Below are 55365 nucleotides of genomic sequence, written 5' to 3'. Positions count from 1 at the left end.
CAAACGTATGCGGATGACCAAGCAGGAAACCAAGGACGACTACAAACAGTCCGAAGGTGACCCCCACGTCAAAGGCCGCTTGCGTCAGTTGCGTATGCAGCGAAGCCGCCAGCGGATGATGCAGGCTGTGCCGACCGCGACCGTCATCATTACCAACCCGACCCACTATTCGGTCGCGCTTCGCTATAATCCTGACGACGGCGATCCGGCACCCGTGTGCGTGGCCAAGGGTGTGGATGCTATGGCACTGCGCATCCGCGAGGTCGCTAAGGAACACGACGTGCCGATCATCGAGAACGTGCCTCTGGCGCGGGCGCTTTATGCAACGGTGGATGTCGACGACATTATCCCGCGCGAGCATTTCGAGGCTGCGGCCAAGGTCATCGGCTTCGTGATGCAAAAGCGCAAAGCGCACTGACCTCCATGGTGGTCTAAGGCGGGATTGTCCCGCATAGGCACAGGATCGGGTTAAGCTTCGTTGCATAAACTCGGTGCGAAATGATTCGCTAAGGGCGAGACGTGATGACGGTTTCCACTCCGCAACATCGGCTAAAGGTTCCCAGCGGGCGTTCGATGCGGCTTGATCCTTTGCTGCTGCTGATGGCCGTCGGCTTTGCGCTGACCGTCGCGGCGATTGCCTATCCGGCATTTCGCGTCAGTGCCCTGAGTGCGCCCAGTCTCATTCTGGTGATGACCGCCGGTGCCATCGCCACCATCGGTCTTTTGGTGTTTGGTCGCGGTGAAGCCAGCCGTCCTCTGGGCGATACCGCCGTGGATATGCTGGATGCACTGTCCGAACCGGCGGCTCTTGTTTGGGAATCCGGTCAGGTTCTGGCCTACAACGCTGCCTGGGCTGACGAGAACGGCGACCTCATCCACCTGCCGCGCGGAAAGTCGGGGCGCGCTCTCTACATGGCGTTTGCGCAGGCGCGCGAAGGCGAGCAGGGCCGCGCCATCGTCCAGATCGGTAGCCGCGAAATCGAGGTGCTGATCGGCCTTGCCGGACAGGGACGTTATCTGGTGCGGGCCGCGCCCGAGGCGGTGTTGCCAGTCTCTCTTGCCCCGCAGAATGCGCCTGTCGCCAGCGCGGTGGGCGAACTTCGCGCTATGGCAGCGGGGGCTCCCTTTGGCTCGGGTGTGATCCGTGGCGATGACCTGTTCGCGGGTCGCGTGCACGACGCCAACGCCGCGCTTTCTGTCCTGACCGGGCCGGCAGCGTCGGGGGATGCCGCCTTCGGACACCTGTTTGACGCCGCAGGGCTCGCAGAAGCACGGGCCAAGCTGGAAGCCGGATCGTCCGGTCCCATCGAGCTTATCGCCCGCGCCCATCCGGATCGCAGCCTGCACCTGTATGTCGCGCCCGAGGGCGATGGCCGCCGTATTTGGCTGTTCGACGTTACCGGCCAGAAGTCGATGGAGCTACAGCTCTCGCAAGCCCAGAAGATGCAGGCCGTCGGCCAGTTGGCCGGTGGCGTGGCTCACGACTTCAACAACCTTCTGACAGCGATCCAGCTTCAGTTGTCGGGCCTGCTGGAGCGCCATCCAGTGGGTGATCCCTCCTATGAGGGCCTCAACGAAATCCGTCAGACCGCCATTCGCGCTGCCGATCTGGTGCGCAAGCTATTGGCCTTCTCGCGCAAATCGACTGTGCGCCGCGAACGTCTGGATCTGGGCGAGTTGGTTGGTGAATTCGCTGTCCTGCTGCGCCGTCTGCTGCGTGAGGATGTGCGTCTGGAGACAGACCACGGTCGCGACCTACCGCTGGTGCTGGCCGACAAGAGCCAGCTGGAGACGGCGGTCATGAACCTTGCCGTTAACGCTCGCGATGCGATGCGCGGTGTGGTCGAGCCGGGGGCCGGTGTGGTGACGATCCGTACGCGACGCCTGACACAGAGCCATGCGCGTGATCTGGGCTGGCGGGATGCGACCGAAGAGGTGGCTTTGATCGAGGTGTCCGACACCGGTCCGGGCGTTCCGCCCGAGCTTTTGGACAAGATTTTCGAACCGTTCTTCACCACCAAGGCCGTGAACGAAGGCACGGGCATGGGTCTGGCAACTGTTTACGGCATCGTCCAGCAGGCCGGTGGCCATATCTCTGTGACCAATATCGAGGGCGCGGGGGCCGCGTTCCGCATCTTCCTGCCTGCCGCTTCGGCAGAGGAACTGGTCGAGGTGCCGGTGGTCGAGAAGGTGGCAAAGGCCCCTCGCGACTTGTCCGGCGCAGGCCGCATCCTGTTCGTCGAGGACGAGGCGGCGGTGCGCGGTATTGCGGCACGCCTGCTGCGCCAGCGCGGCTATGAGGTGATCGAGGCCGCCGACGGTGAAGAGGCGCTTGAGCTGGCCGAGGAATGGTCAGGTCAGATCGATATGCTGATCTCGGATGTCATCATGCCGGGGCTGGATGGTCCGTCGCTGCTGCGCAAAGCGCGCAAATATATTGGCGACGTGCCGGTCCTGTTTATCTCGGGCTATGCCGAAAGCGATTTCTCGGACCTGCTACAGGACGAGGTGGGCGTAAGCTTCCTGCCCAAGCCGCTCGATATCAAGTCTCTCGCAGAGCGCGTGAAACAGGAACTCCACGCGGAAGCCTGATCGCGTCTCAGGCGCTGATTTCGAAACGCCAGTCCTCGACACTGCTCTCGGAGCGGCGCTCGCGGGCCTGTGCGTAAAAGAAGTCGGCCATCTCGAAGATTTGCAGCCGCGTCATGCGGCTCATGACGGGTGCAAGCTGCTCTTTCATAAGAGCCAGCTGTTCTTCGGTCACCCGAGAGGAGGGGTCGTATTCGTGCATAAAGGTACCCGGGGAGAAGGCCGTGTTTGAAATTCAACGTAGGGTTCCCGTTTGCGTTCCCCGCCTTCGGTCCTCGCGAAGAAAAATCACGTAAAACGCACCTCGGGGGTTGGGTTCGTGGCACGGCAGCTTAGATAGTAGCCTAGGAATCAAACCATCGACTTTTGATAAGGAGTCTCCTCATGGCCTTCACTCTCCCGCCTCTCCCGTACGCCTACGACGCGCTGGAACCGGCCATCGACAAGGAGACGATGACCTTCCACCACGACAAGCACCACCAAACCTACGTCGACAACCTGAACAAGGCTGTTGATGCCGACGCTTCGCTGCAGGGCCTGCCGCTGGAAGACATGTTCGCCAAGATGTCGTCGCTGCCGAAGGCCGTGCGCAACAACGGCGGCGGCCACTGGAACCACGCCCTGTTCTGGGAACTGCTGGCTCCGGCCGATAAGGCTGGCCAACCGTCGGCTGAACTGGCTGCGGCTATCGATGCCGACCTCGGCGGTATGGACGCCTTCAAGGAAGCCTTTAATGCTGCCGGCGCTGGCCAGTTCGGTTCTGGCTGGGCTTGGCTGATCGTTCAGGACGGCAAGCTGAAGGTCACCTCGACCCCGAACCAGGACAACCCGCTGATGGACGTCGCGGACGAGAAGGGCGCAGTCGTTCTCGGTGCCGACGTTTGGGAGCACGCCTATTACCTCAAGTACCAGAACCGCCGCGCCGACTATCTGAAGTCGTTCTGGACGGTCGTAAACTGGAACAAGGTCAACGAGCTGTACGCCGCCGCTACGGCCTAAGTTCGTACCGCCACCCGATTTTTCGGTGGATAGAAGCAGGGAGCCGGTCATTCCGGCTCCCTGTTTTACGTTTAAGGGTCTGTTATCCTTAAGCGTTCGCAGGGTAGTTACGTCTCGAGGGGCAGAACGAACCCTCAACGTTGGGGCGTAGTATGCGCGTACTGAATTGCGTGGTCGACGACCACAACCTGTTGCTGGTGGCCTTGGCGGCTTTGGTCTGTGTGACCGGCTCGGGCATTACCATGCAGCTGTATCGCAAGATGCGGGGCTGCCGCGGCCTGATGCGTGCCACCTGGCTGGTGACGGGCGCAGGCGCGGGCGGCGCAACCATCTGGTGCACCCACTTCATTGCCATGCTGGCGTGGACCCCTTCGATGGCTACGTCCTACGAGCCGTTTATGACGGCTGGCTCGCTGGTCGTGGCCCTGGCGGGCTGTGCGCTTGCGCTGGGCGTCGGATCCAGCCGCGGACTGGCGGCCAAGCTCATAGGCGGTGCCCTGTTCGGACTGACCGTCACCGGTATGCACTATCTCGGCATGGCGGGATTGGAGAACAAGGCGTTTGTCCTGTTCGATCCCGTCGATGTCGTTGCCTCGGTCGTGCTGGCGGTAGGCTTCGGCGTTCTGGCCTTTTGGCTGGCGGCGGCAGGCCAATTGCCTGCGCATAAGGTGACGTCCAGTGCCGCACTGGTGCTGGCGATCGTGTCCCTGCACTTCACGGGCATGGCGGCCATTACAGTCCTGCCTATGGACGGTTTTGGCCAGTCCCATGGCGTGAACAGCAATCTGCTTGCCTTTGGCGTCGCTGGCGTGGGCTTGCTGCTGCTGGGATCGGCACTGGCGACCTATGCCCTTCAGGAACAGTTCCAGAGGCGCGAACGACGTCGTTTGAAGGCTCTGATCGACGGGACCGCTGACGGCATGGTCGTCGAGATCGCTGGCCGCATCGTCATGGTCAACGAGGCCTTCCTTGACCTGTGCAAGCTGGAGAGCGCCGACCTGACCGGAGCCCCGATTGCCCGCTGGATCGAGGACGCCAATGTGATGACCGGCCAGACGGTGGTGCAGACCCAGCTTCTGACGGACGATCAGGAACTGATCCCTGTCGAGGTGGCTGTGCGTAACGAACAAAGTGAAAGCGGTGCCGCCGTCCGCCTGTTTGCTGTGCGCGATCTTCGTCGCCGTCAGGAGCAGGAACGCCGCATCGCCTTCCTGGCTCGCAACGACAGCCTGACCGGCATGCCCAACCGCGCTTCCTTCCTCGAGAAGATGACGCGAATGACCCATTTGATGGGCGGTGGCGGTGGCTTCGCCCTGCTGGCCATCGATCTGGACCGCTTCAAGGATATCAACGACCTGTACGGCCATGCCGTGGGCGACCAGTTGTTGGTCCATATCGCCGAGAACCTTCGAGCCGCCGGGCGCGAAGGCGAGTTTATCGCGCGTCTGGGCGGGGACGAGTTCGTGGCACTGGTGGCGCTGAATCCGCTCGCCGGCCGTCGCGAGCAAGCTGCCGTGGCCGCTGCACGCCTTCGCGAGGCGATCATCCAGCCCATGGACGGCGAACACACTAATATCGGTTGCGGTGCATCAATCGGCGTTGCGCTGTGGCCGGAAGACGGTGCCGATACTTCGATCTTGATCAACAATGCCGATCTGGCCATGTACCGCGCCAAGGCCTCGGTGTCGGACAAGGTCTGCTTCTACGAGAAGGCGATGGATGAGGCGGTGCGCCACCGTCGCCGCGTTACCGAGGGCCTGCGCAAGGCACTGGAGCAGGATCGCTTCCAGATATTCTACCAGCCGCAGGTGTGCGTCATTGACGGTGAGATCAAGGGCTATGAGGCCCTCCTGCGCTGGCCGCAGGATGATGGCAGCTTCATCTCCCCGGACGAGTTCATACCCGTAGCCGAGGATACCGGCTTGATCCTTCCGATCGGGGAGTGGGTGCTGCGCCGCGCGTGCGAGGAAGCCATGCAATGGGACAAGCCGTATCGTCTCGCGGTAAACCTCTCGCCGGTACAGCTGGGACATACAGACCTGCCCAAGCTGGTGCACCAGATCCTGCTGGATACCGGATTGCCACCCGCGCGACTGGAGCTCGAGATTACCGAGACGGCCATGATCTCGGATATGGCGCGATCTACCCACATTCTGCGCCAGCTCAAGGCGCTGGGGATCAGCATCGCAATGGACGACTTCGGCACCGGCTATTCGTCGCTGTCGACCTTGCGGGCCTTCCCGTTCGACAAGATCAAGCTGGATCGGGCCTTCATGAGCGAACTGGAAGGCAGTCCCCAGTCCCGCGCCATCATCCGGGCGGTTCTGACCATTGGCGAAAGCCTGAACATCCCCGTTCTGGCAGAGGGCGTCGAGACACTCGACCAGTTGGCCTTCCTGCGCGAGCAAGGGTGCGACGAGGTTCAGGGCTTCCTGCTGGGCCGTCCGACACGTCAGGCCTTGCCGCTGGCGACGCAAGAGGCCGCGCTGGCCGTTGCGTAACGACCGTACACGGATAGGCCAAACGCCCGTAAAGATTGACTCTGACGGGCATCAAGGCCATAAGCGCGCCCTTCACACCACGGGTTTGCGCCCGAGGTGCGTTTAAACACGGACGATGCGTGAACCGCCGTTGAGATAGTGCCTCCAATCGGGGAGGGACCGGGCCGCGTCATATAAGAGAGTAGACTATGTCCAAGCGTCATAGCGCCAAGTACAAAATCGACCGCGCCATGGGTGAAAACCTGTGGGGCCGCGCCAAGTCGCCGGTCAACAAGCGTTCGTACGGCCCGGGCCAACACGGTCAGCGTCGTAAGTCGAAGGTTTCGGACTTCGGTCTGCAACTGAAGGCCAAGCAAAAGCTCAAGGGCTACTACGGCAACATCACCGAGAAGCAATTCTCGTCGATCTACGCCGAAGCTGACCGTCGCAAGGGCAACACCTCGGAAAACCTGATCGGCCTGCTGGAATCGCGTCTGGACGCTATCGTCTACCGCGCCAAGTTCGTGCCGACCGTTTGGGCTGCCCGTCAGTTCGTCTCGCACGGCCACGTGACCGTTGACGGCAAGAAGGTTGACATCGGTTCGTACCGCGTCAAGCCGGGCCAAGTCATCGAAGTCAAAGAAAAGTCGCGCAACATGGCTCTGGTGCTTGAAGCCCAGCAGTCGGGCGAACGCGACATTCCGGATTACCTGGAACTGGGCGATCGCGGTTTCTCGGTACGCTACGTGCGTATCCCGGAACTGGCTGACGTTCCGTACCCGGTTAAGATGGAACCGAACCTGATCGTCGAATACTACTCCTCGTAATATTCGGCCCTTGTCCGCCTCGGCGGGCAAAGATCGGTACAGGAAAAGGCCTCGCTTTGGCGGGGCCTTTTTTTATTGCGAAGGTTTAATGGAGAACGGCGTTCACTTTTGGGCCAAATTGGAGCAATAAGGCCGAAGATTCGATGGGGTGTCGGGAGGGGAAATGATCCGGTCACTTATCCGCTCTGGTCTGACAGCAGTCTCTCTGGCTGTGCTGTCGGCTGCCTGCGCCCCTGTCGTGACCTCTGCAGTGGCTCTGAACGAGCCGGGGCGGGTCGAGCCAATCTATGCTGCTGCTGTGGCAGGGAATGTGGCTGTGATCCGCGTGGGCTCCAACGGCTGTACCAGCAAGTCGGATCTAATCCCGCACCTGAGCCGGGGCGTCGGTCAAGCTGTCCTGACCGTTCGCCGGACCCAGATGGACACCTGCTCCGCACCCGAGCGTGAAGGGCTGGAGCTGCAATGGACGTTCGAGGAACTGGGCCTGCCGTCCGGTACCCTGCTGATGGTGAATAACCCGCTGCGCTCGGACACCATAGTAGCGGGTCAGCCCTAGTCAGCGCGCGCCCAAATCTAACCGATTATTCACGGGTAACCGTCTGGTTTTGCTGACACATTGTTCGTCAGACAAAGCTTTGTATGGGGACATACTATGAAATCGCGTTTCGCTACGCTCGCCGGACTGGCGGTGGTCGCTACCTTGCTGTCGGGCTGCATCATTATCGCCGGCGGCGACCGTGTCGTTCACGATCAGCGCCCGATGGAGGCCAGCCAATGACGCGTGCTTTGCTTGCCGCCTTGGCCTGTGTCGGCCTGTCGGGTTGCGTGATTATCGCCGATGGCGAAGGCTCGTCGGTGAAGGTATCTCGCGGCGCGCCGATGGGGCCGTATGTCCGCAGCGTCTCGGCGGATGGCCAGAAGCTGCATGCTACGATCATTACCAACTGCACCCAGCGCGCGGACTTTGAAGTGGTCGTGCGCGATGTATCCGACGTGGCCCAGGTGACCATCTCCCAGCACAAAGACGCGCGCTGCGAAGGGCCGCTGGGCGATGTGCCGATCTATTGGAGCTATCAGGTCTTGGAACTGCCGGCCGGCAAACAGGTTCGCGTGATGAACCCGTTAAGCCTCTAGGGCAGGGGTTAGGCCGAGAACGGGCCTAACATGTCGGCAGGGATGCGTTGGGGGCGAAGGGTGCTGGCTTCGACAAGGCACCATTCCGATACGCCCTGAGCGCAGACCTTGCCGTCTGCGTCCTCGATCCGGACATAGCGGTTAAAACGCGGGCCTTGCGGGTCGCCAACCCATGTACGGGCCTTGATGCCCGTCGCATCGGGCATGATGCCGCGGAAGTAATCAATCTCGTGACGAAGGGCGACCCACGAATATTTCGTGCGGGTCGCCTCGTCGAAGCGGGCGTTCCAGTGGGCGGTGCCGACATCCTGCAACCAACCCACATAGACCACATTGTTGACGTGGCCGTTCTCGTCGATGTGCTCCGGCTTAATATCCAGAGGCACGATGAAGATCTCGCGGTCTTCGCGCGGTTCGAGAACAACCCTCGCCATCAATCAGCCCCCGCTGGTTAGTCTTCGGCCGGGCCGATGCCCTTTTCGGCCATCAGAGCCTGAAGCTCACCGGCGTTGAACATTTCACGCATGATGTCCGAACCACCGACGAATTCGCCCTTAACGTAGAGCTGCGGGATGGTCGGCCAGTCCGAATAGGCTTTGATGCCGTCGCGCAGTTGCTCGGACTGAAGCACGTCGACGCCAACGAAGGCGACACCGACGTGGTCCAGAAGCTGGACAGCGAGGCCCGAGAAGCCGCAGCGCGGCGAATCCGGCGTGCCCTTCATGAACAGGACGACGTCGTGATCTTTAACGGCGTTTTCGATGAAGGCGTGGACGGGATCAGCAGATTGGTCGGTCACTTGAGGCACCTATAAGACGTGCTTGGTCAGCTAGGTGTCCAATGTGGCCGGGTCAAGGTGACCGGCGCGTTTATCCCGAAATCAGGCCGTTTTGGCCAAGAGCATCAGGTCTTTTGCCCTGACGGCCATCGAAGGTACGCCCGACATCGTGGCCGCGTCCGCAGCTTCATAAAGCGCCATACCCAGATCCTGCAGCGGGTAAGACAAGCGTTTGGACAAGCTCATCGCCACCCGCGCCATAGAGATCTGGTCGCTGGCCCAATCAATGGCCGTGGTCTCGTCCATCGGACGGGCGAGGCGGTGACGAAGTACGACTTCAACCTTGGTGATCGCGGTGAAATCACCCGTTTCGTCCGCTTCACTGATGGTGTGCGCATAGAGGCGTTCGCGGATCATGGCCCCGATGATAAGGCCGGGCTTGTCAGTCAGCTTGTGGGCCTGTTCCAGCGCCTCGGGGCTCCCCTCTGCACGTTCGGCCTTCAGCAGTTGGATCGCGGCCCAGTCCATCGGGCTGTGATCGGGCGAGAACTGGTCGGCTGCCGCATCGAACAGCGCACGCGCTTGTTGACGGGCACCGGCGTCATTGGCGATGGCGGCCAGAGCAGCCATACCCGTTCCGCACAGAGCCAAAGCGCGGGCGCGGCTGACGGGTCGCTCGTCGGGCAGGGCACCCTCCACAAGTTCGCGTAGTTCGCGGCCTGCACGATCCAGCAGCTTGGCGTTGCGGGTCAGAAGGCCCGCCTCCAGCGACAAGGCGGCGCGATCCAGTTGCAGGTCCTCGCCTATAGCTGAATCGTCCGGTTTCAGGCCCAGCATGGCTTCGGCCAGTTGGTTGGCGGCATCGGCCATCTTGTCTGCATCATAGGCGACGCGGGCCTTGCGGGCATTCAATCGGGCGCGCAGGGCTTCCACCTCGGCCTGGGTCTCGGAGCGGCGCGCGGCAGGCAGGCCATCGAGGCTGGTCAGCAAGCCATCAAGACGACGCGGGATACCGAACAGGTCAAAGGCCAACATGGCCGTGTGGCCGACGTCGACGGCGGCGCGAATGGTTTGGTCCTCGTTCAGCGCGGCACGGCTGGCATCGCGTCCGGCTTGTTCGGCACGCTGAAGGCTTTCCGAGGAGCCGGAGCGGCGGGCATGTTCGCGCCAGAGAGCGGCTGCGCGCATCCATCCCTCATAGGGACGGGGGCAGGACACGCGACCCGCGTCGATGGATTGGTTGCGGGCTTCGATCTCGACTAGGTTCAATCCGACCAGCTCCAACCAGCCCAGATCCTGGCTATCGCGGGCCTTCTCGAAAAGGCGTCTCAGATCTCTTCCAAACTCGAACATGGGTCCGCTTGTCCCGGTTTGGGATCACGGATTGATCCCTCCTGTTGCCAAGCAAACGCAGCGCCACGACGTTGGTTCGAAGTGAAATATCGTTGATTTTTTATTACCCTAGGGAAGGCGCGGATTTCACGCACCTTTCCAGTTTCTCGACGGTAGTGGGAACGCCCCGGCTAAGTTCGCGCACCGCGCGAATTCGTGCGCTGGACAGATCGCGCTCGGTCAAGGTTGTGGGACGGCCGGAGGCTTGGCCCATCTGGATTGTGGCCAGGGACCAATAAAGCGCGGCGTCAAACAGTAGCCTGCCGCGCGCACTCTCATTGCCTTCCAATTCGGAGCCGGCCTGTGTCACCCCTGCGCATGCGACCGCGTCCGCGTAGGAAACCACCAGCGGGCGCGCAGCCGGCGCAGCAGGCGCGGACTGGCTGAATGCCAGAAGCACCGACATCGCCAAGGCAACACTCAACATGAACTCTCCAAATGGAAGCTGTGCTTCCGCGAGGGTAGGTAATCACTTCTACAGGACGTAGAAAACCCCGCAACACTACGCATTATGCACGGCTTTGCGGCACTTCCATGCTTTGTGGCTGCCTAACCAGTCAGTTGGTGAAGCTCTTTTGCGCTCCGCTCTCGTCCGCGCGGGAGTATAGAAGCCCCACGCCACCTTCATCGTGCGCGTAGCCGTAGGGTGCGCAAAGCGTTCCATCGGCAATGGCGTCTGCGCTGTTCAGCGGCGTTTATCCCTCGCGTCGGAGAGTTGGATCGGGCATGACGGGGTTATGTGGGTGCGTCGATTTATCCAGTTATTGGCAGGCTTGTCGCTGTTCGGCCTTGGGGCCGCGCTTATGGTGCGGGCGCATCTGGGGTTGGATCCCTGGAATGTGTTCCATCAGGGTTTGGCAGGTCTGACCGGCTTAAGCCTTGGCGTGCTCAGCATCCTGTCCGGCGTGGTAGTGATGCTGCTTTGGATACCGCTGCGCCAAAAGCCCGGTGTCGGTACCATTATGAACATTCTGGTGATCGGTCTGACACTGGACCTGTTCCTGTGGCTCATCCCGGAGTTTGACGGATGGCCGCTGCGGGTTTCAGCCTTGCTGATCGGCGTCGTGCTGACGGGTGTCGGCTCGGCCGCCTATATCGGCGCGGGCATGGGCACAGGACCGCGTGACGGGTTGATGGTGGGGCTGAACCGCAAGTTTGGTTGGTCCATCCGCGTCTCGCGCATGCTGGTAGAGTTGGTCGTTCTGGCGATTGGCTGGCTGCTGGGCGGCGTTGTGGGCGTCGGCACCGTGGTGTTTGCCCTCAGCATCGGTCCGCTGGTGCAGTTCTTCTTGCCTTATTTCCAGAAGGGGTGGATGCCGAAGGCCTAGGCCGCCTGTTGGCGGAGCGCCCGCTCGATCTCGATCAGCCGCTGCTTGCGCCATAGCCCGCCCGCATAACCCGTCAACGAGCCGTCCGCGCCGATCACGCGGTGGCAGGGGATCATCAGCGCGATCTGGTTTGAGCCATTGGCGCGGGCGACGGCGCGCACGGCGGTTGGCTGTCCGATCTGGCGAGCGATCTCGCCATAGGAGCGTGTCTCTCCAGCGGGGATGCTCTGCAGAGCCTGCCAGACGCGCTTGTAGAAGTCGGTGCCGTGCATGGCCAAGGGCGTCTCGAAACGGGCAGAGCGGGCGGCGAAATAGTCGGCCAGTTCTGCCTCGGCTTGTTCTGCAGGGGCAAAGCGACCGATACCAAGGCCACCCGGTGTGGCGGCTTGCAGCTTCTTCAGCTCTGCGGGCAGACCCTTGCGGTCCACGAACTCCAGCAGGTGCAAATGGGTGGCGCTGCTGACGGCGATCATATCGCCAAGGGCCGTGGGTATCCACGTCGCGCGCATGTGGCCGTCTGTTTTCAGGTCTGCGGGCGCGCATCCCATCAGCTTGGCAAAGGCCGCACGGAAGGCGGAAGGAGACTCAAAGCTGGCATCCAGTTGTGCAGTCAAAACCGATCCTCCCAAGGCCAGTGTCTCGAAGCCTTCGCGCAGGCGACGCTGGCGGGCCATTTCCAGAAACGTCATGCCGAAGTGGCGTTTAAAGGCGCGGCGCACCGTGGACAGATCGTATCCCATGCGGGCGATGTCCGGCTCGGACCAGCGGCGTTGCGGCTCGGCGTCCAGCTTTTCGAGCAGGGCGGTGACGACCAGATCATTCTGGGCCGCGGCCTGTACGGGATGGCAGCGTTTGCAGGCGCGAAACCCCGCCTCGATGCATTCGCCCACGGTTTCCCTGAAGGTGCAGTTCTCGCGCACTGGCTTGCGTGCCGGACAGGTCAGGCGGCAGAAGATGCCGGTCGAATGCACACACACAAACACCCGCCCGTCATAGCGGTCATCACGCGCGACGAGGGCGTCGTAGAGGGCGTCATCACTGGGCAGGTCGAACAACATTTCCCTGTTCTACTCCATCCAGATGACAGTGCCGCCGATTTTCGGGCGTCTATTGTTTGGGACATGAAAAAGGGGAGGCCGGAGCCTCCCCTGATGCGATCAACCGCGTTCCAGCGTCTTGGAGAAGGTCACCTTGGGGAAGCGCTCCCCCACGTAACCGGTTTCCCACGACGACTTGGCGAGGAAGACCGGGTTCTGGTCAATGTCGGTCGCCATCTGCGGGCGATATTTCGAGGCGAAGTCCTCAAGGTCGGCCTTTTCACCGACAACCCAGCGGGCTTCGGCATAAGGCGACGGCTCGAACAGAACGTCGAGGTTGTATTCGGCACCCAAACGGTCGGCCATGACTTCGAACTGCAGTTGCCCCACGGCACCCACGATGAAGTCTGCGCCGATTTCCGGACGGAACAGCTGGGTCACGCCTTCTTCGGCCAGACCTTCCAGCGCCTTCTTCAGGTGTTTGGCCTTCAGCGGGTCTTTCACACGTACGCGTTGCAGGATTTCCGGCGCGAAGTTCGGCAGGCCTGCAAAGCGCACGAGGCCGCTTTCGGACAGGCTGTCACCTACGCGCAGCACGCCGTGGTTCGGAATACCGATCACGTCGCCCGCATAGGCTTCTTCCGCCAGCTCACGGTCCGAGGCGAAGAACATCATCGGCGCGTTGACCGACAACTGCTTGCCGGTGTTCTGCACCTTCAGCTTCATGCCGCGCTTGAACGAGCCGGAGGCCATGCGGAACATGGCGATACGGTCGCGGTGGTTTGGGTCCATATTGGCCTGAACCTTGAAGACGAAGCCGGTGACTTCGGTCTGGCCCGGATCGACCTCGATGGCCTCTGGTGAAGGGGCGTTGCGGGTTTCCGGCGGCGCTTCCTTGCGGGCGGGCATGACCTTGGGCGCAGGGGCCCACTCGCCGATGGCGCGCAGCAGGTCTTCGATACCGAAGTGGCGAAGCGCCGAGCCCCACAAAATCGGGGTCATGTGGCCTTCAAGGAAAGACTGGCGGTCGAAGGTTGGGTAACCGGCTTCGACCAGTTCCAACGCCTCGGCGGTTTCTTCGTGCTCGCCAGCTTCGAAATACTGGGCGGCCTCGGTCAGTGGCAGGGCGTCCGGATGCTCGGCATCTTCGTTCGAGCCAGCCGTCTTCTTGGCATAGGGCTGGAAGCGGCCGGTGCCGACTTCGACCAGACCGCGCAGACGGTTGCCCGAACCGGCGGGCCACCAGATCGGGGCAGGGTCCAGTTGCAGGCGGCTGGCGATTTCGTCCAGCAGGGCCATCGGGTCCTGAGACTCGCGGTCCAGCTTGTTGATGAAGGTGATGATCGGAATGTCGCGCAGGCGGCAAACCTCGAACAGCTTCAGCGTCTGCGGCTCGATACCTTTGGCGGCATCCAGCACCATGATGGCGCAGTCGGCAGCCGTCAGGGTGCGGTAGGTGTCTTCCGAGAAGTCTTCGTGGCCCGGAGTATCGAGCAGGTTGAACATCTTGCCTTCGTGCTCGAAGGTCATCACCGAGGCGGTGACGGAGATGCCGCGTTCCTTTTCGATCTTCATCCAGTCCGAGCGGGCACGGCGGTTTTCACCGCGCGCCTTCACGGCCCCAGCAGCGCGCAGCGCGCCACCGGCCAGCAGGATATGCTCGGTCAGGGTCGTCTTACCGGCGTCCGGGTGGGCAATGATGGCGAAAGTCCGGCGGCGGCCAGCCTCGTCGGCAATAGTCAGTTTTGACATGGAAAATCCTTTGAGCGGCGGGGTTAGCCGAAAAGCCCCGAAAAGTCACCGTTCACGATGGTGTGAAAGGCCCTATGCAACGCATGGTCTTTGGTGGACGCTTTCCTAGCGAGACGGTGTCCCACGATGGCCACCGCCGCAAAGGGAAAGGAAACGTCATGGCTCTGGTTCACCCGGGTAAGCCGCGCGCGCTCGCTTACGAGCGGTCGGCGCGTGTTTCAAAACCGATGCATCCGGCCTTCGGGTTATTGATGGGCTTCGCGCTACTTCTGTTCGTCGCCTTGGGCGTGCATTTCTTGTTTGGACTTTTCTAGAGAAGTCCAGTCGCACCCATATTCCACAGGGGCCGTATCGTAACAGATGCGGCCCTTGCTCTATTTGCGGCTTAGGACGCCCGTGTCGGATCGGTAAGCGGTTCGCCAAAGTTGCGCTCGGTATGCAGGTGCGGGGACACGCTGCCGGTCGCGCGCTGGATCATCCGGTGCACAGACGGTGGTTGATCGCCTTTGTGAAGAGCACGGATGTCTTCGCCAATGCGGGAGTCCTCGTGGGTCATCCGCTGGTTGTGGCGAATGTAGTCAAGCCAGGTAGCGACCTGATATTTCTCGGTCCAAAGATTGGGGTCAGCCAGATCGCGCATCAGTCGCCATTGGTGCGCGCCGTCACGACGCCGGATACGGCGGCGCTCTTCCATCAACCGCAACAGTTCGGGCACATCCTCGTCGTCGATACGATAGGTGATCGAGATGATGATCGGGCCGCTTCGCGGCTCGATGTGCAGTTCGGTGGACGGCTCGCGCCAGCGGTCCAGCGGGGCGAGGTTCAGGTCTTCACCGTTAGCCAGCGGGGCACGCAGCCCGATGGCCGTGCACAGGACCAGCACACCCGCTGAAATGCATAGCGCCAAGGTAATGCTGTAGTTCTGGGCCAGAGAGCCCCACAGCCACGAACCCGCCGCCATGCCGCCAAAGGCGCACATCTGATACAGCGCCAGCGCGCGCGCCACGACCCACCGCGGTGCAGACATCTGGACGGTGACGTTGAAGGTCGACAGGACCGTGACCCAAGCCGCACCGCCCAGCATCAAGGCGGGCACAGTCAGGTAAATGGTCGGCGCAAACCCGACGCAAATCCCGGCGACGGCAAACGTGAGGGTCCAGAACCTAACGATGGTTTCGGTTTTGAAACGGGCACGCAGTTCGGAAATGAACAGCGCTCCGCCCACGGCACCGACACCGAACGATCCCAGCAGAATACCGTAAATCAGCGGGCCCCCGCCGACTTCGTGACGCGCGATGACGGGCATCAGGGCTTGAAGGCCACTGGCCCCGATACCGAAGATCAGCGCCCGCACCAGCACCGCAACGATGCGCGGCGACAGGATGGCATAGCGCAGGCCGCCGCCCATGGCCGTCAGCAAGCCTTCGCGCGGCAGTGTGTGTTGGGGGCGGTTGGGCTTCCACCGGAACAGCACCAACAGAAGGCCGATATAGGACACCGCGTTCACGGCAAACGCCGCCGCTGCACCGGCGACCGCGACAACCACACCGCCCAGTGCAGGACCAAGGCTTCGTGCCAGATTGAAGCCCATGGAGTTCAAAGTGACCGCCGAGGCCAGATCTTCACGCGGAACGATATCGCCGACAGACGCCTGCCAAGCGGGGCCGTTAAAGGCGACGCCGCATCCGATCAGGAAGGTGAAGCTGAGCAAGATCCACGGCGTGAGCAAACCCATCCATGCCAGAACCGCCAAACAGGCGGAGATCAGCACCATGAAGGTTTGGGCCACCAGCATGATCTTGCGGCGGTCCATGGTGTCGGCCAGCGCCCCCGCCGTCAGCGACAGCAGCATGATTGGCAGGCTGACCGAAGCCTGTACCAGAGCGGTCATCTGGGTGGTGGAGATGGAGGTCATCATCCAGGACGCGCCCACCGACTGGATCAGACCGCCGAAATTGGTGATCAAGCTGGTGATCCAGATGGCCCGGAACAGCGGATGCTTAAGCGGTTCGAGCGGGGACGACTTGGCCACTGTCAACTGAAAGGCACCTATCGGAAAAAGACGCTGCGCGGACGTCTGCGCATCGGCGCGATCACAGTCCACACCGGCCTAACGTCTAAGGCAAGCTTCGGTGTCAGACAGTATGGGTTTTAATGCCCAAAACGCTTATAGAGGCCGCGTGACAGATACCTCCTTCCAAGATTATCCCGTTCTGGTTGCCGCGCTGTACCGTTTCGCGCCGGTGGCTGATACCGCTGCCCTGCGCGAACGACTGATTGCCCTGTGCGGCGACGAGGTGCGCGGCACGCTTTTAGTGGCCCACGAAGGCATCAACGGCACGATTGCCGGACCGCATGATGCGATCAAACACGTTGTCGACGGCATCTATGCCGAACCGGGCTTTGACCGACTGGAGTTGAAATACTCCGGCGCTCACGAAATGCCTTTCTACCGCATGAAGGTGCGGATCAAGAAAGAGATCGTGACCATGGGCCTGCCCAATCTCGATCCGGTCAACGGCGTCGGCACCTATGTGAAGCCGCAGGACTGGAACGCGCTGATTTCTGATCCCGATACGGTCATCATCGATACCCGTAACGACTACGAGTTCGAGATCGGCACCTTCAAGAACGCCATTCAACCGAACACCAAGACCTTCCGCGAGTTCGCCGAATGGTTCGAGAAGGAAGGTCGCGCGCTGGTCACACGTGACAAGCCGACCAAGGTGGCCATGTTCTGCACCGGCGGTATCCGCTGCGAGAAGTCGACGGCCTATCTGAAGTCCGAGGGTATTCAGGAAGTGCACCACCTTGAGGGCGGCATCCTGAAATATCTCGAGGAAATCCCCGAGCCGGAGAGCCTTTGGAAGGGCGAATGCTTCGTCTTTGATGAGCGGGTTTCGGTGGGCCACGGCCTGAAGGTTGGCGAGCACACCCTGTGCCGCGCCTGCCGTATGCCGGTTAGCCCCGAGGGCCAGAAGTCGGCCAAATACGTCGAAGGCATTTCCTGCGACCACTGCTGGGACGAACGTGACGAGGAACGTCGCGCAGCCTACGCCGAGCGTCAGCGCCAGATCGAGCTGGCCAAGCAGCGCGGTAGCGCCCACATCGGCACAGACGCCGTTCGTGCCGCCGAGCAGGCCCGCATCCGCGCCGCCGAGGAACGCGAAAAGGCCCGTCAGGCCGCGCTGAAAGCCAAGGAAGAAGGGGAAACGGCATGAGCCGTACAGTTCTGATTACCGGCGCAACCGCGGGCTTCGGCCTCGCTGCCGCCCGTCGTTTTGCCGCCGATGGCTGGAAGATCATCGCCACGGGCCGTCGCGCAGAGCGACTGGACGCGCTGGTGTCGGAACTGGGCGCGGATGTGGTTCATCCGTGCGCCTTTGATATTCGCGATGCAGCGGCGATTGATGCGGCGCTGGCCAACCTTCCCGAAGCGTTCCAGCAGATTGACCTGCTGATTAACAATGCCGGCCTGGCGCTGGGTACGGGTCCGGCTCAGGAAGCCGATCTGGCGCAGTGGCAGCAGATGGTCGATACCAACATCACCGGCCTGATGACGATCACGCACCGGATGCTGGCGCGCCTGATCGAGCGTAAGGGGGCGATCATCAACATTTCGTCGGTGGCCGCCAACTATCCGTATCGCGGTGGCAATGCCTACGGCGGCACCAAAGCCTTCGTGCGCCAGTTCTCGCTTGGCCTGCGTTCGGACCTGCACGGTACGGGCGTGCGCGTGACGTCGATCGAGCCGGGTATGGCCGAGACGGAGTTCACGCTGGTACGTACCGGCGGTGATCAGGCCGCGTCCGATACGCTGTATGCGGGCGTTGATCCGATGACCGCAGAAGACATCGCCGAGACCCTGTTCTGGGTGGCGAACCTGCCTGCGCACCTGAACATCAACTCTATCGAGCTGATGCCTGTAAAACAGTCGTTTGCAGGTTTTAAGGTCGCTCGCGACTAGGACTTAGAAAGCGGGAATGCGCAGGGTGGCGGTGGTGCCTTCGCCCAGTGTGCTTTCCAGCGTCAGAGTGCCATCGTGCAGTTCCGCAAGGGACCGCGCCAGCGACAGCCCAAGGCCCGTGCCTTGGGCTTTTTGCTTGGCGTCGCCGGCTTGTTCGAACGGGCGACCAAGGCGAGCAAGGTCTTCGGGCGCGATACCGATGCCGTTGTCCTTCACCGTCAGAACCATGGCATTGTCTTCACGGCGAGCGGCCAGTTCGATCTGGCCGTTGGCGGGCGTGAACTTCACCGCATTGCTGAGCAGGTTGACGAGGATCTGTTTAAAGGCGCGGCGGTCCACGTGAACCAACAGCGTTTCGTCCGGGAGGTCCGCGCTGAGGTCGATGGCTTTTTCATCGGCCTGAACCCGCACCAGCGCCATGGCCGCATCGGCCAGATCGCGCGCGTCAATATCCTCGCGATGCAGCTCGTAGCGGTCGGCATCAATGCGCGACACGTCCAGCACGTTGCCGATCACGTCCAGCAGGTGGCTGCCCGCCGTGTGGATGGAGCTGGCATAGTCGATGTAACGATCCGACAGCGGGCCCACCAACTGGCTCTTCATCATTTCCGAGAAACCCAGCACGGCGTTCAGCGGCGTGCGCAGTTCGTGGCTGAGGTAGGCGATGAAGCGTGAACGGGCCAAGACCTGCGCCTCGGCTTCGGCGCGGGCCTGATCAAGCTCGCTCTCCCGGGCGTGCTGGAGGGTGGCGTCCAGCATCAGGGCGGCGATGCGGCGGCTGTCACCCTGCATGCGGCGCACGACCAGTAATACTCGGCGGTCCAGTGCGGCGCGCGGGGTAAAGCGGACCTGCGCGGGCTGTCCGGCCTGAGCGCGGGACAAGGCAGCGCGCACAGCGGGGCGATCGGGCGGGTGGATGGCTTCGATCAAACCGCCTTCGCCGTCGTACTCGGAGAACAGGGCATCCACATCCATAGCCGGAGGCGCGGCACCATAGGCCGCCAAGGCACGACCGTTCGGGGCCAGAACCAGCGTCAGGCCCGGTTGATCGGTCAGGGCGGACTCCATACGCGCCATAGTAAGAGGCACCACGGTTCCGGTGTGACGCGTATTCAGAGCGGCCACCAAGCCGAACAGCAGGACCACGAGCCCCAGCCCCGATGTCAGCAAGGCATTATCGCTCAGCCTTGGGAGCAGGGGGGCAGCGATAGCTCCGGCAAATGCGGCCAGTGCGGCTGCGCCCAAGCCCCAGACCAGCGGGCGCTCGTCTCCGGGCGAGCGGAGCGCCAGACCTCCCAGCACGGGGACGAAAACGAACGGGGAAAGCGGGCCTTGGAAGCCTCCCGTGATGGCCATGGCCACAACAGGACAGACCAGCCACGGGACTACAGCCCAAACGGGCGTGGGCAGCACCGGTTGGGGCCACGGAGACGGCGACTGTGGTAGGGGCTGGATCGCAAAGACACCGACTGCCGGCAGGGCAACAACCATGAGCGCCAGCAAGGTCAGGACATCGGCGCCCGAAAACAGCGCCATCACCGTCAGTGCCAGAAGACTGATGCCCCACAACAGATGCCAAATCGCGCGGCGACGCGCCTGGGCCGGATCGGGCAGGACCAGCGTCGCAGCAGAAGGCGGGGTGAAGGGAGCGTTCAAGGTGCGGTTTCGGGTCCTGTCAGATGTGACCACAGCGCGTGGTGGTCACAGAATCATCCCTCTAGGATAGCGCCCAGCAGCGCGCTTCCCAAACGTGCTCGCTTAGGTGGTGAAGAGACCTGCGCATTCGGGCGTTGTTAAGGCTGGGTGCATGGGGGTATGGAGACCGCCATGACTGACGCGACCCCCGAACCAATCCAAAATGTACTGGCCGAACTGATTGAGGATTTCGATCTGCTCGGGGATTGGGAGGGTCGGATCGAATATGTGATCGAACTGGGCAAGACGCTGGCGCCGTTGCCGGATGCGGCGCGTATCGACGCGAACAAGGTGCCCGGCTGTGCAGCGCAGGTGTGGCTAAATACGCGCCAAGACGGTGATCGCCTATTCTTTGATGCCGACTCCGACAGTGCTCTGTCGAAAGGCAATATAGCTTTGCTGCTGCGCCTGTATTCTGGCCGCACACCTCAAGAAATTCTGGGCTTTGATGCCAAGGCCGCGCTGGAGCGACTGGGCTTGCCATCAGCGCTGACGGTTCAACGCGCCAATGGTCTGAACAATATGGTGGGCCTGATCCGCCAAGCGGCGCTGAACGCGCAGGGCTGATCAGCCGAGGATGGCGCGGGCCTGACGGGCGTCTTCGTCGATCTGGACCTTGAGCGCGTCGAGGCCGTCAAACTTCATCTCGCCGCGCAGGAAGGCGACCAGTTCGGTTTCGACCGTCTGGTCGTATAGGCTCTCGTCGAAGTCGAACAGCCAGACCTCCAACAGCGGGTCTTCGATCTCGTACATCGGACGGATGCCGAGGTTCGCCACGCCGTTGACCACGCGCCCGTCGGGGAGGCGTGTTCGGGTGGCGTAAACGCCGTAAGCCGGACGCATATAGGCCGGCATGGCAATGTTGGCGGTCGGGATGCCAATGGTGCGGCCCCGCTTGTCACCGTGGATGACGGTGCCTTCGATGGCGAAGGGGCGACCGAGAATAGCGGTGGCGCGGGTCATGTCGCCGGCTTTCAAGGCTTCGCGGACGGCCGAGGAGGACAGTTTCAGACCGTCTGCGTCGTCCTTGCGCTCGGTGACGGAAACCGAGAAGCCGAGCCTCTGACCATATTGCGTCAGAAGGTCGGGCGAGCCGGAGCGACCCTTGCCGAAGGTAAAGTCAAAACCGACCGCAGCATGTTTGATGCCCAGACCCTCGCTGAGCACTTCGCGGGCAAAGGCTTCGTCGGTCAGGGATGCCATTTCGCGATCGAAGGGCAGAAGGTACAGCCGATCCACACCCAGAGCATCAAGGGCCCGCGCCATCTGTTCCGGTGTCATCAGGCCAAAGGGCGCGACGTCCGGTTGGAACAAGCGGCGCGGGTGGGGATGGAAGCTGACCACGCCCAAGGGCACGGCCAGTTCATCGGCAGCCTTGCGGGCCGAAGCGATTACGGCCTGATGGCCGCGATGCACACCATCGAAGGCTCCTACGGCCACGGCGGCACCCTTTTGGGATGCCGAAAGGCCGCGCCAGTCGCGGATGACTTCAATCGCCACGGCCAGTGAACCTTAGCGGGCGGAAGGCTTGCGGCGGCGCGGAACGCGCACGACGGCGATGCCGTCCATGATCAGCTTGTCGCCGACATAGCCTTCACAGTTCAACTCTACGCGGGCCGATTCCTGATCCACGCCGACCACGCTGATGAGAATGCGCACAGTGTCGCCGATGCGGACCGGATAGTGGAAGGCGAGCGATTGCGAGATGTAAATCGAGCCCGCACCCGGCAGAACCGTACCCACGACGGCCGAGCCGAACGATGCGCTCAGCAGACCATGGGCAATACGGCCGCGATAGGCCGTCTTGGAGGCATAGGCCTCGTCCAGATGCACCGGATTATAGTCGTCCGAAGCATCCGCAAACATTTGGATGCGCTCTTCGCTGACGGGTACGATCTTCTCGGCGGACATACCGACGTGAAGCTCTTCGAGAATATAGCCGCCAGAAGGGTGGCCTTGGACCAGGTTGCTCATGAGCGCTGCTTTACGTCAGGTGAACTTAAATGGCGAGACTTGTTGCGGGCTTACCACGCCAGGTCGAGCGCGGCGTAACGGGCGGTTGTATTTTCCGCCTTCAGCAGATCGCCTGCACCCGACGGGTTCAGGGAACCATCTTTGCCCTTGGCCTTATCGCCATGAATACCTTGAGCAATAAACAGGCAGTCCAGATTTTGGGATTGGGCACCAACTACGTCGGTGATCACGCCATCGCCAATGCAAAGTACGCGGCTGCGGTCGACGGGGCGTCCCATGAGAGCTTCGGCCTCGATCAAAGCCAGATCATAGATGGGGGCATACGGCTTGCCGGCCATGATGACCTTGCCGCCAAGCTCTTCATAAAGATCGGCCAGCGCACCGGCGCAGTAGATCAGGTTGTCGCCCTTTTGGACCACGCGATCGGGGTTGGCGCAGATCAGGTCCAGGCCCTTGTCCGCAGCCTCGCTCAGAATCGCGCGGTAGCTTTCCGGCGTCTCGGTAGCATCGTCGACCAGGCCGGTGACGGAGACGAAGTCCGCACCCTCCACAGTGTCGACCAGCTGCAGGCGGGTACCTTCATAGGTGGTAGCGTCGCGGTCTGGACCGATGGCCAGCGCTGCTTGAGGCGCGCGTTTGGCCAGTTCGGCGCGGGTCGCATCGCCCGAGGTGACGAAACGCTTCCAGCTGCTGCGTGGTACATCCAGACCATCCAGCTGCGAAATGACATCGCTGGACGGACGCGGCGAGTTGGAGATCAGCACCACATGGCCGCCCTTCTCGTTAAAGCGGGTCAGTGCGTCACACGCTGCAGGCCAGCTTTCGCGGCCGTTGTGGATTACGCCCCAGACATCGCACAACAGGACGTCGTAATCATCGGCGACTGCCGACAGGTGGTTCAGCACAACAGGAAGGGTCATGCGCAGCGATGTAGCAATGTGCGCTTCCGATTGCGAGCCAACATTACCACTCAGTGGCGCAGGCGACGCTCGGCAGAGTGCAAGGTCGAGCGCACGAACTCGGACGGGGGATCGGTCTCGGCCAGAACCGTTTCCTTGATGGCGCGCGGCTCGCCGAACAAATGGCCCTGACCCAGCGGGACATCGAGGTCGAGGATGTCGACCACCTGACGCTCGGTCTCGACCATTTCCGCGATCAGTTCGAGGCCGTAACGGCGGACCAGCGGGGCGAAGTCGGCGGCCTGAATGTCGGGCTTGCTGGGCAGAGGCACAGCCCCGTCCATTTCGAGCAGTTGCTCGATCATCAGGTCGGCGGAAATCTTGAGGAAGCGCACGTCCGAACGTTGTAGGTCGGCGAAGTCGAGGTCCAGAGTCTGCACCTTGTCGATGGAGAAGCGGAAGCCGAGGTCGGCCAGCTTGGCCATGTTGCGGGCTTCGGTAGCTCCGCGGGCCTCGAACACGGCCTGTCCCAGTTCAAAGATCAGGGCATCCTTCAGGTCGCGGTTTTGGCCAAGGAAATCCAGAAACTGCGGGAAGAAGGTCTCGTCGCCCAGCGACGCCATCGAGATGTTGCAGAACACGCCGACCTTGCGGTCCTGACGACCCAAACGGCGAACGATCTGTGCACAACGGAACAGCAACAGATTGTCGATGGCGGGGACCAGCCCTTCCTCTTCGGCAATCGACATATATTCCGCGGGCGTCATGCTGTGGCCCGAGGCGTCGCGTAGGCGGGTGAAGGCCTCGTAATAGACGGTGCGGCGCTGGGGCAGGGTGACGATGGGTTGCAGGTAGAGGTCGACGCGACCCTCGGCGAGGGCATCATGCACGGTGGCAGGTGCGCCGTTGCCGTTCACCTTGCCGTTGGTGGCGCGAAGATCGGGCACGGCGGGATTGGCCAGACGCTCTTCGATGGAGGCGTTCATCTGCTGGACCATGTCTTCCAGCATGCGCACCTCGCCCGTCAGCGCATCGGTGCGCGACAGGGGGCCGCTCTCGATAGCCTGAGCCAGTTGGGTCAGCGCGCCCTGGGTGGATTCCATGGCATCGGCGAGCAGACGGTGGGCCTCTTTGACCTTGGCCAGTTCGCGACGCAGTTGGCGCTTGTCATTGACACTGGCGGCCAGCGCGCAGGTGGCACCCAGCAGGCCTAGAGTGCCGATGGCACCGGCGACACCGGCCCCTGCACCCCATCCGGCGCGCCACAAGGTTGCCCCCACCGCCAGCGACAGGAAAAGGCAGCCAAAGAACAACAATCCGCCGGTGATCTTTTGCATAGAGGCTGCGATGACTTTCCTAGTGGATTGAGCGTGCTAACAAGGTAGCGAGGTTACGGCTTAACATCTCGCAACGAACCTAACAATCAAGCGAAGCCGTAAGGGGAGAAAACTGAATGGAACTGTTCGATTTAACCGGCAAGGTCGCTGTTGTTACCGGCTCGTCCAAGGGGATTGGCAAGGCGATTGCAGAACGGTTGGCGGACCATGGCGCAAAGGTCGTCATTTCATCTCGCAAGGCAGAACCCTGCGAGCAGGTGGCCAATGCTATCAACGATAAACACGGCGATACGCGTGCCATCGCCATTCCGGCCAATATCGCGTCGAAGGAAGATCTCCAGCGTCTGGTCGATGATACCCGCGCGACGTGGGGCCAGATCGATATTCTGGTCTGCAATGCTGCAACCAACCCCTATGCGGGTCCCATGTCGGGTATCGCCGACGAGCAGTTCAACAAGATCCTCCAGAACAACGTCGTTTCGAATCACTGGCTGATCCAGATGGTCGCGCCCGAGATGGTGGCGCGAAACGACGGTGCCATTCTGGTGATCTCGTCGATTGGCGGCCTGCGCGGCAACGCCGTCATCGGTGCCTACAATATCTCCAAGGCCGCTGACATGCAGTTGGTACGCAACCTAGCAGTCGAATACGGCCCCCATAATGTGCGCGTGAACTGCATCGCGCCGGGGCTGATCAAGACCGATTTCGCCCGCTATCTGTGGGAAACGCCCGATATCCTCAAGACGGTCACAGACCCGGCACCTTTGAAAAGGATCGGATTGCCGGATGAAATTGCTGGCTCGGCAGTTTATCTGTGCAGCCCCGCGTCGTCCTATGTCACAGGACAGACGCTTGTGGTTGATGGCGGAATGACGATTGCCTGGTGAGAATAAGCGTAAGGTGTCCTTCGGACAGGACTTGAGCTGGCGACTGGAGTCGCTGGCGTTTCGGGGCCTGTTCGGTGGACTGCGTCTGATCGGCGTTGATGCCGCGTCCGCCTTTGGCGGCGCGGTGTTGCGCACGCTGGGGCCGATTACCGGTACCCACAAGACTGTTCTGCGGAACCTGAAGATCGCCTTCCCTGAAAAGACGGACGAGTGGCGTAAGCAGATTGCCTATGAGCAATGGGAGCGCACCGGCCGCACCTTTGCCGAACTGGCAATCATGGACCGCCTGACGCCCGAGAGTGGCCGCGTTCAGGTTGTGGGTATGGAGCGCTTGCATGCCGTGCGCGACAGCGGCAAGCCGGTGGTGTTTATCTCGGGCCATATCGCCAGCTTTGAAGTGATGTCGGCTCTGATCCTGCACGCGGGCGTGCCGTGTCAGATCACCTATCGACCGGCCAATAACCCTTATGTCGAAGAGCAGATGCGCGCCGCACGGGCCCGCTATGGCATCCGCCTGTTTGCGCCCAAGGGGGACGGCACGCGAGAGCTGGTGAAGGGTATGAAGAACGGCGACTCGATCGCCCTGCTGGTCGACCAGAAATACAATGAAGGCCCCGAGGTCGAATTTTTCGGCGAGCCTGTAAATGCTTCACCGGGCGCGGCGCGTCTGGCGGCGAAATTCGGCACTGTAATGGTGCCGCTGTCGGTGGTGCGCCTGAAGGGAGCCAACTTCCGGGTGACTGTGCACGAGGCGATTGAAATCCCCGATACGGGTGACAAGAACGCCGACATTCTGACCGGTATTCAGGCTGCCAACCGCTTTGTCGAAGACCGCGTGCGCGAAAAACCGGAAGACTGGTTCTGGGTCCACAAACGCTGGCCGCAAAAAGTTTATGACGCGCTGACAGCCCACGAGCAGGCTTGATCTAGCTGCGCTGGATGTCCGTTGCACGGCGGAACGGGCCGTCGTGGTCCAGTCGGTGGGTCCGGCGGCGATCCGGCCCGAAGAAGTCGTCGGAACGCACAAACGGACGCGGTCTCAGGATGATGGCTTCCAGCCGTTTCATCAGCGCCTGGATCATAACCGGCTTGGCCACGAACTCGTTGACGCCCGCATCGCGCGCGTCCGTCACGCGGAACAGTTCGGAATGGCCCGTCATCATCACAATGGGCAAATAGGGGTTGGGGCTGTCCTCGTCCCAACGGATGGATCGTGTGAACTGCACGCCGTCCATCGGCTGCATTCGAAAATCGACGATGGCAATATCGATGGCCTGTTCGCGCAGGATCTCTAGGGCCTGAGTGCCGTCCTCCGCTTCACTGAGGCGGCCAATGCCGATGGATTTCAGCATAGCAGCCACGATCGAACGCATGTTGGCGTTGTCGTCGACGAGCAGGAGATGGAGGGTACCGAGCGGACTCATGCAGAAGGCTGGATCGCCGCTGTATCCGCACCGGTCGCTTTCAAGAACTCGAGCGGGCCGACATAGGCTTCCTGACGGGCCGCGGACCAATAGCGTAGCGCCGGAAGCGCAATAGCCTGACCCGTCACCGCACAGCGCACGAATGTTCCGCCATTCAGGACTGCGAATTCACCGTCACCATAGTGCACGGTGGCTTGTGACGCGGGGGCAGCGTTCATGTCTCAGGGGCATCCGTTCGGGAGGCGGGTGGGGAATCACTGCCTCTGCATATCGCTGGTTTGAGATATTCAGACAACAGCAACGCTTCAAGCCCCTAACCGGTCAGAATAGGGTGCCTTGATCGCTTGGCGAGGGTTTGGGCTTTGGCGCGGACTTGGGAGCAAGAGGGGTGGGCGGCGCAGATGGCGTGACCGTGCCAGGACCGGAGGTGCCGACAGTCGCGTCACGCTGACCGTCTCCAAACACCAGCGAGACGTGCTGACCCTCGGTGAGCTTATGCGCCGAGGTGATCCATTGACCCTCGGCATCTTCTACGCGGGCAAAGCCGGGCTTGGGACGCGACGGGTCTAGGTTCGTCAGTGCGCGCGCCAGAGCCGCAAGGCGCTCGGAGTCTCGCTGAAGGCGGCGTTCGATAGCAGGACGGAAGCGGGCCTCGATGGCGTGGAGGCGGTCGCTGCGGCGCTCGATCGGACGGTGCAGGATCGAAGGCGACAGGCGCGCGGCGACGCGGGTCAGGCGCTGTTCGTGCACACTGGCGTTGCGGTGCAAGGCAGAGCCAAGGCGGCTGGACGCATGGTCCAGGCGCTGTTGGGGCAGGGCCAAAAGATCTTCGGGGCGCGTCGGCAGACCACGGGCCACCGACAGCAGTCGCGTGCGGCGATCATCCAGCAAACGCGCACCACAGCGGCGCAGGCGGGCCTCATAGTCCGCCAGTCCCCACTGAAGCTCGGCCAGCACTGGCGTGGCGATTTCGGCGGCACCGGTAGGCGTCGGCGCGCGTCGGTCCGATACGAAGTCGATCAGGGTGGTGTCTGTCTCGTGCCCGACCGCAGAAATAATCGGGATGCGTGCGTCCGCCACGGTGCGGGCGAGGTTCTCGTCGTTGAAACCCCAGAGGTCTTCGACCGAACCACCGCCGCGCGCGACGATCAGCAGGTCGGGACGAGGGATCGGGCCGTCCGGTGTCATGGCGTCAAAGCCGCGCACGGCGTTTGCAACTTGTTTGGCGGCGGCGTCGCCCTGAACAATGACCGGCCAGACGATCACGCGGCAGGGCCAGCGGTCGCTGATCCGGTGCAGGATGTCACGGATAACCGCGCCGGTCGGGCTGGTAATGACGCCGATGGTGGCAGGGAACTGGGGCAGGGGCTTTTTGCGCGACGGCTCGAACAGGCCCTCTTCGCGCAGACGAGTCTTGATGCGTTCCAGTTGCGCCAGCAGCGCACCGGCCCCCGCAGGCTCCATGCTCTCGATGACGATCTGGTAGGACGACCGTGCCGGATAGGACGTGATCTTGCCTGTGACGATGACTTCTAGACCGGTTTCGGGCTGGGCACCGAGGGTGCGCACCACGCCCTTCCAGATCACGCCGTCGATGGCGGCTTTGTCGTCCTTCAGCGTCAGATAGACGTGGCCAGACGAGTGGCGTGTGACCTTGGAAATCTCGCCACGGATCCTGACGTGGCCGAAGCGGTCCTCGAGCGTACGCTTGAGCGCGAAACTCAGCTCGGAGATCGACAGGGGCGGGTTGTTGTCGCGCGCGGGTGCCTGCTCCTGAGGAGCGGCACCTTCAAAAGCGTAGTCGTCGGAATCCATGCCCGGACCTTAGCGCCTCAAGCACGCGGCGGGAACGCTCAGAATGCGGCTTCGTTACCTTAGTGAGTGGCAAAGCTGCCGAAAGGGCTGTGAAATGAAGACTTCGATGTTGGCCATGGCCGTTACGGCCGCTGTAACCTTGACCCTGGGCGCGTGCGATAATCGCACTGACGACGTGGTGCGTGCACCGGCACCTGACATGGCACCGGAGCGCGTGACGCGTGAAGAGGCCAAGGTGGCCACCGGTGAAGCCGCACTGGCGCTGGGCATGACCCGCAAGGCTCTGGAAGATGCCGATATCGTCAATGCGGCGGGGCAGGATCTGGGTGATGTCGAGTCGCTGGTGACCAATGCCACCGGAACGGCGACCCATCTGGTGGTCGAACTGGAGGGGCCGTCCGACACCGAAGTTCTGCTGCCGCTGGCTCAGGTGGAGGCGGAAAAACGCACCGACGGCAGAAGCCCCAACCTCGTCACCCGCCTGACTGCTGCGGAATTGGCCGCTTTGCCGCGCTATAATCCGCCACGTTAATCTTGACCTGACTCATCAGGTCCCTCATTCCGGCGTTATGAATATTTTGCTCGTCGGTTCGGGAGGGCGCGAGCACGCCCTGGCCTGGAAAATCGCCCAGTCGCCGCGCGCTTCGCGGCTCGTCATTGCGCCCGGCAACCCCGGTATGGCGCAACTCGGCGAGCTGCGCGGCGATGTAAAGGCGACCGATGTCAACGCGCTGGTGGCTCTGGCGCAGGAAATCTCGGCTGATCTGGTCGTCGTTGGGCCCGAGGCCGCGCTGGCCGAAGGTCTGGCCGACCAGTTGGAGCGTCTGGGCATTCCGTGCTTTGGCCCGTCGGCCAAGGCGGCGCAGTTGGAAACCTCGAAAGCCTTCTCCAAGGCGTTTCTTGCCCGTCACAACATCCCGACCGCAGGCTATGGCGTTTACGAGAACGTCGAAGAGGCCAAGGCGGCATTGGCGAACTATACCGCCCCCTACGTCATCAAGGCCGACGGTCTTGCCGCAGGCAAGGGCGTCGCCATCAGCCCTGACCGCAAGGACGCCGAGATCGAGATCGAGCGTATGCTGGGCGGCCGTTTCGGCAGCGCCGGTTCGCGCGTAGTGATCGAAGAGTTCATGGACGGTGAGGAGGGCAGCCTGTTTGCCCTGTCCGACGGCAAGCGCGCCGTACTGTTCGGCGGTGCGCAGGATCACAAACGCGCCTTTGACGGCGATGCCGGTCCGAACACCGGCGGCATGGGGGCCTATTCGCCCGCGCCGGTCTTCACCGCAGATTTCGTCAAAAAGGCCAATGATCTGGTCGTCCAGCCGACCATCCAGATGATGGCCGATGAAGGCACTCCCTATAAGGGCGTTCTGTATGCTGGTCTGATGGCGACGAGCGAAGGCCCGAAAGTGGTCGAGTTCAACGCCCGTTTCGGTGATCCGGAATGTCAGGTGCTGATGATGCGCTTTGACGGCGATATCGTCCCGCTGCTGCTGGCCTGCGCCAAGGGCGATGTGACCCAGGTACCGCCGCCGCAGTTCAAGCCCGGTGTTGTTATCACCGTCGTTATGGCGGCCAAAGGCTATCCGGACAGCCCGCTGGAAGGCTCGATCATTCGGGGTGCCGAGCAGGACTTTGGTCCGAATGTGCAAGTCTTCCATGCTGGCACCAAACGCCGCGATGACGGGCAGTTGGTTGCCGCAGGTGGTCGCGTTCTGAACGTCTGCGCCTATGGCAAGGACGTGACCGAAGCACGAGAGCGTGCCTATGAGGCTGTTGCAAAGATCGACTGGCCCGGCGGCTTCTACCGGACCGATATCGGCTGGCGCGCTCTGGGCCGCGAATAGGATTTTAGGGGAAGGTTTCGGCCTTCCCCTTTTTCTTTAGTTCATCGCGAACAGAAGCCTGCCTTCGCCCATGCGTTCTCGCAGGGCAGTCAGATCGGCATGGCTGCACGAGAAGCAGCCGTAGGAGCGACCCAACTTGCCTTCACGCGACAGGAACGCCGGATCGGCGTAGTCCGCGCCGTGGACGATAATGGCGCGTTCGCGGGCAAGGTTGTTGGAATACTCCAGCCCGTCCAGCAGCACGTTCGGCCCTTGCTGCGGCCCCCACGACGGGCCTGCTGTGACATAGGTGCCCAGCGAGGACATGTGGCTGTCAGGCTGGTTGGAGAAACGTTCGGCATAGCCGCTGTGGCTCGGATCGGATCCCCGACCGTGGCTGGTACGATATGAGGTCACCCATCCGCCCAGCAAATCAACCTCGTACAGGCGGTCGGAACCCGAAAATTTCTGGAAGTCGACCAGATACATGCGGTCACGCTGGGTTATGCGGTGACCGTGGGAATCCATGGCCTGACGCGCACGGTCCAGAAGGTCCCGTCGCACGATGTTGTAGGGATCGATTACAACCTGTGGACGAGCCGGTGCCGCATAGGCTGCCAGATCCGGACGGGGTATGCGCGGCGGCGGGGCAGGTGCCAGTTGGGGCGTTGGTGGTGCAGAGGCGGTTGCGCACCCTGCCAAGGCAATAGAGCCTCCGAAAATCAAACCCCGACGAGAAATCAGCACGCGTCCATCCCTTAGATTGATGGCTGAGGAGCCGTGAAAAAGGGGCCTTGTGCCGATTTAAGCAAGCTGAGCCGTAGATTTTAATCGAGCCCGTTCAGAATTCGCGGGTCGATCATGGCACCAATTTGAGCGCGGCCATAAACCAGATTTCATGGGTTCAATCCCGTCTGCTGGTGGTTATGGGCGGGGTCGAAGGCTCAGTTGCTTAGTCAATCTTAACCATTGAGACTGGAGTGTGGCACCAGGAACGTTGGTTTAACTTTTGCGTGATGAGGGAACCCTTTAGCAAATCTGCTACGCTAGGTTGTCTCCCCACTATCGGACCGAATATGTCGACTGCCTTTAACCGTCTCCCCACCTATTTCATGCTGACCGGCGTATGTGCTCTGGCGCTGGCCCATTCAGGATGCAGCGCGGGGGCCGAGCTAAAGATTGATCGCGCGCCTGTAACCTCTGCAGCGATCGAGGGCGTTCACTTCATCACCAAAGAAGCCGACGAGCGTGCCTCTGCGGCGTTGAAGACCGCCTTGGCCGATGGACGCGGCGTCGTCGAAGGCGACAACTGGCATGTGCTGGCCACCCTCGCCGTGCGTCCTGCCGATGTGGGGACGTTTTCGGATGTGGATGCGCGCGAGGGCGAATGGGCCGAGACCCCGCGTGTGCGTGGTGCACGCCGGGAGCCGGGCCTGCACGTGCTGACCGCTGTAGCGACGCGCGCGGACGGTACGGACAAACGCGTGGTGCGTGTGTCGGGCCGTGGGCCGGTGGACCATACGCCCGATACGCTGCTGACAGCTTTGGCAAGGCTGGCTGCCGATGCCTTGATCAATGGAACGGGCCAGCCCTGATAACCTTTAATCGGCCTCGACCGGAGGCAGGGTAATATAGAAGCAGGCACCGCTCGTGGGCGGCGTCACGCCGGAAGGCGGGTCGACTGAAATCTGGCCGCCGTGACGCTGAATAACAGTGTGTACGAAGGCCAGACCCAGACCGGCACCGGACACGTTGCCACCGGCAAAAGGCTGGAACAGACGGCTGCGCATGTCGTCGTCCAGCCCCGGGCCTTCATCGCAGATAATCAGCAGAACCTTGTCCTCGTAGGAGGACAGCTGGCACGCGACCAGACCCCCCGTCGGGGTGTGGCGGATGGCATTGTCCAGCAGGTTGATGATGACCCGCCGCATCAGCGCGGCGTCAACATCGACCAGATATTCATGCTCGTAGTCAGGCGCGATCAGTTCGACGCCCTTGGCCGCTGACTGGGGCCAGAGGGTATCGACGCCCTCGGTCACGAGGTCGGCCAGATTGGCGACCTCGAAGGTGAGCATCTGGTTTTCCGCACGTGACAATTGGACATAGCCCTCGGCCAACGCCAGTGTTTGTCGCGCGTTGCGGCGGATTTGATCCTCGATCTTCTCCGAGCGTTTGTCGCTGTCGAGCAGGGTCAGGATAGACACCTGCGGGGCGCGCATGTCGTGCCCCAGCAGTTGTAGCGTGCGTTGACGCTCGCGCTCTGCCGCCCGCAACTGGGTGACGTCGGCCAAGCGGACGATCAGACCAGCCGACTGCTCGGTGGTGTCCACCAACGGGGCGATAGCGATCTGCAGGGCTCGCCCGTCGGGGAGCTGGATTTCGTCGCGAACGCCGGGCGCTGCGCCGATCAGGCCACGCCATTCGCGCATACCCAACCGGAGGAACAGGTCCTCCAGATGTGCGCCCACCAAGGTGGTGCCGGGGAAGAGGTTCTGGGCACGGGGATTGGCGATCAGGACGCTGCCGTCCAAGTCGGCGACAAGGGCTGCGTCAGGCAGGCTGCGGACAGACTGATTGATATAGCGGTTGAAGTCGCGGAACTGTTTGAGGGCTCCGCGCAAGGCCAGCACCTGACGCGAGATTTCGTCGCCGGACGTCCATTTTGCCGTCGGTGAGAGGGCGGCCAAATGGAAGGTCTCGGGGTCGGCGCGAAGGTCGTTCAGTTCCGACTGCATATAGCGATAGGCGGCGGCCAGACGGCGCCAACTCCACAGCGGCCAGGCCACAATCACGCCCGCACAGGCGGCCAGAGGCGGGAACCAGTGCCCCGCTTTTAGCGCCAAAGCGGAAATGGCCAAGGTGGCCGCGATCAGCGCGAAGCCCAGCACGGTGTTGGCGACGGGGCGCAGAACAAGGAAGCCTGCCAATATCATCGTCAGCGGGATCAATGACAGCAAAGCGGTCAGCCAACGGTTCAGGGGCCGGATGTTCCAGTCATCCAGCACGCTCTGCATCAGCGCGCCGACGATATAGACACCGGGAGACAGGTATCCGCGCGGGCTGTTTGGCGTCGCATAGCGATCCCCCATGCCTTGCGCAGTCGCGCCCACGAGAACACGCTTGTCCTTCAGGAATTCGGCGGACACTTCGCCCCTCAGCACATCTACGGCAGAGACTGTGGGGTAGGGCTCTATGCCCAACGGAAAGCGGATCATGCGGCTGTCGGTGACGATGAGGCCATCTCCGGCAGCGCCTTTGTTGACCTCTGTCGCTGGTGTTTTGGAAGCCGAGGCCAACAAGGCCAGATGCGGCAAGACGCGACCGTCGGCACTGACCCACAGTGGGCTGGCGCGCACCGTGCCGTCCTGATCGGGCGTCAGGATGACGTGGCCCAGTCCCGCGGCACCGGCGGCTATGTTGGCGGGCGGCGGGCTGATAGTGGCAAGACTGCCGTTCAGGCCCGGTGTGTCGACTGCAACAGGCAGATACACATTGCCCGATCTTTGCACCGAGGCGGCAAGCGCCGCATCATCGGGCGTGGGTTCGATGAACAGGACATCGTAACCTACCGAGGTCACGCCAATGTCGCCCAAGCGCTGGACCAGATCGGCATGGACAGCACGCGGCCAGGGCCAAGGACCAATCTCGGCAAGGCTTCGGTCATCGATGGCCACCACGGCGATGTCTTTGTGCGCCGCGACCGGATTGATCACGCTAACGGTGTCGTAAAAGACGTTGTCGCCGCGTTGGGTAATCTGGCCAAGGCTGAGCCACACCACCAGACCAATGGTGATGGCGGCGGTAATCAGCCATTCGATCAGAACCTGCGCACCCAGCCGGGTGGCAGGCTCTATTTTGGGCATCGACGCTTTTGGAAAGGGCAATCCCGTCCCCGCTTATCGGTTGATGGTCAGAACTTCCGGACTGGACCATACCGACAGTCTGTGACCGAAGCGGTAACGGGTACCCTCAATGCGCCAGCTATAGGTGCCGGGCGGCAGATCGCTAAGGGTGAAGGTGGAATCGCTGAGGCCTGCGCTGTCGATAAGCGGCTGGCCTTCTGGTTCACCCGCTTCGTTGGCGCGGGTCAACTGGAAGCGGAAGCTTGCGTCGCCTTCACCCTCGGCGCGCCATTTGAAGCGGTAAAGGCGGGCGTTGTTTGCCAGTTCTTCAGACAGTGACAGGCCGTCGATGCCGTTGCGGGCACGGATGAAGTTGAAGGTGCGACCGCGCCCCTCAAGACCGTCTGGCGATACGGCCGTCAGGCGCAGGAAGTACTGGCCTTCCGGGAGGTCGGTGTAGGTGAGCGGCTGGCCGACGGGAGCGTCCGCTTCGGCCAGCAGGTCCTGCATGCTGGCATCGGCCGCGATGAAGCCGCGAACGATACGGGCGTCGGATGGAGCTGAATAATCGAATGCGAGGGTGGCGTCAGTCTGAAGAAGATCGTCCTCTGCCATCACCGGGGCGGCCAGCAGGGCTACGGGGACCGGTGTGTCATCGCCAGCGCGAAGGGCCACGCCCTGTCCGTTCGGGACCAGAACGCCGTGGGTGTCGGTTTCATCGGCCACAGCGACCGTGCCTTCGAGGACGCCGGTCGAGCTGTTGCCCGTCACGTCGTCATAGGCGACGCGGAACTCGGTACCACGGACAGCCGAAATGGCCGTCGGTGTGGTCACGCGGAAGCCCCCGGGGCGCTGGCGCGAGGTTACGCGGTTTTCGACGCGGCCTCGGTTGACCACAAGGCGGTGGTCGGGTGCGTCGTTGATCACGAACCGGCGCAGGCGATCCATGCGTATGCTGCTGCGCGAGGGAACAACCGTATAGGTGCCATCCGAGAAGGCGATCCGCGCAAAAGCGCTGGATCCGGTGCTCACAACGTCGCCTTCGCGCAGTTGGGCACCGAGAGCCACGGCCACCGGCGCGCCATTTCTCAGCACCTGAACGTCACCGCGGAAGCTCTCGATGCGCGCGGGGTCCTCGCGGGTGCGCAAAAGTGCAGTGTCGATCTGGAGAGTACGTCCCGTCGCCATGCGGCGTGGGTTGGCCACCCGGTTATCGCGCTGTAATCGGCGATAGTCGGCCGGGTTGCGCAGATATTTGCGCGCCACATCAATCAGAGTGTCGCCACGATTGACCAGATAGGTCAGCGGAGCTTCGGTCAGAACTGAACCTGACGGCTGGGAGTTGGCCGACTGGGGGGCTGCAGACTGGGCAGTAGCAGACTGGGCGAGGGCCGTTGCGGGCACGGCTCCAAGCGCCAGGGTAAGACCGAGGCCGAGGCTGGTGAAGCGAACCAAGCTGTTCTTGCGGGCGGTATGTATCGTCAAGATGTGATGATCTCAGTTGGTCGGCGCTGCATCGTCGGGTGCTGCCGCGACTTCGGCGTCAGGGTCTGCGTTCGCATTTGAGCGCTCCAGCCGGTAGCCATAGCTGTACACCGGGGTCAGTCGGTATCCCGTCTGCGGGCGGAGGTTCAGCTTCGAGCGAACGCGTGAAATGTGCATGTCCAGCGAGCGGCTATTGAGGTGCGGCTCGTTGCCCCAGATGGTCTCCAGCAAATAGGTGCGGGACAGGGCGCGATGCAGGTTGCGGAACAGCAGACGCGCCAGAGCGAACTCCTTGGGCGTCATGGTGATGGTCTCGCCGTCGCGCACGACCGTGGTCGTGCTCATATTGAAGACGATGTCGTCATAGACCTCGCGCTCGGCAGGAGCTCCCAGATGCTCGTAGGCGCGGCGCAGAAGAGCGCGCACACGGGCCTCGAGGACTATGGGGGATATCGGCTTGGCGAGATAGTCGTCCGCACCGGCGTTCAATGCCGCGACGATATCGCTGTCTTCGACACGGCTGGTGACCAGAAGCATGGGCGGCGGGGGCGTCAGATTGGCGCGTACCCAGCCGACGATTTCGATGCCCGAGCGGTCCGGAAGGTTCCAGTCCACAATCAGCAGGTCGAAGGTGTCGCGCCGGAGTGCCGAGATGAGGGCATGCCCGCGTGAGAAGGTGGATGGGCGAAAGCCCGCCTTCTCAACTATTTGAGAAATCGCCTGCAGCTGGACCTGATCATCATCAAGGACCGCGATTTTCATTGGCATAAACTCTCAGTTCCGCATGGGGGGAAGTAACTATAACGGATTGAAAGCTTAGTAGTGTCTAATGGATACGGTAAATTGTAAATTTAGGTTGGCGCTATCACATTGTCGGCAACCAACCACTTGGTAAAACCGGCCGGATCGTCAAAGCGTGCATTTAATGGCCAAGCTTGAATACTTTCGCGCTTTTCCGGTGACAGTCGAACCCAGTCTTTTTCGGTCGTGACCAGACCTGCATCGAAAACTTTCGCGCGTTCTTTCAAGAAGTTAAATTGATCCTTCGTCAGGATGGCGTGATCCGGCAAAGGTACGAAATCCTTGAGATCACACCCTGCCGCGATCAACGAGCGCTCGACCTTCCAGGGTTTCGCAATGCCGGCAAAGCCGACTTGGGGACCCGCTGGCGGGGCAGAAATAGCCGCCAGGCGGGCAGTGAAGACAGGAAGATCACCGAATACAGCAATCAACTCGGGGTCTGCTTTATCCAAATCAGTCGGCAGGAGGACAATTACAGCGTCCGCACGCGCAAGACCTGCGGCAATCGGCTCGCGCATGGGACCGGATGGGAAGACGGAACCATCTCCAAACGGCCATTCGTCATTACGGGTCTCGCCATCGACCACAATCAGGCTGATGTCCTTGATGAGGGACGGGTTCTGATGGCCATCATCCATGACCAGATAGTCGGCTCCGGCGGCGACAGCGGCCTTGGCACCCGCGACACGATCACGGCTGATAACCACCATGCCGTCTTGGGCCAGCATCAGGGGTTCGTCGCCAACGTCCTCGGCGGAGTGGGTGTCCAAGTCGACAACCACAGGACCCTCCAGCTTACCACCGTAACCCCGCGATAGTGCCGACGGAGCGTGCCCCTGCTCACGCAGTAAGCGGAGGATCTCGCGGGTGATCGGCGTCTTGCCAGAGCCGCCCACCGTCAGATTACCGACCGAGATCACGGGAATACCGGGGGCATAGCCCTTGGTATTGGCAATCTTGCGTGCGGTCACGCCCGCCCAGACCCACGACAGGGGCTTGAGTGCCATGCGGGTGATCGGGGCGTGGCTGCGATCGCGGGTGTACCACCAGCGCGGGGTGTTTAGTTTCATCGGGGACGTCTCCGCTCCGGCTTGGGGGCGGGGGGGAGGTGGGCCTGAAGAGCCAGCCACAGTCGATCCAGACCCGCAGAGGCTTCATTGGCCGCGCGGCGGGCGCGCTCGCCCATGGCGCGGGCCCCGTCCGGATCTTTAAGTAGCGGTTCAATAAGATCGCGCAATTCGTCGGGGGCCAGCACGCTGACCAGCCCGCCTGAGTGTTTGAGCATACGGTTGACCTGCTGCCAGTTGGCCGCGTCGGGTCCGCTGAAAGTCGGCTTGCCCAGTCGGGCAGGCTCCAGCGGATTGTGCCCGCCCACGCTGCCTCCACTGAGCGCCGGAGCGAACGAGCCGCCCAGCACCACCACGTCGGACAGGCGCATAAAGAGGCCTAACTCGCCCAGGGTGTCGGCGAGGTAGAGATCAATCCCGTCTTCGATATCGCCGCCCACGCAGCGCCGGGTCAGCTTCCAGCCGTCCAGTTGCAACTCTTCGACAATCTCGGGCGCACGTTCGGGATGGCGAGGCACAACGACAAGCAGCAGGCGCGGAACCAGAGCCTTCAGTGCCTTGGCAAGCGCCCGTTCCTCGTTCTCGTGGGTCGAAGCGATCACGATCACGGGGCGATCCCCGATCAGGCCCGAAAGACGCGAGAACTCGGCGCGGTCGTAAGGCAGTGGCTCGCCGGAAAGCTTGAGGTTGACCATGCCGTCCACGCGGCCACCCATGGAGGTCAGGCGCTCTGCGCCCTCCTGATCCTGGGGCCAGACGTGGGCGAAGGCGGACATCAGGGTGCGGGCCATGCCCGGAGCCTTTTGCCAGCCTTCCAGCGTGTGAGAGGTGATCCGTGCACTGACCAGAGCCAACGGTATGCGGCGGTCACGAGCAGCCATGATCAGGTTCGGCCACAGCTCGCTCTCGACGAAAATGCCGATCTGGGGCTGCCAGTGATCCAGGAAGGCAGACACGGCGGACGGGCCATCGACGGGCGCGAACTGGTGGATCACGCCTTGGGGGAGGCGCGGGGTAATGACCTCTGCCGAGGTCAGGGTTCCGGTGGTGACCAGAACGGTGACGTCGGGCCGGTCTTTACGGATGCGTTCGGCCAGCGGAAGGATCGACAAGGCTTCGCCGACGCTGACGCCGTGTATCCAGATGAGCGGACCGGCGGGGCGGCGCAGGCTGGCCATGCCCAGTCGTTCATCGACGCGGGTCGGGCTTTCCTTGCCCTTCTTGACGCGGCTGTCCAGCAGGCGCGGTGCTAGGGGTTCAAGAAGGCGGGTGCCGAGACGATAGGCCATAAGAGCGGGGCTGAAGCTCACGGTCAGACGCGCTCCAGTCCGGTGATTTCGTCTGCGCGGGCTTCGGCTGCGGTCATGCGGGCGGTCCATTCCGCCGCGACTTCAGACACATCGGCACCTTGGGGGAAGTCGGCCCTGTCCCACACGAAAGCGCCCTTGGCGAAGGGCAGGGGGATCAGGGCGCGGTCCCAACTTTTCAGGCGGATAGCAGGTTTTGCCGATGCGCCGAGGATAAGCACGGGTGCCCCCGACATTCGCGCCATGACAGGCAGGCCCTCGGCCATGGTTCGCGCAGGGCCACGGGGGCCGTCGGGCGTGATGGCCAGACCTCCCTTTGCCTTCAGGTATTTCAGACCGTCACGCAGGGCTTGGGTACCGCCTTTGGCGGTGGCCTTCTTGTCTTTGTTGGAGGCGGAGCCGCGCACTGCCGGAATGCCCAGTCTGGCGACGGCCTTGGCGATGAACTCACCGTCCGCGGACAACGAAATCATGGCGCGCGGGGGTTGGGCGCGATCCATTGGCCACGAGCCGGCTGCAAGGCCCAGACGCGAATGCCAGAAAGCGATCAACACGCCGCTGTCCTGTGCCCAAACGTCTTCGGCAACCTGCTCGTTTTCGCGGGTCCAGCGCGTGGTCGCATAGCAAAAACGCAGCCATTCAGAGAACAGCCACGCAATCGAGCGCTGGATCAACGGGTGGCGCAGGGGCCTCATGCGCCGGTCTCGTCAGGCAGAAGGTCCATGGGGGCGTCGAGCGACTGTTGACGCGCGAGGCGGGCGTAAAGGCCCGAAGTCGCGATCAGGTCGTCGTGGGTGCCTTGTTCGAGCACCTTGCCAGCCGAAATCACATAGATGCGGTCGGCGTTACGCACGGTGGAAAGACGGTGCGCGATCATCAGCGTGGCGCGGCCTTCCATCAGGCGGTCCAGCGCCTGTTGAACCAGAGCCTCGCTCTCGGTGTCCAGCGCGCTGGTGGCTTCATCGAGCAGCAGGATCGGGGCATTCTTGAGGAAGGCGCGGGCGATGGCGATACGCTGGCGTTGGCCGCCGGACAGGCGGGCACCGGCCTCGCCGACGCGGGTCTGATAGCCCTGAGGCAGGCCGAGGATGAACTCGTGGGCCGCCGCAGCACGGGCCGCCTCGATGATCTGTTCTTCGGTGGCGGCCTCGCGCCCATAGGCGATGTTGGCGGCGATAGTGTCGTCGAACAGGAACGGCTCCTGCGTCACCAGAGCGATCTGGTCGCGCAGGGATGACAGGCTGAGATCGCGCAGATCAATGCCGTTTGCGGTGATGCGTCCGCTCGTCACATCATAGAACCGCGGCAGCAGGCTGAGGATGGTGGACTTGCCACCACCCGATGGACCGACCAGCGCCACCGTCTCGCCCGGCGAGACCTTTAGGTTCACGCCGTTCAGCGTTGGTACGAGCCCGTTGGCAGTGGAATAGGCGAACTCGACGTTGTGGAATTCGATCTCGACAGGACCGGCGGGCAGGGATTGCGGGTTCGCCTGTTCGCGGATTTCAGGCTGGATATCGAGTGCTGTGAACAGGCGACGCGCGGCGGTCATGCCTTCGGACATGACGGTCGTCAGGTTGGACAGCTGGCGCAGCGACTGACCTGCCAACATCAGCATGCCGATGAAGGCCGCAAAGCCGCCCACGGACATCTGGCCCTTGCTGGCGCTCCAGCCGGCATAGCCAATGACCGCGGCGACGATGGAATAGGCAATGATATCGGAAGCCGGACCGGCGAAGGCGCGGCTGTCGGCACCTTTGATGACGTGGCGCTGGCGGCGGTCGATGACGGCGGCGACATTGGCCTCTTCAGCCTGTTCGCGGTTTTCGATCTTGATGACGCGCACGCCGTCCAGATTTTCCATCAGGGCGGAGGAAAGCACCTCGGTTTCGGCCATGGCCCCCTTGGCGGCCTTGCGCGAGCGCTTGCCGAACTTGCGCATCACCAGACTGACGCCCGGTACGCCCAGAAGCACGATCAGCGTCAGCGGCAGGTCGATGAAGCCCATCGCTACCATCACGCCGACCACGATCAGCACGTTCTGGGTGTAGTTCACCACGCCGTTGGTGAAGGCTTCACGCACCAGATTGGCGTCGAACAGCACCGACGAGACGAAGGTGCCCGAATGCTGGTTACGCAGACGCGACAGGTCGGCGTTGATCATGCGCGAGAAGAGCTGCTTCTGGATGTCACCGACGATGCCGTGGCCCAGCCGGTTCACCAGTGCAGCCTGTCCCGCCATCGTCAGGGATCGGGCGATGGAAAGGGCGATGATAACGCCTGGAACGAGCGCGATCAGCCACTGGGGCTGGACTGTGAAGACGTTCAGAAAACGGACAGGGCCCGGATGGGGCTGGAACAACAGGTCGATGGCCGGTTCAAGAAAACGCAACAGCCCCGCCGTCAGCGCACCGGCGCAGATCGCCAGACCGATCGACGAAAAGAACGCCACCTTGTGATGCGATAGATAGTCGCGCCACAGACGCTTCAGGAGCTGACCAAGCGGCTGGTCTTTGTCGTTGTGGTGAGCGGGGCTATTCATTTTACTTCGGTCGGACGACTGGGGCTGTGTGTCAAGCGGCTTGGCTTGACGCGGCGAACGTGTGAGGGATGACGGCAGCGTTCGCGAAGGTTATCTGACGCTTATGTCGTTTCCCGATCTGTCCTCGCCTTATGACCGTTTCAAGGTCTTGTGGTCCTATTTCTGGGGCGACCACGCGTTTATCCGGCTGAGTTTCACAAATGCCCACTGGATTGATGCAAACTTGGTACGCAGCAATCAGCCGTCTCCGCGCCAACTGGCGTGGTGGAAGCGTCAGGGCATTCGCACAGTTATCAATCTGCGCGGAGTACGCGACGAGCCCTATTACTGGCTGGAGCGGGACGCTTGCGAGAAACTGGGCCTGAAGCTGGTGGATGCTCCGCTGGACTCGCGTGATGCACCGACGCTGGACCGCATCGAGAATGCCAAGCTGATTTTCGAAACGATTGAGTATCCGGCCCTAATCCACTGCAAGTCGGGCGCAGATCGCGCCGGGCTGATGGCGGCGCTGTATCGGTACTTCAGGCTGGGACAGCCAATGGGCGTCGCCAAGTCCGAACTGAGCCGCCGCACCCTGCACAACCGCGAGGGCAAGACGGGCGTGCTGGACCACGTTCTGGAGACTTATGCCGCGGAGGCAGAGCCCAAGGGAATAGGGCTGCTGGAGTGGATGGGCTGCAAAGCCTATTGCCCCGTAGAGACGACGCGGACCTTCCGGGCCAAATGGTGGGGCGATCTGCTGGTCGAGCGGATTCTCCGCCGCGAGTAATCAGCCCCAAGGGCCAGCTTTTTCTTTCTCGTCGGGCTGCGGTGCGGGTTCAGACGTGTGACGGGCACGCTCCGCGTCGATGCGTTCCTGACGCTCCAGAAGCTTTCGATCCAGTTCGTCGTCCTGGGCGCGTTTGTTGCGCAGGATCATGACCCACATCACCAGCACCATCATCATCGACACCAGCGCGCCGATGCCTGCTCCGTCCATTATGGGTGTGGTCATGGGATGGCTCCAATGCAGTTGAGCGAACCACCATACGTCAAGGGCGGCTGAAGCCCTAGCCCCAGCCGCCCTTGTCAGGATCGTATCTGATCGACGCTTATGCGTCGCCGCGCGGATCGATCAGTTTGTGCGCGTGCAGAATGAAGTAGCGCATGTGGGCGTTATCGACAGTCGCCTGGGCGCGTGCCTTCCAGGCAGCCTTGGCTTCGTCGTAGGAACCGAAAGCGCCGACGAACTCGACTTCCTTCAGGTCGCGGAAGGTCGGTTCCGACGGATGACGCATTTCACCACCGATGACGAGGTGAAGCAGTTGAGTTTCGAGCTTGTCAGCCATGGAGAGGGGCCCATTGCACAGGAGAGGGGTCAGAAGGTGAGCGGGATAGGCGCTGTCCGCCGGATTATCAACGGGTGCAATGCCGGTGCGGCGCAAATCATGCTCGTTTGTCGCGGATCGTGGCGATTAAACCGCCACTTTTGGCCTTTGTGGTCACTAACGACTGCTCCGGCCTCCTGGGCGATAAGCGATCCGGCGCAAACATCCCAGTCCCACTTTGGGCTGATAGCGATGGCGGCATCGAACGCTCCGGCGGCAACGAGGGCCATGCGATAGGCCAAAGCGTTGCGTTTGGAGAAGTTCATATGGGGCCACGGCTCGTCCCATTCGCGGGCTTCCATCAGACGGGCGTCGGCGAGAAGTTCGGCCTCTTCTAGCTGGCGGGTGTCGGATGCAGTGATGGGGCGGCCCTGAAGACGGGCACCGCCGCCGAGTGTGGCCTCGAACATCTCGCCCAGCATCGGGGCATAGATGGCGGCGGCGATAGGCTCGCCGTCCTCTACGACCGCGATGGGGGTGCACCACCACGGTTTGTTGCGCATGAAGGCCGAGGTGCCATCAATCGGATCGACCACGAAGATGCGCTTTTTAGAGAGGCGGTCGGTGGTGTCTGCGGTCTCTTCTGACAGCCAGCCGTAATCGGGGCGGGCACCCAGCAGGCGTTCTTTGAGGAAGGTATCGACCGCCAGATCGGCGTCGGTCACCGGAGAGGCGTTTTCCTTGGACCAGACCTTCAGCCCGGCGTCGCGATAGTCGAGCGCCATCTGGCCTGCGTCGAACGCGGCCTGACGGATAAGCTGAAGGTCTTGGTCCAGAGAGGTCATTTGCCCGCGATGGCTACCTTGTCGAACAGCAGCGACGGGACGTTGAACGCATTACGGAACTCAAGGTCGCCGGCACGTTGCAGGCGGGCGTAAAGCTCGATCAGATTGCCAGCGACTGTGACCTCGCTGACCGGATAGGCGCGTTCGCCGTTTTCGAACCAGAAGCCTGACACACCGGCAGACCAGTCGCCGGTGTTGCCGTTCAGCGAAGGGCCAAACATGGAGGTAATCAGCAGGCCGGTGCCCGCCGAGGCCATCAGGTCGTCCAGATTGCCTTCACCAGCCGTCAGATGGACATTGTGGGCCGAAACACCCGACGGGCCGACCAGACCGCGCGAGGCGTGACCCGTCGAGGTCATGCCCAGTTGCGCCGCCGATGACGTGTTCAGCAGCCACGTGGTCAGGCGACCATCTTCGACAAGGTTGCGCTTTTCGACGCGGACGCCCTCGTCATCGAACGGGGTCGAGCCTTGGCCGCGCACACGGAAGGGATCGTCCACAAGGTCCATCCGTTGCGGCAGAACCAGTTCGTTCAGCTTGTCCTTCAGGAAGGACGAACCCCGCGCAATCGACGGACCCGAGATGGCCCCCAGCAGCGGAGACAGGACTTGGGTGGCGATACGGTTTTCAAAGATGACGGGTGCGGTGGTCGAGGCGATCTTGCGCGCGCCCACACGGGCGACGGCGCGTTCGCCCGCTTTTTGACCGATCTCTTCGGGCGATGGCAGGTCCGAGAAGTGGCGCAGCGAGCGGCTTTCGCCACCGCGCTCCATCGCGCCATCCTTTTCGGCGATGACGCCTGCTCCGACCGAGAAGACGCTGCCGCGATAGTTGCCGACAAAGCCGTGCGAGGTGACCAGTTGCCACTCGCTGGACATCCAGGAGGAGTCGCCACCCTCCGAGCGCGACACGCCCGGCACGGCCATAGCTGCGGCCTCGGCGGCGACGGCGGCGGCTTCTAGCTGTTCGGCGCTGCGGTCGGTGGAATCGTACAGGTCCAGATCGGCGTGCGGGCCGTGGGCCAGCAGCTCTTCGGGTGCCAGCGACGCATAGGGGTCTTCGGGCGCGAGGCGGGCCATGGCGATGGCGCGCTCGACCAGACGGCCACGGGTGGCATCGGACAAGTCGGACGACGACACGGTCGCCTGACGCTTGCCGATGAAGACGCGCAGGCCAAGGTCGGTGGATTCCTCCCGCTCGACTTCCTCCAGCGCCGTGTTGCGTACACCGACAGCCAGCGAGGCGCGGCGAGCGGTTGCAGCTTCGGCGGCGTCGGCTCCGGCCTTGAGGGCAGCAGAGACGAGATCGTGCAGCATGGAAGGATCGGGCGAGGCGGAGGGCGTCGATGCGGACATGCACCGGATATGGCCGACGCGCCTTACAACCGCAACATCTAACGCGGCTTACTCAGGCGTCTGCGGCGCGGTCCAGCATGACTTCAGGGTGTTGTTCGCCATCTTCGTCCATTCGGCGACCATGCCTGCCGTGGCTGAGACGCTATAGTCGGCAAAGCTTCCATCAGCTTGACGGCCTCGCCCCCAGACGGTGTAGGTCGCGGCCTCTGTCGGCGGCCCTTTGGGCCGCGGCCACAGGATGCGGGGCTGAGGGCGGGGGCCGAGGTACGGCACGCGGATGGATCCGATGGAATAGTCGTTGAGGGTCTCCAATACACTGCGCATGGCAGGACAGTCAGCCTCGGTCAGCCACGTAATCTGTTCTCGACCATTCGGGATGACCAGCGAGCGTCGTGCCACCCACTGGGCGTTATCTCCCCAACCGCGCGTATAGAATTCTACGGCCCACGGGCCGCTATCGGCGATGGCGTATCCCGCTTCAAAACTAAGATCTCTTGGGGCGGGTGTCGTAAAATCAGGGAAGATGAACGGCGTGACCGCCTGCAATACGGCGACAAGGTACATGATCGAACTCCGGAGACGCGGAGATCGACCGTAGGCAGGTGTTCGGCTTTCTCAAAGCTTGGCTGGTCGAACTTCAGCGAGGTTGAGGCGACGTCAGCGGTTCGGTCCGAATGAAACGTCCCAGCCGGATCGCTTCCGGGTCCGTCCCCGGAGGTGGCGGAGGGTAGGAGCATTCTCGAATCCAGAGCCGCTCTCGTGCGTGGAACTCCGCGACGGCTTGGTCATAATCTTGCTGCAACTGGGTGTCGCGGAGCGAGTTTAGAAACTCTTCATCACGGGACTTTCGTGCATTCGTATAGAGTGCGACGGCTTCTGGATTGCAGAGCGGAACAACGGCGATCTGGTATTGCTTTACCGTCTCACGAAAGATAGCCCGATCCATATCGGTAAGTTGCAGGATCGTCGGCGCACATGCGGAAGCGCTGACTGCTATCCAGAGCGATAAGCCGATTAAGCCACCGAGTTTTGAACGACTGGCCATCTCGCTCTCCAACGCACGAACATTGGTCAGGAACAAGATGACATTAAGTCCGCGCGAGTGGCGTAAACTTGGGTAAAGGCACTAATCTACATCTAGTGCGTCTATAAAAAGCTCATCCGTCCTACAGTACCGACCACGCGATCAGGCTGATACCGGCGATGAGCATGGACAGCCATGTCAGGGTCATGCCTGCGGCACGGGCGAGAGACAGGCCGGGGAGGTAGAGGACGGCTCCGGCGTGGATCAGGCGACCGGCGAACATCAGACCGCCGACCAGATGGATCAGGGCAGGCGGGGTGTCGAGAAACGCCAGTAGGATCAGGCCGCACAGTCCGGCGGGGATGTATTCGGTTGCATTGCCGAAGGCGCGCACGGCGACGGACAGATCGCTCTGTCCGCCATCGCCAAAGGGAATGCGCAAGCTGCGGCGGCGCCCCGCTGCCAGTCCGGAAAGGACAAACAGCAGCAGGATCAGCAATCCGCCCCACAGGGCCGCGGCCTGAATGGTCGAGGGGACCATCAGTTTTCGCGCGCCACGGGATAGAGCAGGTAGCGCTGGTCGTAGAAGGGCGTGCGCTCATAGAACCAAGCCAGACGGGCGTGCGGGTTGGCGGCAAACTCCGGCTCGGCGGCCAGTTTGGCCTCGAACGCGGCCTTGAGGGCCGGATCGGCGGCCAGCATCTTATCGGCCAGCGGGGCGATAGCGTAGGGCTCGATGTATTCCACGCGGCTCAGCACTTCGAGGAACATGCCCCATGCGAAATAGCTTTCGCGGGACTGGGGCTCCAGCGCCAGCATGACCAGATCGCCCAAAGGCTGATCGGTCGAAACGCGGACCGAACCGGGGGCGAAGGTCCAGTTGGTGGCCTGTTCGGTCACGCCGTCGATACGGACTTCGACGTGGCCTTCGTTGGCGCGGGTGGTCAGCTTGGGGTTCTGGACACGCAGCATGGTGACATCGACGGCGGTCGGCGCATCCACGCGGGTCATCTCGATGCCAGAGGCGGCCAGACGCTCGATGATGTCGGTGCGATAGGCGGGGACCCAGTAGGCTTTCGGGCGCTTCAGTTCCAGCGTCGGACGCGAGCCGTACCACGGCATCGACCACAGTTCCGGATCAGCCTCGCCCAGCCAGCGGACTTCCTTGCGGCCCGAGGCGGCGCTTTCGACCATTTCGTATTTGATGCCTTTGAACGGCGCATACTCGGTCGGTTGATCAACCTGAACGAAGTTGGCTTGCAGGACTTCGGGGCGCAGGGCGCGGTCGGCGGCGATGGCGGCGCGAACCTCGGCCACGCGCTCTGCCATGACCTTCAAAGTCTCTTCGATGAAGACATAGGTGCCCAGCACGCGCTGGTCGTGCGGCTTCAGGCTGTGGTTCTCGATCAGGATGGTCGGGATGTGGGCCGCATCACCCCAGCCGTTCGAGAAACGCTCGCCCAGACCACCGTCGTTCAGGCCCGCACGAGGATCGTCGTCGTCGATGCCGAAGACCAGTTCGCCGGGGATGTGGCCGTTGTCTTCCAGCGCCTTGTAGATCGAGGGCTTGAAGCCTTCGTTCAGCCACTCGGCGATGGCGGGCGAGCGGGTGAAGGTTTCATCCTCGCCGGTGAAGCCGAAGGTGACGTCGTACTGATAGTCCATCCCGTCGGTGACGTGGACGTCGACGTAGATGTCGGGGTTGTACTTCAGGATCAGGCCACGGACAGCGCGCATCTCGGGCTGATCGAGCTTGAGGTAGTCGCGGTTCAGGTTCTGGTTGGTGCCGGTGTTGCGCCAGCCTTGGATGCGCGGGCCACGTTGGTTCGGGCGCGAATAGGCGCTGGCGCGTTCATGGCCGTCGACGCTGAGGATCGGGATCAGGATCAGGTTGGCACCGTCCAGCAGGTGATCCTTGCCGTAGAAGGCAATGTCACGTAGCAGCATCATGCCAGCGTCCTTGCCGTCGATCTCGCCGGGGTGGATGCCGGCCTGAATGAGCACGGTCGGCTTGGCCGGATCGAACTGTGCGCCATCTTTCGAGGCGATCACGGCATAGATGTCGCGGCCTTCCGGCGAGGTGCCGAAGCTCTCGATGCGGATCAGGTCAGACGCGGCGTCCAGACGGTCGAACCATGCGCGGGTGTCGGCATAGTTCGGGCTGAAGTTCAGCTCTGGGTCCTGTTCAAAGCCCGAGGCCCACGGATCGCTGGCAGGGCGCAGCAGCGCGCGCGATGCGCCGTTCCACTGGGGCACGGGCGGCAGGAAGGCCTGATCCCACGGTGCGGTATTCTTGATCGGAGCGTTCTCGGACATGGCAGGACTCGACATCAGGGCGACCATCACGGCCGCAAGGGTAACCCGTCGCATAACACCCCTCCAACAGGCGACTTGAGGGCCATTCTTTTAGGCCTGTTTGCCGCCGATGCCAGTGCCGGATACGAAAAAGCCCCCGACGCCGTGGGCATCGGGGGCTTTCTTGAAAGTGCGAGCGCGGGTTAGCCCGGCATTTCGATGTCGTCCATCTCGCCGATGGCGCGGTTGTAGTAATCCACCACGCTCTCGAGGTCGGAGTTGCTGTTGCTCTGCTTATAGTCGAGCCAGTTGCCGATCAGGGATTCCAGATAGCCAACCAGGGAGTTGATATCAGACTTATTGGTGGCGTCGGCGGCAAGGCCTTGCTCGGTCTGGCGCAGCTTGGTCACTGCGGCTTGGAACTTCGGCAGTTGGGCGTCGGCGTCTGCGATTTTTTCCTCGATCACAGCGGTGGTGAAGTGGTCTGCCAGATACATGGCTTCGACAACGTCAGCTTCGGTGTTGTGGCCCGACTTGCGGAAGTCGACGATGCGCTTTTCCGCGACGTCGCGCTGATATTTGGTGATCGCGACGTCCAGTTCGTCGATGGCGGCGAGCGTGGCGGTGTAGTTGGCGATCAGGCTTTCGTGCGCAGCCTTGCCCTTGGCCAGAGCATCTTCGCGATAGGCGCGCGACGAGTAGTAGGGAGCCAGTTCTTTCCACTGCGCCAGCAGCTTGTCGCCGTTCGCGATCACCTTGTCAGCGGCCGCATCCGCAGCGTTCGACGAGGCGTTTCCGCTCATGGCGCGCGCTTCTTTGATTGCCTTCAGTGCGGAATCGAGGGTGGTGATGTTTTCAAAGAAGTGGATGTTCGCATCAGGCGACTTGGACGGCAGATCCAGCTCCTGATAGCGGACGTAGTTCTTTTGAACGCCCCAGTTGTCGTCGATCAGCTTGTTGAAGCCTTCGACGTAACCGTTGAACTTTTCGGTAGCGTCGCCGCCCTTGGCAGCATCGACCACGTTTTCGAGCGGGTTACCCTTGGTTTCGCCTTCACCCTTGCCTTGGCCACAGGCGGCCAGCGACAGGGTGGCTACGCAGACGGCAGCCAGCAGTGCGCCGCGATTTTTAATGTTCATCATACTCTAGGAACCTCCCCAGCACCGGCCACACGGGTCGCCGGTTAAACAATGGGTAAGGAACGTCGGTCGCCGTCGGGGAGTTCGGCGAGGCGCGGCGGAATAAGTGCGAAACTTTGTAAAGTTGAAGGCTTAGCGCCACTCTTCTGGCAGGGGGGCACCCTCGTCAGGTAGGGGGCCAACGGCCAGCCCGTTCTGACGGCGAAGCTCGCGGATCCGGTCCGGCGGCGTCGCAACGAAGCTTTCCTGAAGGTCGCGGGCGTAGGTTGCGCGCGTGGAGGCGATCAGCTCGGCCCACTGGGGCTCGGTCACCCCCTCGGGCATTCGGCTCCACAACGGCAGCTTGGCCTCATAGCTGATAGCCCGCTCGGAAATCTCGTACATCAGTTCCGGATCGGAGAAGATCCAGCCGTTGATGGTTGTGCCAACGCTCTGGTTGATGGCGGCGCGGGGTTCCGAAAAGCCGGATTCGGCGACGGCCCACGGCTCGGTACGAATTTGCCAGACATAGTACCAGAACGCAGCCTGCAGCCTGTTGCCGACGGACCATTGCTCCGACGCCACATAGATCAGGTTGAGCGGCGAGACGCTGTCCAGATTGGCCAGAACAAAGTCCGCGCTAGGGGGAGCTTCAGCCTCGGGGGCGGCTTCCTGAACGACAGGCGGTGCGGCTGCAATGGCAGCCGACGATGCCGTGGGCAGCAGCAAGGCCGCGCACGTCGCTGTTGCGCAGAGGGTCTGTTTGAACATGAGGCCGTTCCTTTGATCGAAGTGCGGTTTCGATTCTCAAAGATCACAGATATGCGCGGGCTTGCCTACCCACGCCGGGGACCCTTAACGCCAGTCCTCGCGAAGCGGGCTGCCCGGCTCTTTGAAAGGCCCGATATATTGGCCAAGGGCGGCGCGCTGTTGGTTGATGGCCTCGATCTCGCCCGGCTGCAGGCTGGAGACGTGTTGTTCTTTCAGGTCCTTGCGGGATTGGGCGACCGTGGCGTCCCAGTCCTGCTGTGACATGCGCGAGGGTTTGAGCGGAGAAAGAGGAAGCTTCGCCTCATAGGCATGAGCGCGGTCGAGCAGTTCCACATAGTGCGTCAAATCGCTGGCGGCCCATTCGCCAATTTTCAGCGCAAACTGGCCCCCCATGACATCGCGCACGACGTCGAACTCCCAGTCATCGCGAACCCATGGATCGGTCCGGATAATCCAGATGCGGTACCAGAATGCCGCCTTAAGACGGTCACCGCGCTCCCAATATTGGCGAACGGCACAGATCAGCGCCATCGGATGGACTTCGTCCGCCTTGGCGACAAGGTCCTCGGGTGGGCCATTAAAGTCGGTATCGCAGAAGTCTTGTTCGCCAGCTTCGCGTTCGATATCGGCAGCGCGCGGGGCGTCAGGCAGGCTGAGACTGGCCCCGACTATCGTCAGGGTGACGAGTATGCCTTTGAGCAGGTGGGCGAACATCATGGCGACAACTCTCCGGCCCAAAGCGAGCCAACCCCGAACGCTTGGTCGGGATGGAGGTTCATTGCCAAGGATGGCGAAACTAAGGGCCTATTCGGCGGTCAAAGCCGGAGCCCATCCGCCGGCCTGTATCAACAGTGTTGCCGAGTTGGAGACCTGCCACATGCTGTAAAGCAGCACCACAATCAGCGCGATTTTTACCACCTTACGGGAGCGGGCAAAGGCGGCGGTAGCCGAACAGCCAATGAAGAAGGCGACACCGACCCACAGCCTCACCGAGCTGGCAAGGCGAGCAAACTCGGCGTTGCCTTGGGCCAACAACAGCATGAATGTCGCAACCATCAGGTTCGCAGCCAGAATGCAGACGAAGACCGTCTTGCGATGTGTCCAGAAATGCTGGTCCAGATCGACTTTATCGGTTTCGGTTTCCGTAAGGCGGGGGAAGGTGACGCTGGCAGCGATATAGAAGGTCGAGGTGATCACCAGTCCGAAGACGAGCAGGGACAAGTTGAACGGCGCGCCCCGGAAGATAATCCAGGCTTGATTCCAGAAGGTCGCGATATCGATAGCGACAAACAGCGCCAAAGCCGGTGTCAGCCATCCAAAGCGTACGCGATTGCGTTCGTGCAAAATGCGAGCAAAGCCGCCGACCAGTTCAGCGACACACAGGCCCAGTAACAGGCCGTAGAAGCTGAAGAAGAACTCGAACGCACTCTTGGCCCCTCCGCGGTGCAGGCTTTAAATGTCAGTGGGCGCAACACCCCTCGCGCCGCGCCCGCTGTTCCGGTCGTTAGTCTTTCTTCCAGATCGGGGTGCCATCGCCGGGCAGGCCCAGCTTGTCCCAGATGTCGTTGACGCGCTCGATGACGTCGTCGTCCATCTGGATAACCTCGCCCCATTCGCGCTTGGTCTCGGGTTCCCATTTGTCAGTGGCGTCGAGGCCGATCTTGGAGCCCAGACCGCTCTCGGGCGATGCGAAGTCCAGATAATCGATCGGAGTGCCCTCGATGACGGTGATGTCGCGCGCGGGGTCCATCTTGGTGGAGATGGCCCACATGACGTCCTTCCAGTCGCGGGCGTTCACGTCGTGATCCACGACGATGATCCACTTGGTGTACATGAACTGACGCAGGAACGACCAGCAGCCCATCATCACGCGCTTGGCGTGACCGGGGTAGGCCTTCTTCATCGACACCACGGCGATGCGGTAGGAGCAGCCTTCCGGCGGCAGCCAGAAGTCGACGATCTCGGGGAACTGCTGTTGCAGCAGCGGGATGAAGACCTCGTTCAGCGCCTCGCCCAGCACTGACGGCTCATCCGGCGGACGACCCGTGAAGGTGGTCAGATAGATCGGGTCCTTGCGCATTGCGATGGCGGTGACCTGGAAGACGGGGAAGGTCTCGACCGAGTTGTAGTAACCGGTGTGATCGCCATACGGACCTTCGGGATGGTGCTCGTCAAGCAGGACGTGGCCTTCCAGAACGATCTCGGCTTGGGCGGGGACCATCAGCGGCACGGTCTTGCACGGCACCAGCTCGGCCTTTTCGCCGCGCATCAGGCCAGCGAACTGATATTCCGACAGGGTTTCCGGCACTGGTGTCACAGCGGCCAGAATGGTGCCGGGGTCAGCACCCAGAACCACGGCGCAGGGTAGGGGCTCGCGCTTGCCGGCCTTCTTGTGGCGGGCATAGTGCTGCGCGCCACCACGGTGGGCCAGCCAGCGCATGATGGTCTTGTCCTTGCCCAGCACCTGCATGCGGTAGATGCCGAGGTTGAAGTCGTCTTCGCGATCGTCGCTCGGGCCCTTGGTGACCACGAGGCCCCAAGTAATTAGCGGCGCAGGCTCACCCGGCCAGCACGACTGGATCGGCAGTTTGGTCAGGTCGATATCGTCGCCGGTCAGAACGACCTCCTGGACCGGAGCCTTCTTCACGGTCTTGGGACGCATCGACATGACGGTTTTGGCCAGCGGCAGCATTTCCATCGCTTCGCCAAGGCCGCGCGGCGGGACCGGATTTTTCAGGAAGGCCAGCAGTTTGCCAACTTCGCGCAACTCACCGGTGGTGGTGCGCTGTTTGTTTTCCAGCGTCACGCCCATAGCCACGCGTTTGACCGTGCCGAACAGGTTTACAAGGCAGGGGATAGGGCTGACCGAGCCGTCGGGCATGACGGGCTTTTCAAAGATCACAGCCGGTCCGCCGTTACGCAGCAGGCGGGTCTGGATCTCGGTCATTTCCAGCACGGTAGAGACGGGTTCGGATACGCGAACCAGTTCGCCCTGTGCTTCCAGCTGATCGATGAAATCGCGAAGGGATTTGTAGGCCATAAGCGTGGATTAGGCGGCATTGCGCCGTCTGTCACCTGTGGCTTTGCGTCAGTGGGCCGGAGTGTCTGTAACCAAGGCCCAGATGGGCAGGCGAAGGGCACGGGTGGTGGCATCCAGTTCGGCACTGTTCAGGTGGCGGCGGCCCGCTTCGATCATGCGAACATCGGCGGCGCTGAGGTGCAGCAGAGCGGCCAGTTCGTTGTGATCCATGCCCCGGCGATCGCGCCATCGCTTTACGCGGGCACCTACGATCAGGTCGACGGGGTCAGTCGCCGGAAAACCCAGTATCGAACCCATGACGTCCCTCCCAGAACGGTCGTTGCAGGGTACGCAAGGTGTCACTTCGGGGAGGGTGCGCGTGATTGCCCGTTTCGTCCAATCACGCGCTCGGGAGCAGATTTAAGTGGCGTCCCACCTGAAGGCGGGATCGAGGTGGTCACCGACGCGGTAACCGCTGGCCAGTGTGGCCATGCGGGCGATTTCGTCATCGGTCAGGGCAAAGTCGAAGACGTCGAAGTTTTCGCGGGCGCGGGCTTCGCTGGCAGTCTTGGGGATAGCGATGATGCCTTGCTGGATGATCCAGCGCAGGGTCACTTGTCCGGGGGTCTTGCCGTACTTCTCTGCGATCTCGACGACAACGGGCTCGTCCAGAACCTTGCCGCGCGCCAGAGGCGACCACGCCGTTAGGGACGAACCAAGTTCCGAAGCCTTGGCCTTGAGCGCGTTGATGCTCAGCAGCGGGTGGTATTCCATTTGGTTGGTGACCAGTTTGGCAGGCGACAGATCTTGTGCCTCTTGCCACAGGGCCGACGGATAGTTGGACAGGCCGATGGCGCGGGTCAGGCCCCTGTCCTTCGCTTCGTTAAGCGCGGCGATGGTTTCGCTGAGTTCCGGCTGGGGCTTGGGCCAGTGTAGCAACAGCAGGTCAGGGGTGGAGCCTAGACGCTCGGCGCTTTCTTCGGCCTGTTTGAGCAGGGCGTCGCGGGTCAGGTTGGTGACCCAGATCTTGGTCGTCAGGAAGAAGTCGTCGCGGGCCACGCCAGCGTCCTTGATGCCCTGGCCGACCTCGGTCTCGTTGTCATAGATGAAGGCCGTGTCGATATGGCGATAGCCAATACGCAGAGCCTCGGTGACCATTCGGCGGGCGTCGTCGCCCTTCAGTTGCCATGTACCGAAACCCAGTAGGGGGATTTCAAAACCGTCGATGCTGACGGTGGGCTGGGTTCCATAGGCCATGACTGTAATCCGTTGCACAGAAGAGGGTGTGAAGGATTTAGGCAGCGGAGGCAGCGGCCGGAAGGTCTTGCTCGAACCAGTCGAGGATTTCCTGCCACAAAGGCTCCATGCCTTTTCGGAACGCACCCTCGTGACCGATCTTCGCGCGGCCATAGTCGGAGGGCGATTTCATAACGCTCTGTTGAGGGGCCGAAGAATAGGCGCTCATCAGAACCGGTGCGGATTTGGCCGTCGCGATAGGATCGTCGGTAAACAGCCATGAGCGGATTGGGCTACGAACCGCATCATAGCCATGGGGTCCGAGTGCACCGCTGCGGAGTTCGGAAAGGAAATAATCCGGCTTCTGACACCAGCGTTTCCACGTCGAGAACACCCGTCCGGGCAGGTCGGTGCCCGCCCAGAGCTTGCCCTGTTTGATATAGCCGTGACGGCGCAAATGGGCGGGGCCAAAGCCGAACCAGAAGAACAGCTCCATCGGATTATAGCGGCGGTGGTGGTGGGGCCAGTAACCGGAGCCTACCGACACGAAGGCATGGCGGCGGATGAGGTCTTGGTTGGGCATGAAGCCGATGAAGCTGCCGCCTACGCTGTGGCCGACGTGATAGACAGGCAGGTCAGGGGCGTCTGCGATCAGGGCCTTGAGTGCAGCGGGTTGATCCAGCCGGCCCCAGTCGGGGTAGTCAACGTCAAAGCCCTTGAGCGTCTCGGGGGCGGATGCCGCAATACCGCGATAGTCATAGGTCAGGACCACGGCTCCGCGCTGGGCCATCCAGTGTGCGAAGCGCTCGTAGAAGCCCTGCGGATAGGCTGTGCCGGAGGACACCAGAATAGCCATCTGCGGCGGTGCCCCGCGATAGAGACGGCCCGCCAACAGGTATCCATCCTTGGCCGCAAACCGGATATCGCTCTTTTCGACTTGGGGTATGGCGTTCACCGGCGGCCGTCCTGAGGTCAGTTCTTATTCGAAACGGACTATGGTTGCCGTGCTGCATGGCGTCAAGCGCGGCATCTGTGCCACGCCGTTGCCGCAATTCGGAAAGGGATGGTTTTTTCCGCAGCTTGCGACCTTGGCAGCATGCCCCTCGGCACCCACTGTAAAGGTCCAGACACAGACCGGAGAGCCGATGCCCCATACAGACAGCCTCATTGTGACTTTGGTTGGCGGCTTTGTGCTGGCGTTTGTGTTCGGC

General features: G+C 62.1%; 59 protein-coding genes and 1 pseudogene (1 of these 60 only partly in view). 20 read left to right on the top strand and 40 right to left on the bottom strand.

Translation table 11 applies throughout. The features are described from left to right. Window positions 1–418, top strand: partial view of a flagellar biosynthesis protein FlhB gene (gene flhB, locus OB03_RS08170; protein ID WP_242915381.1) — the final stretch only. Its footprint begins 662 nt before the window's first position; the window shows 418 of its 1080 coding nt (coding positions 663–1080); its start codon lies off the left edge, out of view; it ends in the stop codon at window positions 416–418. Window positions 419–573: 155 nt separating this feature from the next. After that, the gene (gene cckA, locus OB03_RS08165; protein ID WP_242915382.1) at window positions 574–2592 is read left to right on the top strand and encodes a cell cycle histidine kinase CckA; all 2019 of its coding nucleotides are present in this window, start codon (window positions 574–576) and stop codon (window positions 2590–2592) included. Between the two features lie 7 nt (window positions 2593–2599). Here cckA and OB03_RS08160 read toward each other — a convergent pair whose 3' ends face one another. Continuing rightward, window positions 2600–2791, bottom strand: a complete 192-nt coding sequence (locus OB03_RS08160; protein ID WP_461343795.1) for a hypothetical protein — start codon at window positions 2789–2791, stop codon at window positions 2600–2602. Between the two features lie 182 nt (window positions 2792–2973). On the opposite strand from OB03_RS08160, the gene OB03_RS08155 reads away from it, so the two are divergent. From OB03_RS08155 to OB03_RS08130, 6 genes are all read left to right on the top strand, one after another. Next, on the top strand, window positions 2974–3588 hold the full coding sequence (locus tag OB03_RS08155; RefSeq protein WP_461343794.1) for a superoxide dismutase: 615 nt from the start codon (window positions 2974–2976) through the stop codon (window positions 3586–3588). Between the two features lie 152 nt (window positions 3589–3740). Next, a complete protein-coding gene (locus OB03_RS08150; RefSeq protein WP_461343793.1) occupies window positions 3741–6089 on the top strand; it encodes a bifunctional diguanylate cyclase/phosphodiesterase in 2349 nt (782 codons plus the stop codon). Window positions 6090–6277: 188 nt separating this feature from the next. Beyond that, entirely contained in the window at window positions 6278–6895 is a 618-nt protein-coding gene (gene rpsD / locus OB03_RS08145; RefSeq protein WP_242915389.1) for a 30S ribosomal protein S4, read from the top strand. A gap of 163 nt (window positions 6896–7058) precedes the next feature. After that, window positions 7059–7451 (top strand): hypothetical protein, encoded by a 393-nt coding sequence (locus OB03_RS08140; RefSeq protein ID WP_461343792.1) that lies wholly within the window; start codon window positions 7059–7061, stop codon window positions 7449–7451. 96 nt (window positions 7452–7547) lie between these two features. Next, window positions 7548–7673, top strand: a complete 126-nt coding sequence (locus OB03_RS08135; RefSeq protein WP_461343791.1) for a hypothetical protein — start codon at window positions 7548–7550, stop codon at window positions 7671–7673. After that, window positions 7670–8029, top strand: coding sequence for a hypothetical protein (locus OB03_RS08130; protein WP_242915393.1), 360 nt, complete (start codon window positions 7670–7672; stop codon window positions 8027–8029). Before OB03_RS08135 ends, OB03_RS08130 begins: the two co-directional genes overlap by 4 nt. Before the next feature lie 8 nt (window positions 8030–8037). Here the strand turns inward: OB03_RS08130 and OB03_RS08125 are convergent, their stop codons facing one another. The 4 genes from OB03_RS08125 to OB03_RS08110 all read right to left on the bottom strand — a co-directional run bounded on the left by OB03_RS08125 (window position 8038) and on the right by OB03_RS08110 (window position 10626). Next, the gene (locus tag OB03_RS08125; protein ID WP_242915395.1) at window positions 8038–8463 is read right to left on the bottom strand and encodes an acyl-CoA thioesterase; all 426 of its coding nucleotides are present in this window, start codon (window positions 8461–8463) and stop codon (window positions 8038–8040) included. Window positions 8464–8480: 17 nt separating this feature from the next. Next, a complete protein-coding gene (gene grxD, locus OB03_RS08120; RefSeq protein WP_242915397.1) occupies window positions 8481–8828 on the bottom strand; it encodes a Grx4 family monothiol glutaredoxin in 348 nt (115 codons plus the stop codon). A gap of 81 nt (window positions 8829–8909) precedes the next feature. Further along, a complete protein-coding gene (locus OB03_RS08115; RefSeq protein WP_461343790.1) occupies window positions 8910–10160 on the bottom strand; it encodes a hypothetical protein in 1251 nt (416 codons plus the stop codon). A gap of 103 nt (window positions 10161–10263) precedes the next feature. Then, window positions 10264–10626 carry a hypothetical protein gene (locus OB03_RS08110; RefSeq protein WP_461343789.1) on the bottom strand — a complete coding sequence of 121 codons (363 nt, stop codon included), beginning with the start codon at window positions 10624–10626 and terminating at the stop codon, window positions 10264–10266. 310 nt (window positions 10627–10936) lie between these two features. Here OB03_RS08110 and yczE point away from each other — a divergent pair, with 310 nt between their 5' ends. Then, the gene (gene yczE / locus OB03_RS08105; protein ID WP_461343788.1) at window positions 10937–11527 is read left to right on the top strand and encodes a membrane protein YczE; all 591 of its coding nucleotides are present in this window, start codon (window positions 10937–10939) and stop codon (window positions 11525–11527) included. On the opposite strand, the gene OB03_RS08100 is transcribed toward yczE, so the two are convergent. Beyond that, window positions 11524–12585: a bifunctional transcriptional activator/DNA repair enzyme AdaA gene (locus OB03_RS08100; protein ID WP_461343787.1), complete on the bottom strand. Its 1062-nt coding sequence runs from the start codon at window positions 12583–12585 to the stop codon at window positions 11524–11526. The genes yczE and OB03_RS08100 overlap by 4 nt on opposite strands. A 99-nt stretch (window positions 12586–12684) precedes the next feature. Beyond that, entirely contained in the window at window positions 12685–14316 is a 1632-nt protein-coding gene (locus tag OB03_RS08095; RefSeq protein ID WP_461343786.1) for a peptide chain release factor 3, read from the bottom strand. 74 nt (window positions 14317–14390) lie between these two features. Between OB03_RS08095 and OB03_RS08090 the strand changes: the two genes are divergently transcribed. Continuing rightward, entirely contained in the window at window positions 14391–14630 is a 240-nt protein-coding gene (locus OB03_RS08090; protein ID WP_242915405.1) for a hypothetical protein, read from the top strand. Between the two features lie 71 nt (window positions 14631–14701). Here the strand turns inward: OB03_RS08090 and OB03_RS08085 are convergent, their stop codons facing one another. Next, window positions 14702–16348, bottom strand: a complete 1647-nt coding sequence (locus tag OB03_RS08085; RefSeq protein WP_242915407.1) for an MFS transporter — start codon at window positions 16346–16348, stop codon at window positions 14702–14704. A 148-nt stretch (window positions 16349–16496) separates the two neighbouring features. On the opposite strand from OB03_RS08085, the pseudogene trhO reads away from it, so the two are divergent. Further along, window positions 16497–17429: pseudogene (gene trhO, locus OB03_RS08080) on the top strand (oxygen-dependent tRNA uridine(34) hydroxylase TrhO); the annotation flags it as partial. A gap of 104 nt (window positions 17430–17533) precedes the next feature. Then, window positions 17534–18283 (top strand): SDR family NAD(P)-dependent oxidoreductase, encoded by a 750-nt coding sequence (locus OB03_RS08075; RefSeq protein ID WP_461343785.1) that lies wholly within the window; start codon window positions 17534–17536, stop codon window positions 18281–18283. A 3-nt stretch (window positions 18284–18286) separates the two neighbouring features. Here the strand turns inward: OB03_RS08075 and OB03_RS08070 are convergent, their stop codons facing one another. Continuing rightward, window positions 18287–19939, bottom strand: a complete 1653-nt coding sequence (locus OB03_RS08070) for a sensor histidine kinase (RefSeq protein ID WP_461343784.1) — start codon at window positions 19937–19939, stop codon at window positions 18287–18289. 171 nt (window positions 19940–20110) lie between these two features. Between OB03_RS08070 and OB03_RS08065 the strand changes: the two genes are divergently transcribed. Next, complete coding sequence (locus OB03_RS08065) at window positions 20111–20545, top strand: SufE family protein (RefSeq protein ID WP_242915413.1); 435 nt, start codon at window positions 20111–20113, stop codon at window positions 20543–20545. On the opposite strand, the gene OB03_RS08060 is transcribed toward OB03_RS08065, so the two are convergent. From OB03_RS08060 to tipF, 4 genes are read right to left on the bottom strand one after another with little or no spacing between them, the layout of a single operon-like run. After that, entirely contained in the window at window positions 20546–21478 is a 933-nt protein-coding gene (locus OB03_RS08060) for a bifunctional riboflavin kinase/FAD synthetase (protein WP_461343783.1), read from the bottom strand. A 12-nt stretch (window positions 21479–21490) separates the two neighbouring features. Next, a complete protein-coding gene (locus tag OB03_RS08055) occupies window positions 21491–21952 on the bottom strand; it encodes a MaoC family dehydratase (RefSeq protein ID WP_242915417.1) in 462 nt (153 codons plus the stop codon). 50 nt (window positions 21953–22002) lie between these two features. Further along, window positions 22003–22872, bottom strand: coding sequence for a TIGR01459 family HAD-type hydrolase (locus tag OB03_RS08050; RefSeq protein WP_461343782.1), 870 nt, complete (start codon window positions 22870–22872; stop codon window positions 22003–22005). A 50-nt stretch (window positions 22873–22922) separates the two neighbouring features. Beyond that, entirely contained in the window at window positions 22923–24188 is a 1266-nt protein-coding gene (gene tipF / locus OB03_RS08045; RefSeq protein ID WP_461343781.1) for a flagella assembly cyclic-di-GMP phosphodiesterase TipF, read from the bottom strand. Between the two features lie 116 nt (window positions 24189–24304). Between tipF and OB03_RS08040 the strand changes: the two genes are divergently transcribed. Next, a complete protein-coding gene (locus OB03_RS08040) occupies window positions 24305–25075 on the top strand; it encodes an SDR family NAD(P)-dependent oxidoreductase (RefSeq protein WP_461343780.1) in 771 nt (256 codons plus the stop codon). Further along, window positions 25065–26000 (top strand): lysophospholipid acyltransferase family protein, encoded by a 936-nt coding sequence (locus OB03_RS08035; RefSeq protein WP_461343779.1) that lies wholly within the window; start codon window positions 25065–25067, stop codon window positions 25998–26000. Before OB03_RS08040 ends, OB03_RS08035 begins: the two co-directional genes overlap by 11 nt. Window position 26001: 1 nt before the next feature. Here the strand turns inward: OB03_RS08035 and OB03_RS08030 are convergent, their stop codons facing one another. The 3 genes from OB03_RS08030 to xseA all read right to left on the bottom strand — a co-directional run bounded on the left by OB03_RS08030 (window position 26002) and on the right by xseA (window position 28314). Then, window positions 26002–26499, bottom strand: coding sequence for a response regulator (locus OB03_RS08030; RefSeq protein WP_242915427.1), 498 nt, complete (start codon window positions 26497–26499; stop codon window positions 26002–26004). After that, window positions 26496–26717 (bottom strand): DUF2093 domain-containing protein, encoded by a 222-nt coding sequence (locus OB03_RS08025; protein ID WP_461343778.1) that lies wholly within the window; start codon window positions 26715–26717, stop codon window positions 26496–26498. The genes OB03_RS08030 and OB03_RS08025 overlap by 4 nt, the downstream gene beginning before the upstream one ends. 103 nt (window positions 26718–26820) lie before the next feature. Further along, window positions 26821–28314 (bottom strand): exodeoxyribonuclease VII large subunit, encoded by a 1494-nt coding sequence (gene xseA, locus OB03_RS08020; protein WP_461343777.1) that lies wholly within the window; start codon window positions 28312–28314, stop codon window positions 26821–26823. Window positions 28315–28408: 94 nt separating this feature from the next. On the opposite strand from xseA, the gene OB03_RS08015 reads away from it, so the two are divergent. Then, the gene (locus OB03_RS08015) at window positions 28409–28846 is read left to right on the top strand and encodes a PRC-barrel domain-containing protein (protein ID WP_242915432.1); all 438 of its coding nucleotides are present in this window, start codon (window positions 28409–28411) and stop codon (window positions 28844–28846) included. 37 nt (window positions 28847–28883) lie between these two features. Continuing rightward, window positions 28884–30161 (top strand): phosphoribosylamine--glycine ligase, encoded by a 1278-nt coding sequence (purD, locus tag OB03_RS08010; RefSeq protein WP_461343776.1) that lies wholly within the window; start codon window positions 28884–28886, stop codon window positions 30159–30161. Window positions 30162–30197: 36 nt separating this feature from the next. Here the strand turns inward: purD and OB03_RS08005 are convergent, their stop codons facing one another. Then, window positions 30198–30887: a murein L,D-transpeptidase catalytic domain-containing protein gene (locus OB03_RS08005; RefSeq protein WP_461343775.1), complete on the bottom strand. Its 690-nt coding sequence runs from the start codon at window positions 30885–30887 to the stop codon at window positions 30198–30200. Between the two features lie 329 nt (window positions 30888–31216). On the opposite strand from OB03_RS08005, the gene OB03_RS08000 reads away from it, so the two are divergent. Next, a complete protein-coding gene (locus OB03_RS08000; protein ID WP_461343774.1) occupies window positions 31217–31735 on the top strand; it encodes a hypothetical protein in 519 nt (172 codons plus the stop codon). Between the two features lie 6 nt (window positions 31736–31741). Here the strand turns inward: OB03_RS08000 and OB03_RS07995 are convergent, their stop codons facing one another. The 7 genes from OB03_RS07995 to OB03_RS07965 all read right to left on the bottom strand — a co-directional run bounded on the left by OB03_RS07995 (window position 31742) and on the right by OB03_RS07965 (window position 41184). Further along, window positions 31742–34003: a CHASE2 domain-containing protein gene (locus tag OB03_RS07995; protein WP_461343773.1), complete on the bottom strand. Its 2262-nt coding sequence runs from the start codon at window positions 34001–34003 to the stop codon at window positions 31742–31744. 33 nt (window positions 34004–34036) lie between these two features. After that, complete coding sequence (locus tag OB03_RS07990; RefSeq protein WP_461343772.1) at window positions 34037–35467, bottom strand: FecR domain-containing protein; 1431 nt, start codon at window positions 35465–35467, stop codon at window positions 34037–34039. A gap of 12 nt (window positions 35468–35479) precedes the next feature. Beyond that, window positions 35480–36229, bottom strand: coding sequence for a response regulator transcription factor (locus OB03_RS07985; protein ID WP_242915443.1), 750 nt, complete (start codon window positions 36227–36229; stop codon window positions 35480–35482). Window positions 36230–36318: 89 nt separating this feature from the next. Continuing rightward, entirely contained in the window at window positions 36319–37338 is a 1020-nt protein-coding gene (gene lpxK / locus OB03_RS07980) for a tetraacyldisaccharide 4'-kinase (protein WP_242915445.1), read from the bottom strand. After that, window positions 37335–38645: a 3-deoxy-D-manno-octulosonic acid transferase gene (locus OB03_RS07975; RefSeq protein ID WP_461343771.1), complete on the bottom strand. Its 1311-nt coding sequence runs from the start codon at window positions 38643–38645 to the stop codon at window positions 37335–37337. The genes lpxK and OB03_RS07975 overlap by 4 nt, the downstream gene beginning before the upstream one ends. Window positions 38646–38647: 2 nt before the next feature. Then, window positions 38648–39337: a lysophospholipid acyltransferase family protein gene (locus OB03_RS07970; RefSeq protein WP_461343770.1), complete on the bottom strand. Its 690-nt coding sequence runs from the start codon at window positions 39335–39337 to the stop codon at window positions 38648–38650. Beyond that, window positions 39334–41184 carry an ABC transporter ATP-binding protein gene (locus OB03_RS07965; protein WP_461343769.1) on the bottom strand — a complete coding sequence of 617 codons (1851 nt, stop codon included), beginning with the start codon at window positions 41182–41184 and terminating at the stop codon, window positions 39334–39336. The genes OB03_RS07970 and OB03_RS07965 overlap by 4 nt, the downstream gene beginning before the upstream one ends. Window positions 41185–41287: 103 nt before the next feature. Between OB03_RS07965 and OB03_RS07960 the strand changes: the two genes are divergently transcribed. Then, window positions 41288–41953 (top strand): fused DSP-PTPase phosphatase/NAD kinase-like protein, encoded by a 666-nt coding sequence (locus tag OB03_RS07960; RefSeq protein WP_242915453.1) that lies wholly within the window; start codon window positions 41288–41290, stop codon window positions 41951–41953. On the opposite strand, the gene OB03_RS07955 is transcribed toward OB03_RS07960, so the two are convergent. The 16 genes from OB03_RS07955 to OB03_RS07880 all read right to left on the bottom strand — a co-directional run bounded on the left by OB03_RS07955 (window position 41954) and on the right by OB03_RS07880 (window position 55109). Next, window positions 41954–42178, bottom strand: a complete 225-nt coding sequence (locus OB03_RS07955) for a hypothetical protein (RefSeq protein WP_242915455.1) — start codon at window positions 42176–42178, stop codon at window positions 41954–41956. Window positions 42179–42275: 97 nt separating this feature from the next. Next, window positions 42276–42512, bottom strand: a complete 237-nt coding sequence (locus OB03_RS07950) for a DUF4170 domain-containing protein (protein ID WP_242915457.1) — start codon at window positions 42510–42512, stop codon at window positions 42276–42278. Between the two features lie 29 nt (window positions 42513–42541). Next, a complete protein-coding gene (locus OB03_RS07945; RefSeq protein ID WP_242915459.1) occupies window positions 42542–43336 on the bottom strand; it encodes a 3'(2'),5'-bisphosphate nucleotidase CysQ in 795 nt (264 codons plus the stop codon). Continuing rightward, window positions 43333–44691, bottom strand: a complete 1359-nt coding sequence (locus OB03_RS07940; RefSeq protein WP_461343768.1) for a TldD/PmbA family protein — start codon at window positions 44689–44691, stop codon at window positions 43333–43335. The genes OB03_RS07945 and OB03_RS07940 overlap by 4 nt, the downstream gene beginning before the upstream one ends. Before the next feature lie 48 nt (window positions 44692–44739). Then, complete coding sequence (locus OB03_RS07935; RefSeq protein ID WP_461343767.1) at window positions 44740–45255, bottom strand: hypothetical protein; 516 nt, start codon at window positions 45253–45255, stop codon at window positions 44740–44742. Window positions 45256–45328: 73 nt separating this feature from the next. Further along, window positions 45329–45772, bottom strand: a complete 444-nt coding sequence (locus tag OB03_RS07930) for a hypothetical protein (RefSeq protein ID WP_461343766.1) — start codon at window positions 45770–45772, stop codon at window positions 45329–45331. Window positions 45773–45857: 85 nt separating this feature from the next. Beyond that, window positions 45858–46256: an MAPEG family protein gene (locus OB03_RS07925; protein WP_242915467.1), complete on the bottom strand. Its 399-nt coding sequence runs from the start codon at window positions 46254–46256 to the stop codon at window positions 45858–45860. Continuing rightward, entirely contained in the window at window positions 46256–48085 is a 1830-nt protein-coding gene (locus OB03_RS07920; RefSeq protein ID WP_461343765.1) for a M14 family metallopeptidase, read from the bottom strand. The genes OB03_RS07925 and OB03_RS07920 overlap by 1 nt, the downstream gene beginning before the upstream one ends. A 128-nt stretch (window positions 48086–48213) precedes the next feature. Further along, entirely contained in the window at window positions 48214–49152 is a 939-nt protein-coding gene (locus OB03_RS07915) for a DUF3829 domain-containing protein (RefSeq protein ID WP_461343764.1), read from the bottom strand. Window positions 49153–49281: 129 nt separating this feature from the next. Continuing rightward, complete coding sequence (locus OB03_RS07910; RefSeq protein WP_242915473.1) at window positions 49282–49899, bottom strand: hypothetical protein; 618 nt, start codon at window positions 49897–49899, stop codon at window positions 49282–49284. 84 nt (window positions 49900–49983) lie between these two features. Beyond that, on the bottom strand, window positions 49984–50616 hold the full coding sequence (locus tag OB03_RS07905; RefSeq protein WP_242915474.1) for a hypothetical protein: 633 nt from the start codon (window positions 50614–50616) through the stop codon (window positions 49984–49986). Between the two features lie 87 nt (window positions 50617–50703). Continuing rightward, window positions 50704–51243, bottom strand: a complete 540-nt coding sequence (locus tag OB03_RS07900) for a hypothetical protein (RefSeq protein ID WP_461343763.1) — start codon at window positions 51241–51243, stop codon at window positions 50704–50706. Between the two features lie 160 nt (window positions 51244–51403). Beyond that, the gene (locus OB03_RS07895; protein ID WP_461343762.1) at window positions 51404–52939 is read right to left on the bottom strand and encodes a UbiD family decarboxylase; all 1536 of its coding nucleotides are present in this window, start codon (window positions 52937–52939) and stop codon (window positions 51404–51406) included. Between the two features lie 48 nt (window positions 52940–52987). Continuing rightward, window positions 52988–53236: a helix-turn-helix domain-containing protein gene (locus OB03_RS07890; RefSeq protein ID WP_242915480.1), complete on the bottom strand. Its 249-nt coding sequence runs from the start codon at window positions 53234–53236 to the stop codon at window positions 52988–52990. A gap of 102 nt (window positions 53237–53338) precedes the next feature. Further along, the gene (locus OB03_RS07885; RefSeq protein ID WP_461343761.1) at window positions 53339–54175 is read right to left on the bottom strand and encodes an aldo/keto reductase; all 837 of its coding nucleotides are present in this window, start codon (window positions 54173–54175) and stop codon (window positions 53339–53341) included. Between the two features lie 37 nt (window positions 54176–54212). Next, entirely contained in the window at window positions 54213–55109 is an 897-nt protein-coding gene (locus OB03_RS07880; RefSeq protein WP_461343760.1) for an alpha/beta hydrolase family protein, read from the bottom strand. Window positions 55110–55149: 40 nt separating this feature from the next. Between OB03_RS07880 and OB03_RS07875 the strand changes: the two genes are divergently transcribed. Continuing rightward, window positions 55150–55365, top strand: a 216-nt coding sequence (locus OB03_RS07875; RefSeq protein ID WP_461343759.1) for a hypothetical protein, incomplete at its 3' end; no start/stop codon positions are given.

Source organism: Brevundimonas sp. GN22, from assembly GCF_054824005.1.
Note: the sequence above shows the minus strand (reverse complement) of the source record. Positions and strands in the feature narration are given on the sequence as shown.

Excerpts from the sequence above, each read along its gene's own strand:
- OB03_RS08125 (WP_242915395.1), bottom strand. The coding sequence starts at position 8,463 with ATGGCGAGGGTTGTTCTCGAACCGCGCGAAGACCGCGAGATCTTCATC.
- cckA (WP_242915382.1), top strand. The coding sequence starts at position 574 with ATGCGGCTTGATCCTTTGCTGCTGCTGATGGCCGTCGGCTTTGCGCTG.
- OB03_RS07910 (WP_242915473.1), bottom strand. The coding sequence starts at position 49,899 with ATGTTCAAACAGACCCTCTGCGCAACAGCGACGTGCGCGGCCTTGCTG.
- OB03_RS08130 (WP_242915393.1), top strand. The coding sequence starts at position 7,670 with ATGACGCGTGCTTTGCTTGCCGCCTTGGCCTGTGTCGGCCTGTCGGGT.
- OB03_RS07920 (WP_461343765.1), bottom strand. The coding sequence starts at position 48,085 with ATGCGACGGGTTACCCTTGCGGCCGTGATGGTCGCCCTGATGTCGAGT.
- OB03_RS07960 (WP_242915453.1), top strand. The coding sequence starts at position 41,288 with ATGTCGTTTCCCGATCTGTCCTCGCCTTATGACCGTTTCAAGGTCTTG.
- OB03_RS07995 (WP_461343773.1), bottom strand. The coding sequence starts at position 34,003 with ATGCCCAAAATAGAGCCTGCCACCCGGCTGGGTGCGCAGGTTCTGATC.
- purD (WP_461343776.1), top strand. The coding sequence starts at position 28,884 with ATGAATATTTTGCTCGTCGGTTCGGGAGGGCGCGAGCACGCCCTGGCC.
- lpxK (WP_242915445.1), bottom strand. The coding sequence starts at position 37,338 with ATGAAACTAAACACCCCGCGCTGGTGGTACACCCGCGATCGCAGCCAC.
- OB03_RS08160 (WP_461343795.1), bottom strand. The coding sequence starts at position 2,791 with ATGCACGAATACGACCCCTCCTCTCGGGTGACCGAAGAACAGCTGGCT.
- OB03_RS08025 (WP_461343778.1), bottom strand. The coding sequence starts at position 26,717 with ATGAACGCTGCCCCCGCGTCACAAGCCACCGTGCACTATGGTGACGGT.
- OB03_RS07895 (WP_461343762.1), bottom strand. The coding sequence starts at position 52,939 with ATGGCCTACAAATCCCTTCGCGATTTCATCGATCAGCTGGAAGCACAG.
- OB03_RS08140 (WP_461343792.1), top strand. The coding sequence starts at position 7,059 with ATGATCCGGTCACTTATCCGCTCTGGTCTGACAGCAGTCTCTCTGGCT.
- OB03_RS08040 (WP_461343780.1), top strand. The coding sequence starts at position 24,305 with ATGGAACTGTTCGATTTAACCGGCAAGGTCGCTGTTGTTACCGGCTCG.
- OB03_RS08150 (WP_461343793.1), top strand. The coding sequence starts at position 3,741 with ATGCGCGTACTGAATTGCGTGGTCGACGACCACAACCTGTTGCTGGTG.
- OB03_RS07955 (WP_242915455.1), bottom strand. The coding sequence starts at position 42,178 with ATGACCACACCCATAATGGACGGAGCAGGCATCGGCGCGCTGGTGTCG.
- OB03_RS08110 (WP_461343789.1), bottom strand. The coding sequence starts at position 10,626 with ATGTTGAGTGTTGCCTTGGCGATGTCGGTGCTTCTGGCATTCAGCCAG.
- OB03_RS07905 (WP_242915474.1), bottom strand. The coding sequence starts at position 50,616 with ATGATGTTCGCCCACCTGCTCAAAGGCATACTCGTCACCCTGACGATA.
- OB03_RS08055 (WP_242915417.1), bottom strand. The coding sequence starts at position 21,952 with ATGAGCAACCTGGTCCAAGGCCACCCTTCTGGCGGCTATATTCTCGAA.
- OB03_RS08075 (WP_461343785.1), top strand. The coding sequence starts at position 17,534 with ATGAGCCGTACAGTTCTGATTACCGGCGCAACCGCGGGCTTCGGCCTC.
- OB03_RS07950 (WP_242915457.1), bottom strand. The coding sequence starts at position 42,512 with ATGGCTGACAAGCTCGAAACTCAACTGCTTCACCTCGTCATCGGTGGT.
- OB03_RS07965 (WP_461343769.1), bottom strand. The coding sequence starts at position 41,184 with ATGAATAGCCCCGCTCACCACAACGACAAAGACCAGCCGCTTGGTCAG.
- OB03_RS07970 (WP_461343770.1), bottom strand. The coding sequence starts at position 39,337 with ATGAGGCCCCTGCGCCACCCGTTGATCCAGCGCTCGATTGCGTGGCTG.
- OB03_RS08095 (WP_461343786.1), bottom strand. The coding sequence starts at position 14,316 with ATGTCAAAACTGACTATTGCCGACGAGGCTGGCCGCCGCCGGACTTTC.
- tipF (WP_461343781.1), bottom strand. The coding sequence starts at position 24,188 with ATGCAAAAGATCACCGGCGGATTGTTGTTCTTTGGCTGCCTTTTCCTG.
- OB03_RS08030 (WP_242915427.1), bottom strand. The coding sequence starts at position 26,499 with ATGAGTCCGCTCGGTACCCTCCATCTCCTGCTCGTCGACGACAACGCC.
- OB03_RS07890 (WP_242915480.1), bottom strand. The coding sequence starts at position 53,236 with ATGGGTTCGATACTGGGTTTTCCGGCGACTGACCCCGTCGACCTGATC.
- OB03_RS08155 (WP_461343794.1), top strand. The coding sequence starts at position 2,974 with ATGGCCTTCACTCTCCCGCCTCTCCCGTACGCCTACGACGCGCTGGAA.
- OB03_RS08065 (WP_242915413.1), top strand. The coding sequence starts at position 20,111 with ATGACTGACGCGACCCCCGAACCAATCCAAAATGTACTGGCCGAACTG.
- OB03_RS07885 (WP_461343761.1), bottom strand. The coding sequence starts at position 54,175 with ATGGCCTATGGAACCCAGCCCACCGTCAGCATCGACGGTTTTGAAATC.
- OB03_RS08000 (WP_461343774.1), top strand. The coding sequence starts at position 31,217 with ATGTCGACTGCCTTTAACCGTCTCCCCACCTATTTCATGCTGACCGGC.
- OB03_RS07945 (WP_242915459.1), bottom strand. The coding sequence starts at position 43,336 with ATGACCTCTCTGGACCAAGACCTTCAGCTTATCCGTCAGGCCGCGTTC.
- rpsD (WP_242915389.1), top strand. The coding sequence starts at position 6,278 with ATGTCCAAGCGTCATAGCGCCAAGTACAAAATCGACCGCGCCATGGGT.
- OB03_RS08050 (WP_461343782.1), bottom strand. The coding sequence starts at position 22,872 with ATGACCCTTCCTGTTGTGCTGAACCACCTGTCGGCAGTCGCCGATGAT.
- OB03_RS07985 (WP_242915443.1), bottom strand. The coding sequence starts at position 36,229 with ATGAAAATCGCGGTCCTTGATGATGATCAGGTCCAGCTGCAGGCGATT.
- OB03_RS07940 (WP_461343768.1), bottom strand. The coding sequence starts at position 44,691 with ATGTCCGCATCGACGCCCTCCGCCTCGCCCGATCCTTCCATGCTGCAC.
- OB03_RS07925 (WP_242915467.1), bottom strand. The coding sequence starts at position 46,256 with ATGGTCCCCTCGACCATTCAGGCCGCGGCCCTGTGGGGCGGATTGCTG.
- xseA (WP_461343777.1), bottom strand. The coding sequence starts at position 28,314 with ATGGATTCCGACGACTACGCTTTTGAAGGTGCCGCTCCTCAGGAGCAG.
- OB03_RS08135 (WP_461343791.1), top strand. The coding sequence starts at position 7,548 with ATGAAATCGCGTTTCGCTACGCTCGCCGGACTGGCGGTGGTCGCTACC.
- OB03_RS08015 (WP_242915432.1), top strand. The coding sequence starts at position 28,409 with ATGAAGACTTCGATGTTGGCCATGGCCGTTACGGCCGCTGTAACCTTG.
- yczE (WP_461343788.1), top strand. The coding sequence starts at position 10,937 with ATGTGGGTGCGTCGATTTATCCAGTTATTGGCAGGCTTGTCGCTGTTC.
- OB03_RS08090 (WP_242915405.1), top strand. The coding sequence starts at position 14,391 with ATGCAACGCATGGTCTTTGGTGGACGCTTTCCTAGCGAGACGGTGTCC.
- OB03_RS08115 (WP_461343790.1), bottom strand. The coding sequence starts at position 10,160 with ATGTTCGAGTTTGGAAGAGATCTGAGACGCCTTTTCGAGAAGGCCCGC.
- OB03_RS07935 (WP_461343767.1), bottom strand. The coding sequence starts at position 45,255 with ATGTACCTTGTCGCCGTATTGCAGGCGGTCACGCCGTTCATCTTCCCT.
- OB03_RS08100 (WP_461343787.1), bottom strand. The coding sequence starts at position 12,585 with ATGTTGTTCGACCTGCCCAGTGATGACGCCCTCTACGACGCCCTCGTC.
- OB03_RS07915 (WP_461343764.1), bottom strand. The coding sequence starts at position 49,152 with ATGATGAACATTAAAAATCGCGGCGCACTGCTGGCTGCCGTCTGCGTA.